We start from the raw sequence: 57,671 nt of genomic DNA, 5'->3' as shown, positions 1-57,671 counted from the left end.
AGGCGTATTTCATGGACACCCTGGCCACCGTCAGGGCTGAGCGGGAGGCGGGCAAGGTGATCTATCCCCCGGCGACCGAGGTATTCAATGCCTTCAAACTGACCGAGCTGGATGACGTCAAGGTGGTGATTCTGGGGCAGGATCCCTATCACGGCCCGGACCAGGCGCACGGCCTCTGTTTCTCCGTCTTGCCCGGAGTGCGCACGCCGCCGTCCCTCGTCAACATCTACAAGGAGATGCAGCGGGATCTGCCGGGTTTTGTCACACCCAATCACGGATTCCTGGAATCCTGGGCCAGACAGGGAGTGCTGCTGCTCAATACGGTGCTGACGGTACAGGCGGGCATGGCGCACTCTCACGCCCACCTGGGGTGGGAGACCTTTACCGATCGGGTCATCGAGCGGATCAATGCCCATTGCCAGGGAGTTGTCTTCCTGCTGTGGGGCGCTCATGCCCAGAAGAAAGGGCGCTTCATCGACCGGTCGCGCCACCATGTGCTGAGCGCCCCCCATCCCAGCCCGCTCTCTGCCCATCGCGGTTTCATCGGTTGCGGCCACTTCTCCGAGGCCAATCGCCTGCTGGTCCAGCAAGGACGCAGTCCCATCGACTGGCTCTCGGTCTGCGCCGATCCGGCGGCCTGACGCCGTGCATGCACAGGGGAAATGGTGTCCCCTGTGCCTCCTGTGGTGAGAGGCTGGTGCAGCCGCTGTCTGCATCCGACTTGATTGAGTGCAAAGTTCAGGCAATAAATGACCGTATACTCGAGACAGACGTTTTCTCATTTCAGTGCAAGGAGTGCCCATGTTATCCAGTCTGCATAAGGACCACCTCAACATCACCCGGTTGCTGACGCTGCTCAAGCAAAAGCTGACGGCCATTCGCAATGAGCAGCCGGTGAGCTACTTCCTGCTGCGGGATGTGGTGGATTATCTGCGCGAGGTATCCGACAAGTACCACCACCCGAAGGAAGACATGATTTATGACTACTACCTGAAATACAGGGTGGTGGAGGGGGAGGTGGCCAACCGGCTGCATGAGGAGCACGCCCGTCTGCTGGATGCAGGGACCGAGCTCAAGGAGATGGTGGAGATGATCCTGATGGATGCGGTCATCCCGCTGGATCAGTTCACCGCTAGGCTGGAGCAGTTCATCGAGCAGCAGGAGGCGCACATGAACTATGAGGAAGGGGTCATCTTCCCCCATCTGCGCGACTCCCTGACCGAGGATGACTGGCGTCATCTCGAACAGCTCTGGCAGAACCGGGCCATCAATGATCCCCTGTTCGGGGCGGAGGTAAGCCAGCACTTCCAGGCGCTGGCCAAACAGCTCTCGCTGCCTGCAGCCTGACAGGAGGTTCACCCATAAAAACAGCGCCCCGGTCAATCCGGGGCGCTGTTTTTATGGCTCCACTCGCTGGAGTGAAACATGGGCGACGTGGGCGTATCAGAGCTCCAGGTCGTCCGATCCTTCATAGGCGATGTCGATGGCCTGCAGCTCCTTTTGCAGGCGGTGCTTGTCTTTAAGCGCCTCAATCTCACGCCATTTGCGTTTTTTTCCCGTTGTCCCGCGGCTACGTGAACCCAGCTCAACGACCTCGTCAAAATCGAAGTTGAACATGTCCATGGCTCCCTCCTTGGTTTTATGGTTTTCACCATCCGTATAACACGACGCCTTTGAAAATAAAACGTTTTTATGACGAAGTTGTGACAACCGGAAACAGGCACAAAAAAACCGGGCTGCCCTTTCGGGAGCCCGGTATTTGCGGCGCCACTTCGCTCTGTGAGAGCCGTGTGGCGAGCGGCCTTACAGGTGGCTTGCCAGCATGGTTTCCAGCTTGCCCTGGTCGATGGCGAACAGGCGGATGCCTTCCCCCAGTTTCTCGACGGCCATGGCGTCCTGGTTCAGCTCCCAGCGGAATTCGGCTTCGGTCATCGGGGCCGGTTTGGCTGTGCGCTCGCCGGTGTAGTCCAGCTTGCGTACCACGGTGCCTTCGGCCTTGCTCAGCTCTTCCAGCAAAGCGGGGCCAATGGTCAGGCGGTCGCAGCCGGCCAGTTCCAGGATTTCGCCAGTGTTGCGGAAGCTCGCGCCCATGACCACCGTCGGGTAGTCGTGCTGCTTGTAGTAGTTGTAGATGGCGGTGACGGAGACCACGCCCGGATCTTCACTGGCGGTGTAGTCACGGCCGTTCTTGGCCTTGTACCAGTCGAGGATGCGGCCCACGAAGGGGGAGATGAGGAAGGCGCCGGCTTCGGCACAGGCGCGGGCCTGGGCGAAGGAGAACAGCAGGGTCAGGTTGCACTGGATACCCTCTTTCTCCAGCACCTCGGCGGCACGGATGCCTTCCCAGGTGGAGGCCAGCTTGATCAGGATGCGATCATTGCTGATACCGGCTTCGTTGTAGAGGCGGATCAGCTTGCGGGCCTTGGCGATGCTGGCGTCGGTGTCGAAGGAGAGGCGGGCGTCCACTTCGGTGGAGATGCGACCCGGGACGATTTTCAGCACTTCCAGGCCGATGTTGACCGCCAGCTTGTCGCCTGCGTCGATGATTTGCTGTGCCTTGTCCTGGCTCTGGGATTTGGCCCAGGCAATGGCGTCCTGGATCAGGGCTGCGTACTCGGGGATCTCGGAGGCCTTGAGTACCAGAGAGGGGTTGGTGGTGGCATCGATGGGCTGGTAGCGCTTGATGGCTTCGATGTCGCCGGTATCGGCAACCACTGTGGTCAGGGCTTTCAGCTGAGTCAATTTATCGGCCATGGCAAATATCATCTCTTTATGAGGGAGCAATCCCAGGGTGGCGGGCATGAGACGGCAGTTCTGAAATTAAATTACAAGATCCCGGCGGCTCAGGCTCAGAAAGGGGCGATGGGCAGGCCCCATCGTCATTGCCTGCCTAATTAATACGGATGTGGCGCATCCTGCAATAGGGGGGCTTGTATGCGAATCAGCCAGGTGGTGAAAGCGGTACCGGCTGTCGGGTGAAAGTGTTTGATAAAAAACGAGTTTTATTCATGGTGTGGCGGCTGGCTCCGACATGGAAAAGCGCAATTATTTTGGTGGATTCATGAATTTGTGCGGGAGGTCACATAAATAGTTCTGTCAGCTACTTGAAATTTAATTACGTGTAAAACGTTTTGCGTTACAACCCCTTGCCGATGAGGCATGAGAAGCAAACGCTTGTCTCCCTGATGTCGTTTCACTCAGCGGTTTTTACCCCCATGGGATGAGTTGCAAAATGGTTCTCTATTGGATCTAATTTGTAAGGGCGCTGGGTAGTGCATCAATTTTTGTTGATTTATTGCGTGCTAAATGAAGCTTTTTTGCATCAAATTGCTCGTTTTTTGTCTCCCCAGTGAGCCCTGTCACTATTCTGAATTCCCTCGCTATGCTAGATTCCGCCCCTTCGGCGCAATGCTGGTTCGGAAATTGACAGAGAGCGGTCAGCGCAGACTGGCCATGGATGTGATAACAACGAGAGAATTATGGACACCTTGATTGCAATGATTAACGACCTGATGTGGGGAGCCGTGCTCATTTACCTGCTGATCGGGGTCGGTATCTTCTTTACCTTCCGCCTGGGCTTTATCCAGATCCGCCACTTCGGCCACATGTTCTCGGTCCTGCGCAACAGTCGCAAATCCGACAGCGCCGGCATCTCCTCCTTCCAGGCTCTGTGTACCAGCCTGGCGGCTCGCGTCGGGACGGGCAATCTGGCCGGTGTGGCCGTCGCCATCTATCTGGGTGGCCCTGGCGCCGTCTTCTGGATGTGGCTGATCGCCTTCATAGGCATGGCCACCGCCTTCGTGGAGAGCACCCTGGCCCAGCTCTACAAGGTCAAGGATGAGGATGGCAACTACCGCGGCGGCCCTGCCTACTACATGGAGCGCGGCCTCGGCATGCGCTGGATGGGAGTGGTCTTCTCCCTCTGCCTGCTGCTGGCCTTCGGTCTGGTGTTCAACGCGGTGCAGGCCAACTCCATCAGCTTGGCCATGAACGTCGCCTTCGGCATCCCTGACTGGGTGAGCGGTCTGGCCCTGGTGGTGCTCTCCGGTCTCATCATCTTCGGCGGCATTCGCGGCATCGCCCGCTTTGCCGAGCTGGTGGTGCCCTTCATGGCGATCGCCTATATCCTGATGGCGCTGTTCGTGGTGTTCATGAACATCAGCGAGCTGCCGGGTATCTTCGCCCTCATCATCAAGTCTGCGTTCGGTATCGAGCAGGCAGGTTCCGGCGCCATGGGCTATGCCATCTCCCAGGCGATGATCAACGGCATCAAGCGCGGCCTCTTCTCCAACGAGGCCGGCATGGGCTCTGCCCCCAACGCTGCCGCCACTGCCACCCCCTATCCGCCGCACCCGGCCTCCCAGGGTTATGTGCAGATGCTGGGGGTCTTCCTCGATACCATCGTCATCTGTACCTGTACTGCCGCCATCATCCTGATGTCCGGCCAGTTCGAGCCGGGCTCCGGCGTGACCGGTGTCGAGCTGACCCAGCGCGCGCTCTCCTCCCAGGTGGGCGGCGGTGGCAACATCTTCATCGCAGCGGCCATCTTCTTCTTCGCCTTCACCTCCATCGTGGCGAACTACTCCTATGCGGAGACCAACCTGGTGTTCCTCGAGCACAACCACAAGGGTGGCCTGATGCTGTTCCGGATGTTCGTGCTGGGCATGGTGATGTTCGGATCCGTGGGCGAACTGCCGACCGTGTGGGCTCTGGCGGATGTCTCCATGGGGCTGATGGCCATCGTCAACCTGGTGGCCATCCTGCTGCTCTCCGGCGTCGCCATCAAGCTGGCCAAGGACTACAACGACCAGCTCAAGGTGGGCCGCGTGCCGACCTTCGATGCCAACAAATACCCCGAGCTGCGCAGCCAGCTGGAAGAGGGGATCTGGGACAACCCGGGCAAGAAATAAGCCTGCGTTGCAAGGTGATTGAAGGGGAGCCATGGCTCCCCTTTTTCATGGGTAAAAAGAGGGGGCGGCTTCACACTGACTTCACAGAGCCTCATCGGCAGCACACCTCGTGGGACTATGCTGGGTTCATCACTCGCCGCCATGGCGATACCTTGCTAACGACAGTCAGGAGACATGCAATGCAACAACGACAATCCATCCTGTGGGGCGCTCTGGCCACCCTGATGTGGGCCGGCCTGGCTCATGCCGGTGACAAGGCGGCGACCGATCCCCTGCGCCCCGTGGTGGATGCCAGCATCCGGCCGCTGCTCAAGGAGCACAGGATCCCGGGCATGGCGGTGGCCGTGCTCAAGGATGGCAAGGCCCACTATTTCAACTACGGTGTGGCCGATCGGGAGCGCGCAGTCGGTGTCAGCGAGCAGACCCTGTTCGAGATAGGTTCCGTGAGCAAGACCCTGACCGCGACGCTGGGGGCCTACGCCGTGGTGCAGGGGAGCTTCGAGCTCGATGACAAGGCGAGTCTGTTCGCCCCCTGGCTCAAGGGATCCGCCTTTGACAACATCACCATGGGGGAGCTGGCTACCTACAGCGCGGGCGGCTTGCCGCTGCAATTCCCCGAGGAGGTGGATTCGCTCGAGAAGATGCAGGCCTACTACCGCCAGTGGACCCCAGCCTACTCGCCGGGTTCCCATCGCCAGTACGCCAACCCCAGCATCGGGCTCTTTGGCTATCTGGCGGCGAGCAGCATGAAGCAGCCGTTCGATCGCCTGATGGAGCAGACGATCCTGCCGGGGCTTGGCCTGTACCATACCTACCTCACTGTGCCCGAGCAGGCCATGGGACACTACGCCTACGGCTACTCGAAGGAGGACAAGCCGATCCGCGTCACTCCCGGCATGCTGGCGGACGAGGCCTACGGCATCAAGACCAGCTCGGCGGATCTGCTGCGCTTTGTGAAGGCGAACATCAGCGGGGTGGATAATGCGGCCATGCAGCAGGCCATCGACCTGACTCACCAGGGCCAGTATGCGGTGGGGGAGATGACCCAGGGACTGGGCTGGGAGCGTTACGCCTATCCCGTCAGCGAGCAGACGCTGCTGGCGGGCAACTCCCCGGCGATGATTTACAATGCCAACCCGGCGGCGCCCGCGCCCGCTGCAACAGGGCACCCTGTGCTCTTCAACAAGACCGGCTCGACCAACGGCTTCGGGGCCTATGTGGCCTTCGTGCCGGCCAAAGGGATTGGCATCGTCATGCTGGCCAATCGCAACTACCCCAACGAGGCGCGCATCAAGGTGGCTCACGCCATCCTGACGCAACTGGCCAGGTAATGGTGCGCCTTCGCTGAGCCTTGAGGGCACGTCGCATCGCGGCGTGCCCGTTACTTCGGACCCGACCCCTCAAGGGCGACCTGGCAGGGGGCGGGTCGATGAGCATGCCAGTCCGGACCTCTCCTGCGGGAGATGTCCGGATTGGCATCCACCGAGTGCCATCTCGTCACTAGGCCCCGGCAGGCCGCCCGCTCTATAGTGCCCGGCATCTTCCTCTGCTTTTGCAGGATTGAGTTGTCAATCTCGCTGACAGCGCACCTGTGATGGTGAAACCTGCTGCTATGGAGCCTTCATGGGTATGTTTCTGCTGTGTACTTTTCTGATGATCATCCTCTATCCCCTCGGGATCGATCTCTATCTGGTGGCCGTCCCCCGCATTGCGCAAACCCTGCAGGGGAGCGAGGCGCAGATCCACACCGCTTTTTCCATCTATCTGCTGGGCATGGCGGTTACCGTGCTGCCGGGGGGCATGCTGGCGGATCGCCATGGCAGGCGCCACGTGGTGCTGGGGGGCGCTCTCATCTTCGTGGTCGCCTCCCTGGTGGCGGCGGAGGCAACCGGCATCGCCCAGTTTTATCTGGGGCGTTTCTGGCAAGGGGTGGGCGCTGGAGCGCTCTACATCATGACCTTCACCGTGCTGCGGGATGTGCTGAGCCAGGCGCGCCTCGCGATGGCCCTCTCCCTCATCAACGGCGTGATCTGCGTCATTCCGGTGCTGGCTCCCGTACTCGGTTATCTCATCCTGTCGCACTTCGAGTGGCGCGGCATCTTCGTGGGCATGGCGCTGGTGGCTGTCATCAGTGCCCTGGTCAACCTGCGACTGCTCAAGGAGACCCGCACCGCCCGCCAGCCTGCGGGGGCATCGCCGCTGGCCCTGCTGGGCACGGCCCCCTTCATGCAACGCGCCTTGCTGACCAGCGCCAGCGTGACCGCCATCCTGGTCTATGTGAGCGTCTCGCCCCTCGTCCTGATGACCACGTTCGGTCTGCCTCCCGAGCAGTACACCCGGCTGATGATGGTGATGGCCGGGGTGAGCATGTCCGCTTCCTTCCTGACCCCCTTGCTGCTGCGCTGGCTCGGCAAGGCAAGGGTGCTGGCGCTCTCCCACCTCGCCTACCTGCTGGCCTTGCTCGCCCTGCTGTGCAGCAGCGGGCCCGAAGGCGGCCTGTCCTGGCTGCTGGCGGGATGTGCCCTGGTCTGCATCGGGTTTTCCTGCGGGTTCGGGGTGGCGATGGGGGAGGCGCTGGATGTGTGCGGGGATCAGGTGGCATCGGCCAGTGCCCTGCTCTGCATCATGCAGATAGGGTTGTCCGGGCTCTTCATCTGGGGGATGGGCCATCTGGGGATGCCTGCGCTCTGGATGCTGATCCTAGCACTCCTGCTGGCGCTGCTCGGTTACCTGGTGGTCAAGGTGCTGCTACCATGGCGTGCGGTACGGCGAGTACGGGCTCGGGGATAGGAGAGACGCGATGCGCAATCTGGGTGAACTCGATTTGAACCTGCTGGTGGTCTTCAGGCACCTGATGCAGGAGCGCAGCGTGGCGGGGGCGGCCAAGAAGCTGTGTGTCACCCCGTCGGCGGTGAGCAAGGCGCTCGGCAAGCTGCGGGACTGGTTCGGGGACCCCCTCTTCGTGCGCGTGCGCCAGGGCTTGCAGCCGACCAATCTCTCCCTGACCCTGGCAGAGGAGCTCAAGACCTGGTTCCAGCTCACCGAGAGCATCAGCACCCTTAACAGCGAGGCGATCCCCGAGGGGGCCCGCTTCAGTCTGGTGATGGAGTCCCCCTTCGGCATCAGCTTCCTGAGCGAGCTGCCCACGACCATCTACCAGAAGTACCCCCACTCCGTGGTCAGGATGCTGGGCTGGGATCACCACTCCCTCAACGACATCGTCAACGGGGAGGCGGATCTCGGCTTCTGCGCCCGGGAGACCCACGGCCGCTCCCATGCCAGGGTCAACCGGCTGCCCTATTACATCGATCATGAGGTGCTGTTCTGCGATCGTCCCGTGGTGTTCCTGCGCAAGGATCACCCCTTGCTCGGGCAGACGTGGTCGCTGACCCGCTTTCTGGCCTGCCCCCAGGTGAGCGTGGTGTGGGAGGCCAGCGACAGCTGGGCACTGGACGATCTGCTGGAGGACGAAGGCCACAGGCGGCAGGTGCCCATCATGGTGGCGAGCTTCGAGCAGGCGCTGCACATCGCCGCCCAAAAGAGCCACGAGCTGATCGCCGTGGTGCCCTCATATTGCGCGGACTATGCCGCCAGACATCACCCCGACCTCATCCCCATGCCGTTGCCGCTGGAAGAGTCCCTCTATGCCCAGCTGGAGATCGCCTTCATCCTGCTGTGGCACAAGCGCCACAATCAGGATGCCAAGGTGATGTGGTTGCGGGGGGAGATCCGGCGGCTCTATGGCCTGGCCGCAGCGGGGATGACGCGTTTTGCCTGGGGCGGGCCCATGGGGAGCGGGGCGGTGAAAGAGAAGCAAGGGGGAGGAGGCTCCCCGGTTTAGTCGTACTGCTCTTCCATCCAGGCTTCGACGATGAGCTGGGCGGAGACGCCGTCCACGCTCCCCTTGTCCAGCGCCTTGTAGCCGCCACGTTCAAACAGGCGGGTGCGGGCATCCGTGGTGGTGAGCCGCTCGTCCTTGAACTCCACCGGCTTGCCGAAGCGGCCGTGCAGGCGATTGCCGAACTTGCGAGCTCGCACCGTGATTTCCTGGTCCGTGCCATCCATGTTGAGGGGCAGACCGACGATCAGCAGATCCGGTTGCCACTCCTTGATCAGCTTCTCTATCTCGTCCCAGTTGGGGATGCCGTCGTTGGCCTTGAGGGAGCGAAGGGGGCGGGCGCTGCCCGTGAGCTCCTGGCCGATGGCGACACCGATGCTCTTGGTGCCGTAGTCAAAGCCCATGATGCTGCGTGATGACATGGGGTCTCCTCGAAATGGATGGATAAATGAAGGGGGAAGCCCCCTCCCTGTCTCCCCCTGCTCGTGGGGGGAGAGCGTGCCGTCTCCCCCGGAGGGGAGGTCCGGGGTGTCAGCTATGGCCCACCTGGCTGGAGAGGTGCAGGGGGTTGACCCCAATGCTCGCGGCGGCTTGCTGCCAGCGCAGGTGGATGGGGGTATCGAAGACCAGCTTGGGATTGGGGGGGATCACCAGCCAGGCGCCATCCACCAGCTCCTGCTCGAGCTGGCCTGCACTCCAGCCGGCGTAACCGAGCGCCACCAGCCAGTGGTCCGGCGCCTCGTCGGTGCCCAGGGTCTCCAGGATGTCCTTGGAGGTGGTGACCATCATCTCGTCGCTCACCTGCAGGGTGGAGTTGAAGCCCGGGCGGAAGCTGTGCAGCACAAAGCCGCGATCCCCGTGCACCGGTCCCCCCTGCAACACCGGCTGTTTCATCTCGGCGGTGGCGGGGGGATTGAGGTTGAGCTTGGTCAGCATGGCGTCCAGGGACATGTCAACCGGAATGTTGACCACCAGTCCCATGGCGCCTTCGCTGCTGTGTTCGCACAGATAGACCAGGGAGCGCTGGAAATAGGCGTCCGTGAGGCTCGGCATGGCGAGCAGAAAGTGATTTTGCAGTGTTTGCATGGAGCGTATGTATCTCTTAGCGTGCAAAGGTATTTGGGGTGATTATGGCAGTTGATGGCGGCGGGCAAAACCGCTTTTTGCCGGCAGTCAAAGGGGCCTTCACGGCCCCTTGTGTGTGTTTCCTCGCTGCGGCAACGGGTCGCTGGGGAAGGGGTCAGCGGCCCAGCCGGCGCTCGATGGCGTCCATCAGCATGCCGGTAATGGAGACGTCGAAGGCCGCCTCAATCTCGCGGATGCAGGTAGGGCTGGTGACGTTAATCTCGGTCAGGCGATCGCCGATGATGTCGAGGCCGACGAAGATGAGCCCCTTCTCTTTCAGGGTCGGGCCCACTGCGCGGGCGATGGCCCAGTCCGCCTCGCTCAGGGGGCGCGCCTCGCCACGGCCACCGGCCGCCAGGTTGCCACGGGTCTCCCCTTGCGCCGGGATGCGGGCCAGGCAGTAGGGTACCGGCTCGCCGTCCACCACCAGCACCCGCTTGTCGCCATCCTTGATGGCAGGCAGATAGGTCTGCGCCATGCAGTACTGGCTGCCGTGAGAGGTTAATGTCTCGATGATGACGCCGACGTTGGCGTCATCCTCCTTCATGCGGAAGATGGAGGCGCCGCCCATGCCGTCGAGCGGCTTGAGGATGACGTCCTTGTGCTTGGCGTGGAAAGCCCGCAGCTTGTCGGCTCTGCGAGTGACGAGTGTGGTCGGGGTGTGCTCGGCAAACCAGGCGGTGTAGAGCTTCTCGTTGGCGTCGCGCAGGCTCTGGGGCTTGTTGACGATGAGGCAACCCTCATCCTCGGCCCGCTCCAGCATGTAGGTGGCGTAGATGAACTCGGTGTCGAAGGGGGGATCCTTGCGCATCAGGATCACGTCCAGGCTGGAGAGCGGCTGATCCACCACCTCGCCCAGCGTGTACCAGTCGGCATAGTCATATTTGACGGTGAGCGGGCGCATGGTACCGAAGGCGCGACCGGCCTCCATGTAGAGATCCTTCATCTCCAGATAGAACAGCTCGTAGCCGCGCTTTTGCGCCTCTTCGAGCATGGCGAAGCTGGAGTCCTTCTTGATGTTGATGGCCGAGATGGGGTCCATCACGATGCCGAGTTTAATGGTCATCCGAGTTTCCTTCCTAATGGCTCGATTGGATGTGATGACCCCCTCCCTGCCTCCCCCTTCACAAGGGGGAGGGGCCTGTTGCTCCCTCCCCTGCGAAGGGGAGGGCCGGGGTGGGGTCGGCTGTCAGGCCAGATCGCCAAAGCGGCACTGAAGCGCAGTAATCGCCGTCAGGGCGGCGGTTTCGGTGCGCAGCACCCGCGGCCCCAGCAGCATCTCCTTGAAATCTTCCTGCACGGTACGGGCGATCTCGTCGCCGGACAAGCCCCCTTCCGGGCCGATCAGCAGGCGCACGCCGTGCTCGGGGATGGGCAGGGTGTTGATGCTGTAAGGGGCGCGCGGGTGCAGGTTGAGCTTGAGCTCCTGGGTCTCTTCCGCCAGCCAGGCGTCCAGCTCCATCGGCATGCGCACCTCGGGCACGGTATTGCGACCGCACTGCTCGCAGGCACTGATCACCACCTTCTGCCACTGCTCGCGCTTTTTCTCCAGCCGATCGGCGGGCAGCTTGACGCCGCAGCGCTCGGAGAAGAGGGGAGTTATGCAGGTGACGCCGAGCTCCACGGATTTCTGGATGGTGAAGTCCATCTTGTCGCCGCGGCTGATCACCTGACCCAGGTGGATGGCCAGCGGTGACTCCACCGAGCGGGTCTCGCAACTGTCGATGGTCACCTCAACGGACTTCTTGCCCACACTCGTGATGGTGGCGGGGTACTGGTGGCCGTCGCCGTTGAACAGCTCGAGCTGCTGGCCCGGCTGCATGCGCAGCACGCGGCCGATGTGATTGGCACCGTCTTCCGACAGGGCGAGGGTCTGGCCCACCTGCAGGCTGGCCGGTTCATAGATACGTGGAATGCGCATGGCTGATAGTCAGTCTCTTGCTTGGAAACCCTTCAATACCCTACTGCACGGCGGCGAGCAAGGCTCGCGAGATAGAGAGTGAAGGGATTCAGGATGAGGGGGACGCACCCCCTCCCTGGTCAAATGGGGTTATTGGCACTGCTTTTCAATGAAGGGATTGGTATTGCCCTGCAGCTTGCCGATACGGCGGTTGCGCTCGCACTCCCAGCGATCAGCCGGATACTGCCTGTCCCAGGCTTCGTAAAGCTTGCGCTGCTGGGCCGCCAGACGCAGTCCGTACTGCTGGCTCATGTAGAGGTAGGCGCGGGCGATCTGGCCACGCACCGGCCCCTTGGGCGGCTGCACCTGGCGCTCCTTGAAGTCCACCAGCATCTGGCACTTGCCGTACTGGTTCGGTTTGCCGTTCCAGTCGCTGAAGCGGAAGTTCGCCCGATCACCGTTCACCTCGCCGATGGCGGGGAAGAGGTTGTGCATGTCTCCCTCCATCCTGTTGAACTCGTCGCTCTTGCCGCAATTCTTGCGACCCCCGTCCTGCCAGCACTGGAGCTGGTGGCCGAACTCCCAGGCGGGCACCACGTGCTCCCATTCGATGCGGGAGGCCCGCTCGGCCTGCTTGCGCGGCAGGTAGCCGCAGCTCTCCCAGTCGGGGGCCATCTTCTTGCCGCTGAACTTGATGTTGCAGCCGCAGTAGAAGGTGACGGGGTGGCTCTGGTAGAGCTTGTTCAGATCCTGCTTGGCGGCGCGAAAGGTCTGGATGTTGTCGGCATGGGCCGGGGCGCTGACCAGCAGGGCCAGGCAGAGGGAGAGCAGAGGGCGAAACATGAATATCCTTGGCAATGAGACAGTTGAATGAAGTAAGCGCGCACCCTATCACAGGAGCGCGACACGGGGTGACTCAATCCGCCGTCGTGTCGCGCTGCCACACCAGGGGCTGGCGACAGCGGCGGCAGTGATAGCGGGCCTCGCCGCGCATCACCTTGTTGTGGCGGCGCACCGAGAGGGGATGCTGCTGGCAGGCGCAGGCATACACGAAGGTGCGCTGGGCCAGCACCCCCAGATCGAAGCTGTGGGTGGTGCTGGGTTCGAGGCCGAACAGCTCCCGCATCACCGACTGCCACTGGTGGCCGTGGGGCAGTACCCGGCTCTTGCCGCGCCCCTCTCCCCAGAGCGCATAGACCAGCAGGTGCGCCACCTCGTGGGGCACCACTTCCCTGAGAAACGCCTGCTGATTGGCCTGATAGAGCGCCGGATTGAAACGCAGCTCCCAGGTTTGCAGCCGCGCCGACCCTGCCGCCCGGCCCCGCATGTTGCAATGGACTTGCGGGCGGGGAAAGGTGCGGCCAAGGCGCGTTTCAGCCTGCACAAAGCAGGCCTCGACGCGCGCGAGCAGCGTCTCGATGAGGGCGGGGTCAAGCCGGGTAGCAGTGGCAGGCATGGGATCCTCGGGACGGACACAAAAGCAAAAGGGGAGCCAGGCTCCCCTTTTATCACAACCTCGAGCCTTACAGGCCAGCGGCAGCGCGCAGCAGCTCGGCCTTGTCGGTCTTCTCCCAGGGGAACTCGTCGCGGCCGAAGTGGCCGTAAGCGGCGGTTGCCTGGTAGATCGGACGCTTCAGATCCAGCATCTCGATGAGGCCATAGGGGCGCAGCTCGAAGAACTCGCGCACCAGCTTGACCAGCAGGGCTTCGGCCACCTTGCCGGTGCCGAAAGTTTCGACGCTGATGGAGGTGGGCTCGGCCACGCCGATGGCGTAGGAGACCTGCACTTCACAGCGATCCGCGAGACCTGCGGCCACGATGTTCTTGGCCACGTAGCGGGCGGCGTAGGCGGCGGAGCGGTCCACCTTGGACGGATCCTTGCCGGAGAAGGCGCCACCACCGTGACGGGCCATGCCGCCGTAGGTGTCGACGATGATCTTGCGACCGGTCAGACCGCAGTCACCCATGGGGCCGCCGATGACGAAACGGCCGGTCGGGTTGATGAAGTACTTGGTGTCCTTGTTGATCCACTCGGCGGGCAGCACCGGCTTGATGATCTCTTCGCGCACCGCTTCCACCAGATCGCTGTGGCTGATGGAGTCGCAATGCTGGGTGGAGAGCACCACGGCATCGACACCCAGGATCTTGCCTGCGTCGTCGTAGGCGAAGGTCAGCTGGCTCTTGGCGTCCGGACGCAGCCACGGCAGGGTGCCGTTCTTGCGCACTTCAGCCTGACGCTTCACCAGCAGGTGGGAGTAGGTGATGGGCGCGGGCATCAGCACGTCGGTTTCGTTGGTGGCGTAGCCGAACATCAGGCCCTGGTCACCGGCACCTTGCTCCAGCGGGTCGGTACGGTCGACGCCCTGGTTGATGTCCGGAGACTGTTTGCCAATGGCGTTCAGCACGGCGCAGGAGTCGGCGTCGAAGCCCATGTCGGAGTGGGTGTAACCAATCTCGCGCACGGTGTCGCGCACGATCTGTTCGATGTCGACCCAGGCAGAGGTGGTCACTTCGCCGGCTACCATCACCATGCCGGTCTTGACCAGGGTTTCGCAGGCGACGCGCGCCTTGGTGTCCTGCTGCAGGATGGCGTCCAGCACCGCATCGGAGATCTGGTCGGCGATTTTATCGGGATGGCCTTCGGAGACCGACTCGGAAGTAAACAGCTTTGCCATGTTTGGTTCTCGATTCGTAAGGGTTATCGCCTTGGCCATAACCGGATAATGACAGGATGACTGTAGAGGTATCTACATCTGGACGTCTATTTTAAATAGGTCATCCGGTGATTGCCAGCACTATTTGGGGGTGGAGCCGCCCGGGGCGGGATGGGGAAGGGATCCACCTCCATGGAGGTAAGGCAGGGGGCGGATTGAATCGTTTTCCCCGCCCAGAAAAGCGATTGTGCTCCCAAAGCCACTTTATTCGCCCAGATAATATTTGCACGCCGCGCCCCCTGCTGGGACAATAACGCGCCTTAATCTTGGCCATCAAATGAAGCAATCGCAGGAGATACAGATGCCTTCTCGTAAAGAGCTTGCCAATGCCATTCGTGCATTGAGTATGGATGCCGTTCAAAAAGCCAACTCCGGTCACCCGGGCGCCCCCATGGGAATGGCGGATATCGCTGAAGTGCTGTGGCGCAGCCACCTCAAACACAACCCGAACAACCCCAAGTGGGCCGACCGCGACCGTTTCATCCTCTCCAACGGCCACGGCTCCATGCTGCTGTACTCCCTGCTGCACCTCTCCGGTTATGACCTCTCCATCGACGATCTGAAAAACTTCCGCCAACTGCACTCTCGCACCCCGGGTCACCCGGAGTACGGTTATGCGCCGGGCGTTGAAACCACCACCGGCCCGCTGGGTCAGGGCATCACCAACGCTGTGGGCATGGCGATTGCCGAGAAGGCCATGGCCGAGCAGTTCAACCAGCCGGGTCACGACATCGTCGACCACTACACCTACGCCTTCATGGGCGATGGCTGCCTGATGGAAGGTATCTCCCACGAAGCCTGCTCCCTGGCCGGCACCCTGGGCCTGGGCAAGCTGATCGCGTTCTGGGATGACAACGGCATCTCCATCGACGGTCACGTAGAAGGCTGGTTCACCGACGACACTCCCAAGCGCTTCGAAGCCTACGGCTGGCACGTCATCCCGGCCGTTGACGGTCACAACCCGGAAGCCATCAACGCCGCCATCGAAGCCGCCAAGGCCGAGACCGGCAAGCCGACCCTGATCTGCTGCCGCACCATCATCGGTTACGGTTCCCCGAACAAGTCCGGCTCCCACGACTGCCACGGCGCACCGCTGGGCAACGACGAGATCGCCGCCGCCCGTGCCTTCCTGAAGTGGGACCACGCGCCGTTCGTCATCCCGTCCGACATCGCCGCCGAGTGGAACGGTCAGGAGAAGGGCGCCAAGCTCGAATCCGACTGGGCTGCCAAGTTTGCCGCCTATGAAGCCGCTCACCCGGCCCTGGCTGCCGAGTTCAAGCGCCGCACCACTGGCGAGCTGCCGGCCAACTGGGCCGCGGAATCCGCCAAGATCATCGAAACCCTGCAGGCCAACCCGGCCAAGATCGCGACCCGCAAGGCCTCCCAGAACTCCCTGGAAGCCTTCGGCAAGCTGCTGCCGGAATTCATGGGCGGCTCTGCGGATCTCGCGCCGTCCAACCTGACCATGTGGTCCGGCTCCAAGTCCCTGACTCCCGAGAGCGCCGCAGGCAACTACATCCACTACGGCGTGCGCGAGTTCGGCATGTCCGCCATCATGAACGGCATCGCCCTGCACGGTGGTTTCATCCCCTACGGCGCCACCTTCCTGATGTTCATGGAGTACGCCCGCAACGCCCTGCGCATGGCCGCCCTGATGAAGCAGCGCGCCATCTTCGTCTACACCCACGACTCCATCGGTCTGGGTGAAGATGGTCCGACTCACCAGCCGGTCGAGCAGATCGCCTCCCTGCGTCTGACCCCGAACATGAGCACCTGGCGCCCGTGTGACCAGGTAGAGTCCGCCATCGCCTGGAAACACGCCATCGAGCGTACCGACGGCCCGACCTCCCTGATCTTCTCCCGTCAGAACCTGGCCCAGATGGACCGCACCGCCCAGCAACTGGCCGATGCCGCCAAGGGTGGTTACGTGCTGAAGGATTGCGCCGGTACCCCGGAACTGATCCTGATCGCCACCGGTTCCGAAGTGGAGCTGGCCGTGGCCGCCTATGAGCAGCTGACTGCCAAGGGCCGTGCCGTGCGCGTGGTCTCCATCCCGTCTACCGACGTGTTCGACGCCCAGTCTGCCGAGTACAAAGAGTCCGTCCTGCCGATGTCCGTCACCAAGCGTGTGGCCATCGAAGCGGGCATCGCTGACTACTGGTACAAGTACGTCGGTTTCGGCGGCAAAATCATCGGCATGCGCACCTTCGGTGAGTCCGCCCCGGCCGAGCTGCTGTTCAAGGAATTCGGCTTTACCGTGGAAAACGTGGTTGCGACCGCAGAGTCCTTGTAATCCAAAGTCTTTTAAATTAAAAACGCCTCCTTATGGAGGCGTTTTTTTATCGTTAATTTTCTATATGGAGAATAGATGTGACAGAAAATGACGTTATAGTAATTGTTAACTCTTTATTGGAGAAAGGAATATCTCTGAACAATGTCACTTATATTTCAATATTATTGATCAGCCTTATCTCTGGTTTTATCGGTGCATTTCTATCATCATACGCAAAAACGAAAGGGCAACACTATGCCACTAAAGAAGATCTGGACGAATTATCGCATCAAACACAAAAATTAACAGAAGTAACAGAGTCGGTTAAATTTGAAGTTGCTAATAATTCAAGAGTTGAAAGTAAAAAGTGGGAATTAAAGCTATCTATATATACGGACATACTTACAGCATTGTCTACATGGAGGACTTTGATTGGGGTAATGTCAAATGATATGTATGATAGTAATGGTGAGCTCAAGAATAATATTAAAATGAGTGTTGCTGATGAGAGACTAAAACGAACAGCCTCAATATTTGAGGATATGGCTAGAATAGAGTCACTTTCCGAATTGATTTTGGATGATAGAAAAGCGGATGAAATAAAAAGAATACGTTCTCTTGTAAGTGATGCAGCAGGAGAATATGATGGTAAAGATGGTTTTGAACGTGCAGTTTTAAGTATAAAGGCACTTGAAGTGAATATAGCGAAAATAGCTAGGAATGATCTGTTTAATATAAAATGAAATCTGGCTAGTAGGTTCGATTAGCGAAGCGTAATCGGACGTTCGCGTTCTTTAAGAAGATGCATAAAAATAATCCCCCCTCCTGTTAGATAAAAAGAGACCGGCATATAGCCGGTCTCTTTTTTTTGAGCGAAAAACTTACACCTGCGGCGGTGTGCTTTCCGCGTTGGACATCACCGCATCCATCTGCACCAGGGCGCCGGCGGGCAGCTCGCTCACGCCAATCACGGTGCGGGCAGGCAGATAGCCCGGGAAATATTTGGCGTAGATGGCATCCACGTCCGCCAGATCCGCGATGTTCTTCACCTGGATATTGACCTTGACGATATCGTCCATCACATGGCCGATGCTCTCGACGATGGTCTTGATATGGCCGAGGCACTGGGCGGTCTGCTCCTTGACGCAACCGGTCAGCACCTTGCCGGTGGTCATGTCGAGCGGCAACTGGCCGGCGATATGGTTGTAGTGGGAGAAGGCGACGCTCTGGGTATGCAGCGGGCTTCTCGGCGCCTTGTCGGTATTGCGGGCACGGATCACCAGGTTGTGCCTGTCTTCCACCAGCTGGGGCGGGGTGCCGTCACCGTGGGAGATGACCGCATCCATCTGCACCCGGGCACCCAGCGGCAGGGCAGAGGCCGCGATCACGCTGCGGGCCGGCAGATAGGCGACGGCACGGGCGATGGCGGAATCCGGGAAGAAGGTGGTGTAGACCTCGTTGACGGCGTCGATATCCGCCAGATTGGTAAGATAGACAGTCACCTTGACGATATCGTCGAAGGGCACGTCGATGCTCTCCAGCACGGTTTTGATATTGCGCAGGCACTGGGCCGCCTGTTCGCGAATGCCACCGTCAACCAGAGCGCCGGATGCGGGGTTGAGGGGCAGCTGGGCACCGATATTGTTGTAATGGGAGAAGGCGACGCTCTGGCTGGAGAGCGGATCCTGCGGGGCGTGGTCGCTATTGCGGGCGAGTTTGAGCAGCGGGCAGGGAGCCTGGGGGAAGGTGCCTTCCCCGTTGGAGAGCAGGGCGTCCATCTGCACCCTGGCGCCGAGCGGCAGACTGGCGACGGCGAGCACTGTGCGGGTCGGCAGCGAGTGGGGGAAGAATTCCCGATAGACGGCGTTGACGGCATCGAGGTCGGCGATGTCCGCGAGGAACAGGGTCACCTTCACCATGTCCTCCATGCCGTGGCCAATGCTCTCGACGATGGCCTGGATATTGGTGAGACACTGTCTGGCCTGCGCCCTCAGAGATCCCCTCATTTTTAGAGACTCAAATAATTCCAAGTGTGCGGGTATATAAGCGGTGTTGCTTCAGGTAGTAGATAAATTTATCCATCAACAAGACCGCATTGGCTTCTTTCATTTTAGGCAGCAACTGGTAATAGATGACCCCTTGCCGAAAGAACGAATAGGTTCGGCTCTTGCTGGTATTGACCTTGATCGTTCTCTCTAGACCGACACTGTCTCCAGCCTTACCCAGCAGCGTCAGCAAGACGATGGCCAAGGCACTGAACAAAAACAGTCGGTCACGCCGGACCGGATTACTGATGTGCACATCTCCCATACCCATGCCGAATTTGTAATCTTTGATATCCCGAAAACTGGTCTCGATACCCCAGCGCTGGCCGTATAGTTGCAACGCCTTGGCGGCACTCAGATCGGTCCGGTTACTGGCCAGAAACCACGCGTCTTTCATGCCACTCTTGTGACAACAATAGACCCGCTCGACAGGCTGTCGTTGCCCAGTGAGCTCCACCTCCTTGAGGGTTCGGGTGCGCCCGGTCGGCGTTAGCCAGTCGCGGGCGGGAACCTGCTCTCCACCAGAGTAACCAACCAAAATATTTCCTTTAAATCTAATGATATAGGCAAAGCCTAGCTCTTGTTCCAGGCGCTCGAACAGCTCCATGTAACCAAACCCACGGTCAGCGACTACCGTCACGAAGATACCTTCTGGCAGGGTCTGCTTGAGTTTGGTGAGCAGCTCTTTCTCATGGGCATTGCGTTGCCCTTTGAGCAACGATTTTCGATGGGTTTTCCACAGCAGCGGAGTACTGCGGCCATGGTTGGTTTGCAGGCTGATAACCAAGGTGCTGTGATCATCGGCATCGAATTCGGTCCAGTCCATGGATACCACGATCTCGGTGCGTTCACCGACCACATAGGGAACCCAATCGTCAAAGAGGCTCCAGACGTTGAGCTTGGTGTTAGTGAGCAGGCGGTCCACCTGTTTCACCGCATGTTTGCGCTCGAGACCATTGGCCAAGGAGAGACCATTCCCGATGGCGTGGATGGCCAGCGAACCGGATTCGATAACCCCGAGGGTTGCATTGGCCAGGGAAAGAACACGCTTGGCATGCATGTCCTGTCCAAATATCTCGTTGATGTGGTTGAGGATTAGATCGTGGTTAAACATGGCGATTATCTGTCGGGTATTAGCTGGTCAAGGATGGCGATCATACCTCAGAAGCCGCGCCACGCCTCGCTCATACGAGGGGATGGTTAAGGCCTGCGCCTGGATATCCCCTGCGACCAGCGCGCCCGTTTTCGGATCGACCGGGAGCTGGGCGGCAATATTGTTGTAGTGGGAGAAGGCCACGCTCTGGGTATAGGGCCCCAGATCCTGAGGGGCATTGGGGGTATTTCTGGCGGATTTGATGATGGTACCATTCATGGCGATACTCCTTTTTCGTTTTTGATGTAGGGTCCGGGCCGCATTGTTCTTCCCTGGCCGAATACGGCACGCTGATGACTCGTGATATTGCGGCAACAGTTGCCCGTTCCCGCCGCAGGGCGACGGAGAAAAGGAGAACGATCATCACAGCGTCGAGCCCTGTTTCGATGCAGACAGCGCGTGCAACAGACAAGGGAGAGAAATTGGCCTGGTGATTCAGACGGGAGAATTCTAGGGGGCGGTTATCCGGGGATGCAAACCGGGATCCTGTTTCTATGAAGTGGCTCAACAGAGTGGAATATATTCATTTTGCGATTCAATTCATGACGGGCATGGCAAATAAAGGTGATGATGATCCCGCTTTACCATGAAAGTGGAACCAGATAGCGCCATATTGTCGCGCATCAGGGTTACAGCCTGTGAATCCTCCGTTAATACTTTTGGCGACATTGCAGCTTATTCTCCCGGTTTTGCATAGCTATCTATTTATTGCTCTCTCGACGCTCTGTTCAGCGCCGCCAAAATATGCTGCGGCGAGCACACTGAAATAACATTCACCCTCTTTGCATGGCAACAGGTCATGACATAAATACGGGAGAAAGAGAGGGCGCTTTTTAGCCCCTGCTGCGGAGGCTGACATGGGCGGGTCGCCACACCGCCTATGCCATATCTTTTCAGCGGCGCGAACACAGCCCGCCAGCAGGGCTCATAAGCAAGGGGAGGGGGCCTTCCCCTTGCCAGCCCCGACTTGCCGCCCCCCGATGCATATCACTCCTGTCATGACCCTCCCTGTGAGGGGGCCCCGGAGTCCGCCCTGCTTTGCCGCCCTGACGTATCCCGCACTCCTTGCGATGCAGCCGGCTCATCTTCCCCGCACCACCCTTATTTGTGCTTTTTGTCATCAACTGCCGTTATTGCGACCTGGGTCGGGGTTTGGGTGGATTATTAACTGTATGATTAATAATGAAATCAGGGACCCTGCCGACGAGCAGCACGGATCGGCACTCATCTGCCCGGGAGTGGCACATGCGATCGCATCGCGATCCCCGTCATCTGACTTCGGAGGTTTTATGCTTGGATTCATTCTGGGTGACATGTACAGCCGCACCAGCGGGTTTCGGCCACCCCCCCGCCTAGGCAAGCACTTCCCCCTCGCCCCCGACTATCAACTGCGCGGTCGCACCGGTGCCGCCATCCTGACCATGGAGACCCTGCTCGATACCCCCTATCCCCAGAAGAAGTTCAGGGCCCTGATCTATGGCGCCTTTATCGAGCGCCAGCGTCGCCTCTTTGCCGAGCAGGTGGTCATTGGCCGGATGGAGGAGGGCCAGGACCTGGCGATCGCCATCGATCTTGCCTTTATCAGCACGGCGGTGCCCATCGGTCTGCTCGCCATCTCGGAGGAGATCGCGCTGCTGACCACCCCCCGTCCCACCCAGACCCATCCCCATCAGGCGGCCTTGAGCCAGGCGCTCGACTGTACCGCCATGCTGATGTTCTATGCCAAGGTCATTCGCCAGCGCAATGCGGTGCTTGAGCACATCGACCACCAGTTCGGCTACAGGCCACAGGCCGGGTTGGTGGCCAGGGTGGGCCACGGCGGGGAAGATGACTATGCCGCCTTCATGGTCAATGTGATGACCTGCATCGCCCATTCGGGCTCCTTCAAGGAGGCGCTGGAGAATGGCGTCAGGATGGGCATGCACGAGCCCGCTTTCTTCTGTATCGTCGGCGCCCTGGCCTCGACCCTGTGGGGAGTCCCCAAACCCTGGGCCCATGAGATCTCCCGTTTCATCCAGCGCCAGCACCCCCACTATCTCCAGATCCTGCTGCGGGGCGAAGCCAGGGTGGGCCGCAGACAGATCAACCTGGAGCCTCCCAAACCGCCGCTCTGTGCACCGGTCAAGCGCCAGGTAAACCGTTTCCTGAAGTGGGCCTACTAGGGCCATGGGAGTGCTCTCGAGGTGCGGGCCCATGGTGCCATCCCATCGGCCCGCCCCTGCTGATGGTCATCACGGGGCTGTTATCTCACTGACCCCTGCTCCCCGGCTACCTTGCCCATGAGAGGATGGTCAGGAAAGCCAACGGCTGCACGGGGGACAAGGGTCGGGCAGAAGGTGATCCACCTCGCCTTTTGATGTGAACGTCTTTTGATGTTTGGCGCCATACGATACCATGCGCAGCGTGTGTTCCTGTTGGGGGTAGGCGTCGCCCATCGCCCCCGTGGCTGGCTGCTGGTCCGTCATGATCACGGGATGCACAATCCGGGGCCGCCACGGCAACCCCTTATCGCCATAGCCAACAGGACGGAGTATCAGGATGGCCATTGCCATTGAACAGTCGGACAACACACTGAGGGTGAACAAGGATCGCTACGATCTGGGCCGCATCGTCGGCGTGCAGGTAAAAGCACTCGGCTGGATGGATAGGCTCAAGAAGACCTTGTTGCTGGGGGTGGTCACCTCCAGTGTGCTCTTTTACTTCACCCCTTCCTACGAGCAGGCGGGCAACTGGCTCATCGTGCTCTTCCTGCCCCTGGTGGGGTTTCTGTCTGGCGCCCTGATGGGGCTGCTCTCCAGCGCGAAATATGAGTTTTGCATCGAATTTTCCCACGCCGACGAGACGGGCGTGCAGTGGATCACCGCCGCCAGGAGTCGGCATGTCACCGATTATGAGACTTTCAAGGCGCAGGCGGCCAGGTTGAAAGAGCGGCTCGGGTAGGGAGCACAGAGTGACGGGTCTGCGCCATCTGGCGCCAGGCATAACAACAAGCCCGATCAGGTGCACCTGTTCGGGCTTGTTCCATTAGGGGGAGGGCGCTCGGGAAGCGGCTCAGGCGGGATAGAGGGCGCCCAGCACCGCCGGGCGGCTCGCCCCGGTCACCACAGGCAGGTTGCCTGGCTTTCGCTGGATAAAGCGTTGTGCCAGCCAGGCAAAGGCGGCCCCTTCCACCCAGTCCGGTGCAAGGCCGAGCTGGGCGGTGCTGGTCAGATGCCAGTCGGGCAGCAGGGCAGCAAGCTCCGCCAGCAGCGGGGCGTTGTGGGCGCCGCCGCCGCAGACAAACAGCTCGGGCCGGGTTGGCGCATCACGGTGGGCGGGCAACTGGCGGGCGATGCTGTGGCAGGTGAGGGATTGCAGGGTACGCTGCACATCTGCGGGGGCGTATGCGCTGCCGTCCAGCTCGCCGTCGAGCCAGTCGAGGGTGAACATCTCACGCCCCGTGCTCTTGGGGGCGGGGGCGGCGAAGTAGGGGTGAGCCAGCAACTGCTCCAGCAGCGCAGGAACAAGCCTGCCGCTGGCGGCCCACTGGCCACCGGCATCATAGCTGCCACCGTGGGGCTGGTGGCGGCGATACCAGCCGTCGAGCAGGGTGTTGGCGGGGCCGGTATCGAAGCCATATACCCCTGAACCCGCCCCCCCGTCGGCCTGGCCGGGCAGCACCGAGATATTGGCAATGCCGCCGAGGTTCAGCACCACTCTAAGGGCGTCGGGGCGGGCAAAGAGCGCCTGATGGAAGGCGGGCACCAGGGGGGCCCCTTGACCGCCGAGGGCCATGTCCATGGTGCGAAAATCGGCCACCACGTCGATGCCGGTCAGGGCCGCCAGCAGGGCCGCGTTGCCGATCTGCAGGGTAAAGCCGAGGGCAGGGCGGTGGCGTATGGTCTGGCCGTGACTGCCGATGGCGCGAATCTCCTTGGGAGTCAGCGCCGCCTTGGCGAGCAGGGCCTGGGTGGCGGCGGCAAATTCGCGGGCCACCAGGTTGTCGGCGACCCCCATGCGGTCGATTTCGTTCTCCCCCGGGGTGCAAAGCTCATGCAGGGTGCGAGCCGTATCGGCAGGCCAGGGATGGCAGAGGGCCGCCTCGACCCGCAGTGCATCCCCCTCGATCTGCACCAGCACGGCGTCGATACCGTCCATGCTGGTACCGGACATCAAGCCTATATAGCGTTCCGTCATGACAACCCCCTTTCAATGATGCAGGGGAACGGTTCGATGCCATGCCCCGCTCTGGTACCGGGCATCCAGCCTATATAGCGCTCAGTCATGACAACCCCCTTTCAATGATGCAGAGGAACGGTTCGATACCGTGTTCCGCCTTGGTCCCCGACATCAATCGGATATATGGCCCGCTCATGACATCACCTCTTCAGTGGTGCAGAGGAACGGTCTGATACCGTGTTCCACCTTGGTCGACAGCGCTCAGCTGTCGTCGCCGTTGCCCTTGTTTCTGGCCAGTTGCAGCTCGGGGCTGTCCAGCTTGGCCAGCTGGGGCATGGCCTGGGCCTTGAAGCTGGCCAGCGCCCGCCCGCTCAGAGACTCCGCCTGGGGCAGGTTGAGGGTGCGCGGGTTCTTGTGCACGCCGCCCACCACGAATTCATAGTGCAGGTGCGGGCCTGTGACCCGGCCAGTGCCGCCGAGCAGGCCGATGGTCTGCCCCTGCTTGACTCGCTGCCCCTTGTTGACGGTGCGCTTGGAGAGGTGCAGGTACTTGGTCACGTAGTTGCCCGCGTGCTTGATGAAGACGTAGTTGCCGTTGAACTGGTTGTAGCCGGCGGCCACCACGCTGCCGCCGCCCGCCGCCATGATGGGGGTCCCCACCGGCGCCACGTAGTCGATACCGTTGTGGGGACGCACCTTGCCGGTAACCGGGTGAAGGCGGCGCGGATTGAAGTTGGAGCTGATGTATTTGAAGTTGACCGGCGCGCGCAGGAAGCTTTTGCGCATCGCCTTGCCGTCCGGGGTGTAGTAGTTGCCATCCTCATTCAGCACGGCGCGGTAGATGGCCCCCTGGTTGACGAACTCGGCGGCCAGGATGTCGCCGGAGGCAACCCGCTCGTCATCCTGATATTTGTCCTGGTAGACCACCCGGAAGCTGTCCCCCGGTTGCAGGTCCTGGGCAAAGTCGATGTCCCAGCCGAAGATGGCGGCGAGATCCATGATCTGGTCTTCCGTCATGCCCGCTTCGACGGCGGCGCCCCAGAAGCTGGAGCGGATCTCCCCCTGGGCCACCTGTTCGCGGGTGTCGAGCTCGATCTTCACCGGCCTGGCCACGAAGCCGTCATCCCGGCGGTTCACCTTGAGCGCCTGCTCCAGGCTGTGGGGGTAGTAGAGGCTGTGCAGCTCGCCGCCCTTGGTGAGCTTGAAGGTGAGCTCCTGACCGGGCTTGAGCAGGCGCAGGGTATCCGTGCCCTCGAGCTGGTCGATGAGGTGCAGATCCGTGGTGCTGAGGCCGAGGCGCTGGAAGATGACCCCCATGTTGTCGCCGCTTCGCACCTTCACCTGTCTGGTGACATAGCGCGGTTTGGGCGGGGTGACGGGCTCGGCCCGTGCCAGCTGCGCCTCCTCGTCGACCTGCTGCTCGACGGCCAGTTCGTTGTCGTTGTCATCGACCCGGGTGGCGACTGCCTGTTCGCTCGGCCAGGCCGCCAGCATCATCACCATGATGCTCAGGATAAGCACCATCTTGCGGTGCCAGTGAGGGAGAGAGTTGAAGGCGTGCCAAAGGACCATGAGAAGCAGACAAAGTTGAACCCGGAAGAAGGTCGGAGTTTACCGCCTTTCCAATTGGCCCGCCATTCCAGTAATATGTCTGGCCCTGTGGAATCGTGATTGGAGAGTCAAAAAATGTCCCAGCTCGAGGTGGCGCTAGCCGAGATCAAGCGCGGAGCGGAAGAAATTCTGGTTGAAGAAGAACTGATCGCCAAGTTGAAGGAAGGGCGCCCGCTGCGCATCAAGCTGGGGATGGACCCGACCGCGCCGGACATCCACCTGGGTCATACCGTGATCCTCAACAAGCTGAAGACCTTCCAGGATCTGGGCCATGAAGTGATCCTGCTGATCGGTGACTTCACCGCCATGGTGGGTGACCCCTCCGGCAAGAACGCCACCCGTCCGCCGCTCTCCGAAGAGGCCATCAAGCACAACGCCCTCACCTATGCCGAGCAGGCGTTCAAGATCCTCGACCCGGCCAAGACCCGCATCGAGTACAACTCCACCTGGCTGAGTGAGCTGGGCGCGACCGGCATGATCAAGCTGGCGGCCAAGCAGACCGTGGCCCGCATGATGGAGCGCGACGACTTCAAGAAGCGCTACAGCAACGGCCAGTCCATCGCCATTCACGAATTCCTCTATCCGCTGCTGCAAGGCTATGACTCGGTCGCGCTGAAGGCGGACGTCGAGCTCGGCGGTACCGATCAGAAGTTCAACCTGCTGATGGGTCGCGAGCTGCAAAAAGATGCCGGCATGGCGACCCAGTGCGTGCTGATGATGCCGCTGCTGGTAGGCCTGGACGGTGTCAAGAAGATGTCCAAGTCCGCTGCCAACTACATCGGCGTGCACGATGCCCCGGGGGAGATGTTCGGCAAGATCATGTCCATCACCGACGATCTGATGTGGAACTACTACGAGCTGCTCTCCTTCCGTCCGCTCGCCGAGATTGAAGAGTTCAAGGCAGGCATTGCTGCCGGCACCCTTAACCCACGCGACGTGAAGATCTGGCTGGCCAAGGAGATCATCGCCCGTTATCACGACGAGGCGGCGGCCGAAGCGGCCCACGAAGACTTCACCCAGCGCTTCTCCAAGAACGCCATTCCGGACGACATGCCGGAAGTCGAGCTGGCACTGGAAGGGGAAGGGCTGGCCATCGCCAACCTGCTCAAAGACGCCGATCTGGTGGCCACCACCTCCGAAGCGCTGCGGATGATCAAGCAGGGCGCGGTCAAGGTTGATGGCGAGAAGCTGGACGATGGCAAGGCCCTCATCGGTGTCGGTACCGCCGTCTACCAGGTTGGCAAGCGCAAGTTTGCCCGGGTGACCGTGAAGTAAGTCGCCACCTCTGGCGCTGCCATAAGAAAGGCCTCCCTTGCGGAGGCCTTTTTGTTGGGTCATTGACCGGGTTGGTTGGGATCAACCCTCGGTTTTCAGGAAGTTGCGATAGAGCATGTAGAGGTGGGCCGAGCTCCAGCTGAAGTTGCTGGCCCCCTGCATGGCGCCGGTCTCCGGGTTGTAGTTCTCGCGGATGGGGCCGCTGCCCGCCAGCCCCTCGGCGTTGGCAAACAGCTTGTTGACGAACTGTTGGGCATCGCTGCGATAGCCGTAGTTCTCCAGCCCCTTCACCCCGAAGTAGAACTGATCCAGCCAGACCCGACCGCGCCAGTAGATGTCGGGGTCATAGGCCGGGTTGGTCAGTGCCGCCGTGCCGAGCGGCACCCTGGTGTTGAACTCCTGGGCATTGAGCATCACCTCGCGCACCCGCGCCGCCTTCTCCTTGTCCGCTACCTCGGCCCAGAGCGGGCTCCACCCTTCCGGGCCACGGCCGCGGGCGGTCAACAGCTTGCCGACGCAGCCGTTGGCGTCGGGCAGATCCCCCTGGGCTATCTGGCGGTCGTAATAGAAGCCGGAGGCCTCATCGAACAGGCAGCTGTTGATGTAATCGGCCAGCTGGGTCGCCCCTTCGCGGTAGCGGCTCGCCTCGTCCGGCTTGCCGAGGAGCTCGGCCATGTCGGCCAGGATGCGTTTCTCCTTGGCGAGGAAGGCGTTGAGCTCCACCGACTCCTGATCGATGGAGAAGCCGATGAGGCTGCCATCGTCCTGATGGTTTTCAAAGAAGAAGACGTTCCAGTCCTGGCGCGCCCTGGCCATGTCGCCGCCATAGGTCTTGTCGGCATAGCGCTTGAGCTGCTCCGGTTCGATAAAGCCGAAGCGGGCGGCGTTGTCCATGCCGGACTCCCAGCCGGCACCGTGCTGGGCGCCGATATCCATGTCGGTGTAGCCGCCAACGCTCAATACCTGCTGATAGAGCGCCATGCCGGCGCAGCCATACCAGCCATCTCCCTCATTGGTACAGCTCGACAGATCCAGCCCGACCGGTGCCCCCGTCGGGTACTGCACCTTGAAGGTGATGTTGCCGAACTCGTCGTTGTGCTCGACGTGACGGGTGGCGCCATATTCGATGATGCCGTTGCGGTTGTTGTCCCGCGCCCGGTACCACCAGTCGTGATAGGCCTGGATCTTCGGGTACATCTCGGCGATGAAGGCCTTGTCCTGGGTGGCGCTGTAGATCTCCCAGATGGCCCAGGCGGAGAGGGGCGGCTTGGTGTCGCGCTCGTTCCAGTTGCCGCCGTCGCCACCGCGATCGGCGAGCTTGTTGTAGAAGACGGCGTCGATCACCATGCCGGCATCCTGCGGCCGAACCGGGTCATCGGCCTGGATCTGGTAGTCATACATGGCGCGCACGTTGTTCTTGGCCACCTCGGGGTTGAAGTGGGCCATGGCGTAGGCGTGCTTCCAGCTGTCCCAGGCCCAGACCCCGTCGAACCAGCGGGCGGTGTTGGAGGGGGTGACCCCGTCGTGCAGGATGGCACCGGCCGGCGAGCGCCAGTTGCCGTTGAGGGTCTCCATCGCCTTGACCGCGATGCGCCGCTCCGACTCCGGGATCCCCTGATTGGAGAGGCCGCGCGCCAGGTAATCCTCCCAGCGGCGGATGGAGTCGTCGAAATGGCTGGCGGGGTCGGCCAGCAGCGCCTGGCGGCTTCGCTCGAAGCGACTCGCGTCAGCACTGCTGTGGACATAGCTCTGCAGGGTGTAGATATCCTGCTGGCCCTTGGCGGCCAGGGTGAGGCTGGCCTCGCTCACGTAGCCGAGCCCCTGCTCGTCGAGGGTGGTGCGACTGGGCAGGGTGCGATCGATGCGGTAGCTGGCGCTGCCGCTTTGCATGATGTTCCAGGTGCTGCGCAGTTTGCCGAACTGGAATGCCACGCCACGCTCGGTCTGGCTGATGGTGCGGGTCCAGGCGGGGTACTGCTCGGCGACCGTCTTGTTGGCATCCCACTGGTTGAGCAGCTCCCCCTGCCAGTTGAGCTTGAGGGTGAGGGGGGCATCAGTGTGGTTGATGAGGCGGGTACGAACCAGCGCAGTGCGGGCATCGCCGTAGCGCAGCTCCAGCTCCAGGGTGAAGGGGTCGAAATCGAAGCGCTGCACCAGCGCTCCCGGGATGGCGTACAGCGCCTGTTTGCTGGCGCTGGTGAGGGGGAAGGCGCGGCCGCTCTCGTCGCTCAGGGTCAGCTTGTCCAATTCCCTTGCGAAGAACAGGCTGTACTCCTCGGCGATGACCATGGGGCCGGTAAAGCCGCCCCACTCGCTGTCGCTGGCTGGCAGCAGGAAGCCGTGCCAGGCGCCGAGATCGAGCAGCGGGTTGTATTTGAGGTTGGCGTAGCTGTCAAAGTCACGGAACTGGAGCGGGGTGCCGCTGCGGTCGATCACGTTCTGATACTGGTTCGCCAGGGTGGCGCTGGGGGCGGCCGGGCTGCTGGAGTCATTGCCGTTGCAGGCAGTGAGGCCGAACAGGGCGACGCTCAGGGTGATGGAAAGTAAATTTTTACGAAACATCTCTCGCTCCAATGACAGTTTTTGTAGGTTAAGGAAGGTGTTTTTTAGTGATTATTTTAGTGAAAGCGTTTGCGAGAGCCATTATAGGGCGATTATGACGGGATTATTGGCGCTGTGTCACAGTGCAGGAGGGGCGAGTGTGAGCCGGATCACCCGGTTACACGAGGTTACATAGCTTTGTGTTTTAGTAATTATTTACTTTTGTGGTGGCAGTCAGTGAGAGAGAGGAGGGGCAGGTACGCAGGTATTGGTGGGGGGTCAGGCCGAACTCCTCCTTGAAGCGCGCGGCAAAGCGGCCGGGGGAGTCGTAGCCACAGGCGAGGGCGGTCTGAAGCGGCGTGAGCCCCTGTTGCAGCAGGGTGAGGGCGTGCCCCAGGCGTACCTGGGTCAGCACCTGGCGAAAGCTGCGCCCCTCGGCGGCCAGTTTGCGGACCAGAGAGGCGCGGCTCATGGCGAAGTGGGTCGCTACCGTCTCCAGCCGGTGATCAAGACTAGGCTCCACGCTGAGGTAACGGGCCAGCCGTTCCCCCAGGGTCATGGTGGTGGCAGGAAAGAGCAGGCCAAGGCCCCCCGCTTCCCTGAGCTCGCCATAAAACCCTTGCAGCAGCTGGGTCTGGGCCGTCTCGCAGAGCTGCCGCTGCGCCATGGTGGTGACGAGATCGAAGCAGAAGGCGAGGGCCGACGTCACCCTGATGGCCGGTGGCTTGAGGAGATCGAGGGTGCTCTCTGCCAGCCACTCGGCCGGTGGCGGGGCCAGCAGGGTGAGCGCCTGGGAGCGAAACGAGCCCTGCTCCGGCTGGTTGACGAAGGTGAGCCGGTGACCCGCCGGGATCAGCAGCCAGCTCTCCTTGTCAAAGGAGAGGCGCTGCTCCCGCCACCACAGCTGCTTGCGGCCCTGCTGCACCCAGATGAGGGTCGGCGCGTAGATGAGCACCCGGCGCAGGGGCTGCTGGCGGATCCCGAAGTAATGATTCAGTTGCAGCAGGGGCGTGCTCATCGGGCGGGCTCCTAGGGGGTGGTGAAGGTGGCGGTCAGGGTGGCCTTGCCAAGGGCCAGGCTGTTGAGCATGTAGCCTACCATGGCGGGCGGGGTGTTGGCCTTCACCTCCAGCGCCTTGGGCAGGGCCCAGACGGTGAACTGGTAGCGGTGCATGCCGTGACCGGCGGGCGGGCAGGGGCCGCCATAACCCTGGGTACCGTAGTCGGTGCCAAGCTCCAGCCCCTGCTTGAGCTTGCCGGAGGCATTGCTCGGCAGCTCGCTCTGGCTGGCCGGCAGGTTCACCACCAGCCAGTGCCACCAGCCGCTGCCGGTGGGGGCGTCCGGGTCATAGGCGGTGATGGCGACGCTCTGGGTGCCGGCGGGCAGGCTCTGCCAGCTCAACTGGGGGGAGCGGTTCTCGCCGCTGCAACCAAAGCCGTTGAAGCTGAAGACCTTGTCCATGGGTTCACCCTCGCGGATGTCGGTACTCTTGAGGGTCATGGCGCCGGCGGGCAGAGCCGCGAGGCAGAACAGGGGCAGCAGCGGGATAATGGGGGATCTCATGATGGGCACTCCTTTGTGTGAATATGGCATTCACTCTAAGGGGGCTGGCTCAAAACAGAGTGCCCGTATGGCTCAAATTATGCCAGTAAAGCGGATTTTGTGAGCTGTTCGGGGCTTTTGAGGGGCATAAAAAAACCGGCATCCTGGGATGCCGGTTTTTGGGAGAGGCGAGGGGCCTTAGCGCAGGATCATCTCGTCACGGCCCGGGCCGACTGAGACCATGGGCACCGGCACGCCCAGCAGGGCTTCGATGCGCAGCACATAGTCCTGGGCAGCCTTGGGCAGCTCGGCGAAGGTGCGGCAGGCGCTGATGTCTTCGCTCCAGCTCTCCATCTTCTCGTAGACGGGGGTGAGGGCGGCGGTCTGCGGCCAGATCGGGTTCTCGGTGTGGGCACCTTCGTAGGCCACGCAGATCTTCAGATCCGGCAGACCGGTCAGGCAGTCCAGCTTGGTCAGGGCCACTTCGGTGGCAGCCTGCAGCTCGACGCCGTTCTTGGTGGCGACGGCATCGAAGTAACCCACGTCACGGGGACGGCCGGTGGTGGCGCCGAACTCGTTGGTGATCTTGCGGAACTCGTCCTGGTTCTCCATGGCGGTCAGCAGGGTGCCGGTACCGACGGAGGAGCTGAATGCCTTGGCCACGGCGATGACGCGCTCCGGGCGCAGGCCCGGCAGACCGCCACCGATGCCGGCGTAGGCGCCGGAAACGTGGGAGGAGGTGACCCAGGGGTATTCGCCGTAGATGAGATCACGGCCGGCACCCAGCTGGGCTTCGAACAGCAGGGTCTTGCCTTCGGCTTGCAGCGCCTTGAGGGGCATGCTGACGTTGCAGACGGCGTCCAGCCAGGGAGCGGACACTTCCAGCAGCCAGTCGGCCATCTCCTGGGCGGTCTGGGTGAATTCGAAGTCCGGATAGAGAGCCTTCATCTGCGGCAGTTTCCAGTCCAGCATGAACTGGATGCGCTCGACCAGCACGTCCGGCTGTTTCAGCCAGCCCACCAGGATCGCCTTTTTCATGACCCGATCACCGTAAGCAGGGGCGATGCCCTGACGGGTGGAGCCGTAGGCGCCGTCACCCAGGCGTTGCTCTTCCAGGGTGTCTTCCAGCGCGTGCAGCGGCAGGCAGAGGGTGGCACGGTCAGAGATGGCGAGCTTGGGAATGACGCCGGAGGCCTTGACCTCTTCCAGCTCGACGGTGAGCTTCTCGGGGCTGATCACCATGCCGGGGCCCAGCACGACCAGGCAATCCGGGTTGAAGACGCCGCTCGGCACCTGGTGCAGCTTGAAGGTGCCCAGATCGTTGACCACGGTGTGGCCGGCGTTGTTGCCGCCCTGGAAACGAATACTGGCGCCAGCCTGGCCTGCCAGATAATCGACGATGCGGCCTTTGCCTTCATCACCCCAGTTAGCACCTACGACTACGATAGACGACATGACTCTTTCTCCTAAGACGTTAGGCGTCCATCCTAGGAGCCCCGTGAGGATTAGAAAAATTAATTATCTTTATAATTCCGATAAGGAAGCCATATAATTCCGGTGCCATTATCGACACCGCGCTCCCTTGCGTGGTGCCCGTGCCCTGGCGGCGCTGGCCCTGCCATCGACCCGGGAGAAGAGGAACCCAATGCTGGACATTCACTGGCTGCACACCTTCGTCACCCTGGCCCGGTTGCAGCACTTCGGCCAGACGGCCACCGAACTGCACATGACGCAACCCAATGTGAGCCTGCACCTCAAGAACCTGGAGCAGGCGACCCGGGTCAAGCTGGTGGAGCGCAGCCCGTTTCGCCTGACCCAGGCGGGGGAGCGGCTGCTGCAAAGCGCCGAGCGCGCCATCAACGAGCTGCAACTCTGCCAGTCCGATCTCAATGCCCTGAGCCAGTTGAGCCAGGGGACGCTCGCCATCGCCGCCAGCGACATCATCTCGCGCCTGCTGCTGATCCAGCCGTTCCAGCGCTTCAAGCAGGCCTTCCCCGGCATCGACCTCACCCTGTTCAACACCACCTCGGATCAGGCGGCGGATCTGGTGCGGGCGGGCAAGGCGGATCTGGGCTTCGTGATGGCACAAAAGCGCAGCGAGCCGCTCTTCTACACCGAGTTGCAGCAGGTGACCTGGTGTGCCCTGGGGCACGGCCTGGCCCGCTGGCAGGCGCGGGCCAGCTCGGGGGAGAGCGATCCTCTGGACGAGCCGACCCTGATCCTGCTGGGGCACGACACCCGGACCCGGGCATTGATCGACCCCTCCCTGCCCCTGCTCGGCCTGCCGAGCTGCCGCATCATGGAGGTGGGGAGCGTGGATGCCCAGCTCGACTGGGCCGAGGCGGGCTTTGGCGTCGCCATCGTGCCGGATTTCTCCCTTCACCCCAGGCTCAAGCTGACCGCCCCGGTGACCCGGCTCACCGATTTTCCCGGTACCAGCCTGGGGTACGTGGTGCGCCAGAACCAGGTGCTGTCGCGGGCCATCAAGCAGCTGCTGCACTGGGTGGAGGAGGAGATCCAGAATCCGGCGCTGCTGCAGGCGCCGTGACAGGCCAGGCGCCCGTTCCCCATAACCAAGAGGCCACCCCTGGGGTGGCCTCTTGGTTGGTGTTCATTGCCCGGCGGGGGCTGTAGTCTCCACCGCATGGTTGGGCGGGCTGGCCGGCATGGCCTGCGGTGATGGCGCCTCCAGCGGCGTTGCCGCCGAGGCGGGCGCCTCAGGCGGGGTCAGGGGATGGCCTGGCGCCAGGGTTGCGCTGCCCGGTGTGGGCGGCTCGGTCAGGGCCGGGGCCTGGTTGGTGGAGGCCGCCCCCGAACTGGTTGAGAGGGTCGCGGCGGCCGGCTGCTCCGGCAAGGTGTCGGACCCCTCCAGTGGCGCGGTGCCTTCCAGGGGGTCTGTCCCATCGGTCGGTGTGGCCGCGCTGCTCGCCGGGGGCAAGGTTGGCAGGGCACCCGAGGTCGCCCCGGCACCGGATGCCGTGAGGGTGTCCGCCGGGAGGGTGGGCACGGCATCCAGCATGCCGGGATGGAGCAGGGCGATGCTACCCGCCTGCATGCCTTCCCAGGTGAGGGTGGTCAGTGCCGGATGCAGCCGGGTGAACTGCTTGAGCCGCTCGTTCAGCACGTCCCGCAGGGTGTGCACCTCGCTCTCGGGCAGACTGGCCAGCGCCACCAGTTCGGCGGTGACGGCGAAGGTATTGACGCCGCTTGTCTGCCCCGGATAGAGGTTGGCGCCAATGCGGCTGCAATCATAGTAGGGGTGCTGCTTGAGCAGCTTGTCCACCTGTTCCCCCTCGATGGGAATGAGGCGGGCCTGACAGCGGCCGGTGAGATCGCCGATGGCCTGATTGGGGTGACCGGCGACCACGAAGGCGGCATCCAGGGTGCCGTCACAGAGCCCCTCCAGCCGGTTGCCCGCGGAGATCACGGGCGGGCGGCTGAAGTCGGCGATCCGCCACCCCATGGCATCGAGCAGGGCCCGGCTGGTGACCCTGTCCCCGGAGTTGGGGGCGCCGACATCGACCCGCTTGCCCTTGATGTCGGCCAGGGTGGTGATGTTGCTGGTGGCGCTGGCAATCAGGGTCAGGGACTCCTTGTGGAGCCGCAAGAGGCTGCGCAGCTGATCGTCCGGGGCCTGGCCCGCGAAGGGGCCGCTGCCGTGCACCGCATGGTAGAGCACATCCGACTGCATCAGGGCGAGCTGTACCTCTCCCTTGGCGAGCGCCGCCAGATTGGCGATGGAGCCCGAGGTACTCTGCACCGTGCAGTGCAGGCCGTGGCGGGCACTCTCCTCGTTGAGCAGGCGGCAGATGGCCCCCCCTGTGGGGTAGTAGACGCCGTTGAGGGCTCCCGTACCGATGGTGACATAGGCGGGGGAGGCGAAGAGGGAGGGCGCCAGCACGGCCGCAAGCCAGGGCAGGGCGGTACGTGGCAGACGCAACAGGGCAGAGAAGGCGAATGGGCGCATAGTGGACCGAAACCGTGGCTGAACATAAGGAGGAGGCGGGCTCATCCGGTGATGAGCCTCATCTTATCCGTATCAGACGGGAAGCTGAACGGATTTTACCGCTTTTGCGCACACCGGGCGGCCTGGGGCCGCCGCCCGGGACGGTTCGCTAGCGGGTCTGGAGAATGGCTTTCTCCATGCGGGCCAGGGCCTCGGTGAGACGGGCCCGGGTGCAGCCAAAGTTGAGCCGCACGAACTGGCCGTTGCCGAACTGGGCACCGGGGGAGAGACCCACGCCCGCCTGTTCGAAGAAGGCGACGGGATCGTCCAGGCCCAGGGCGCTCATGTCGATCCAGGCGAGGTAGGTGGCCTGGTTGCGGGCCAGCTTGACGCCGGGCCAGCGGGCCACGGCCTGCTCGATCAGGGCCAGGTTGCCGGCCAGGTAGTCGAGCTGTTCATTCAGCCACTGCTCGCCCCCCTCATAGGCCGCCTCGGCCGCCACGAACCCCAGCAGATTGACGTCGGCGCTGATGCCGCGCATCGCCTGTTGCAGCTTGAGTCGCAGGCGGGCATTGGGGATCACGGCGAAGGAGCAGCACAGCCCCGCGATGTTGAAGGTCTTGCTCGGCGCCATCATGACGGCGGAGCGTTCGGCCGCCTCCGGGCTCAGGGCACCATAGGGGATGTGGCGGGCATCTTTGTCCAGCAGCAGGTCGCAGTGGATTTCGTCGGAGCAGATCACCAGGTTGTGGCGCTCGGCGATGGCGTCGATGGCCAGCAGCTCTTCCCGGGTGAAGACGGTGCCACCCGGGTTGTGGGGGTTGCACAGCAGCAGCAGATCCGCCGAGGGGGCCTGACGCTCAAGCTCTTCGAGATCCAGCACCCAGCGGCCTTCTTCCTCCACCACGGGGACGGTGAGCAGGGGGCGGTCATTGAAGCCCGGTGCCTGCAGGAAGGGGTAGTAGACCGGCTTGGGGGTGATGATGCCGCGCCCGTGCTGGCTCCAGGCCTTGCAGGCGAGATTGAGGCCCGGCACCACCCCGGGCAGGAAGACGAGCCATTCGGGCTGGATGGTCCAGCCATAGCGGCTGGCCAGACGCGATACGATCAGTTCGATGAGCCGGGGAGAGGGGCGCGAATAGCCGAAGATGCCGTGGGCGACCCGTTTGGTGAGGGCCTCCAGTACGGCGGGGGGAGAGACGAAGTCGGTGTCTGCGACCCACATGGGCAGGACATCCTGACCCTTGTATTTGTCCCATTTCAGGCTCATGGTACCGCTGCGATCTATTTCCCGGTCAAAATCAAACATGTTAAATCCTTGTACTGGCGCTGGATGGGCTTCCAATGTACGGACTTGGACGCCCCCCCGCAACCCTTGAGGTGGCTGTTGATAATGACATAAAATAGCCGCCGCCATACGCCAAGCCCGCCCGCATCTGGCTCCTTTTTTTCTTCCATATCAATGGTATCTCTATGAGTTTGCTGTCTGTTGCCCGCAAGAGGCCGGATCCCGTCTCTCTCTCGTTTCTCGCCGTGACCTTCATGACCGGGGTGGCGGTGGCGCTGCAGGTGCCGACCTTGAGCCTGTTTCTGGCCGAGGAGGTGCAGGTGCGCCCCTTCCTGGTGGGGCTCTTCTACACGGTGAACGCGGTGATCGGCATCCTCATCAGCCAGTGGCTCGGCCACCGCTCCGACAACAAGGGGGATCGCAAGCAGCTGATCCTGCGCTGCTGCTTTGCCGGCATCGTGCTCTCCCTGCTGTTTGCCTGGAACCGGCAGTACTGGTTGCTGGTGAGCCTGGGGGTGCTGCTGGCGAGCCTGACCGCCACCGCCAGCCCGCAGCTGTTCGCCCTGGCGCGGGAATACGCCGACAGCCGCAACAAACAGGCCGACATGTTCAGCTCGGTGCTGCGGGCCCAGTTCTCCCTGGCCTGGGTGATAGGGCCGCCCATCGCCTTCGCGCTCGCCATCGGCTACGGCTTCAAGGTGATGTATCTGGCCTCGGCGCTGGCCTATGTCATCTGCGCCTTCGTGGTGTGGCGCTGGCTTCCCTCCCTGCCGCTGCCGGTGATGGACAGCGAGGTGGAGCGGGTGAGCAGCTGGCGGGATCCGTCGGTGCGGGCGCTCTTCATCGCCTCCACCCTGATGTGGACCTGCAACAGCATGTACCTCATCAACATGCCCCTCTACATCACCCGCGAGCTGGGGCTGGAGGAAAAACTGGCCGGTTTGCTGATGGGCACGGCGGCGGCCCTGGAGATCCCCTTCATGCTGCTGGCGGGCTACTACACCCGGCGCTTTGGCAAGCGGCCCATGATGCTGCTGGCGGTGCTGGCCGGGGTCGGTTTCTATGGCGGTCTCGTGACCCTGTCGAGCCAGCATGCCCTCATTGCGCTGCAACTGCTCAATGCCATCTTCATCGGCATCGTGGCCGGCATCGGCATGTCCTATTTCCAGGACTTGATGCCGGGGCGCGCCGGGGTGGCGACCACGCTCTTTTCCAACAGCATCCGCACCGGTTCCATCATGGCGGGGGCCATCGCGGGGACGGTGGCGGAGCTCTGGAGCTTCCACGGGGTCTTCATGGTGGCGGCGGCCCTGGCGCTGATGGCGCTGGCCGCCTGTTGGCGGGTCCCCAACGTATAGGGGATGCAAAAGGGAGCCGATGCCCGGCTGTGCCGGCACCAGTGCCCCGGTCGTGCGGGGAAGAAGCGGCCTTACCTGGGGTTGTCTCCCTGGTATTCGATGCGCAGGCAGCGCAGCAACAGCTCGGCCGCCGGCCCCAGCGCCTCCACCGAGGGGGTGAGCAGGTAGGTGTAGAGATAGCGTTCGTTGCCGCCGGTGAGATCGAGCTGCACCAGCGAGCCCTCGGCGAGCTCCTCCTGCACCAGGTGGCGGGGCACCCAGGCGTAACCCATGCCAAGGCGCACCATGTTGAGCACCTCATGATAGTGGGTCGCCTTCCAGCCGGTGTCGTCCGCATCGTTCCAGTCCACCGAGCGGTGGATGGGGGGATGCAGGCTTATCTGGTTGTGGCTGGCCAGCACCTCGGCGGTGATGGGCTCTCCCTGCTCCGCAAGGGGGTGGCCCGCTGCGCACAGAGGAAGCAGACAGACTTCGTCCAGCGGCAGGCCGGTGCGATCCTGGGGCAGGTGCTCGGAGAGCATCAGATCTCCCGCCTGCAGCGCATTGAAGTGGCAGTGGATCCGCTCGTGCAGGTTGATGCGGCAACCGCGGCTGCGGGGATAGAAGTGGGCCAGCGCCCGGTAGAGGCGCTCCCGCGGCTGGACCACGGACACATAGAGGTTGATCTGCGGCTCCCACTGCCGCTCCAGGTTGTTGGCCAGGTTCTCCAGCTCTTCCACCTGCTGGCTGAGCTGGCGCGCCCGCTTGAGGAAGATCTCCCCCGCCGGCGTCAGCACCGCCTTGCGCCCCCGCACCTCCAGCAGGGCCACCCCCAGACTCTGTTGCAGCTTGGCAACCGCATGATTGAGGGAGGATTGGCTCTTGTTCAGCGCCTCGGCAGCCTGGGCATAACCGCCGCAGTCCACCACCGCCTGAAAGATCCGCCATTGCTCAAACGTGCTCTTGGGACGAAACATAGTGCAACCTGTCTGGGGCCGATGGGATTCAACAGGGCGCGCCTTGGCACCCCCTCTTCACTGTAATCCCATCCGGTTGATTTGTTGATTTATTTGGGCTGGGCCACGAAGGTCTTGCCGCTCTGGCCCTGACTGTCACGCCCCATCAGGTAGAGATAGAGGGGCATCAGATCGGCCGGGGTCTTGAGGGTTTGCGGATCTTCCGCCGGGAAGGCGCTGGCCCGCATCCTGGTGCGGGTGCCGCCCGGGTTGAGGGTGTTGACCCGCACCCTGGTGTTCTCCAGCTCGTCCGCCAGCACCTCCATCATGCCTTCGACGGCGAACTTGGAAATGGCATAGGTGCCCCAGTAGGCGCGCCCCTTGCGGCCCACGCTGGAGGAGGTGTAGACGATGGACGCCTCGCCGTGCTCCTTGGCGGTCTGGCGAATAAGGGGCAGCAGCGCCTGGGTCAGCAGGAATTCGGATTTGACGTTGACCTGCATCACCTCGTCCCACTCCTGCTCCTGAATGTGTTCGAACGGCGACAGGGTGCCGAGCAGCCCGGCGTTGAACAGCACGCCGTCGAGGCGGCCGAACTGCTGAGCGAAGGTCTCCGCCATGCCGCGGTAGTGGGCGGCAGTAGCCCCTTTCAAGTCCACCGGCACGATGGCGGGCAGGGGGTGACCGGCCGCTTCAATCTGGTCGTAGACCGCCTCCAGCTTGGCACTGGTACGCCCGAGCAGGATCACGGTGGCGCCGTGGGCCGCATAGGTGAGGGCCGCTTCGCGGCCGATGCCGTCACCGGCACCCGTCACCAGAATGACCTTGTCCTTGAGCAGATCACGGGGGGCCTGATAGTCGAGCATGTGGACTCCTGTTAACAATGCCTGGCGGCTTGGCGCAACGAATCGAGTGGGCAAGTGTACTGACCCGGCCCGGCAGTTGACCAGTATGAGACGGCAACAATGTGAATAAAACAGGGCGATAGCGTCGATCCCTCCGTCCTTGGCACGGGAGATGGCAGAGTTTTTGCGCGAGGGGGGCAAACTCCTTACTATGTGAAAAAACCGGACATAGCGCGGAGCATCAAGTGGCATTTTTGACCGAATACGGCCTGTTTCTGGCCAAGACCCTCACCTTCCTGCTGGCCATCGGCGCCGTCATCCTGATGGTGGCGAGCAGCCGCCAGCCCAAATCCCGCAAGGGGGAGCTGGTGGTGACCGATCTCTCCGGCGAGCTGGAGCAGGGGCGCCATCAACTGCAGGCAGCCCTGGCGGGCAAGGCCGAGCGCAAGCAGATGGAGAAGACCCGCAAGGCCGAGCACAAGGCCAAAGCCAAGGGAGAGGATGAGCGCAGCCGGCTGTTCGTCATCGACTTCAACGGCAGCATGGATGCCAAGGAAGTGGCCTCCCTGCGGGAAGAGGTGAGTGCCGTGATAGGCGTGGCCCGGCCCGGGGACGAGGTGCTGCTGCGCCTCGAATCCGGCGGCGGCGTGGTGCATGGCTACGGCCTGGCCGCCTCCCAGTTGCAGCGGCTGCGGGACAAGGACATCACGCTGACCGTGGCCATCGACAAGGTGGCGGCGAGCGGTGGCTACATGATGGCCTGCGTCGCGGACAAGATCCTGGCGGCGCCGTTCGCCATCGTCGGCTCCATCGGGGTGATTGCCCAGATGCCGAACTTCAACAAGCTGCTCAAGAAGCACGACATCGAATTCGAGATGCACACCGCAGGTCAGTACAAGCGCACCATCACCATGTTCGGCGAGAACGACGATCTGGGGCGGGAGAAGTTTCGCGAGGAGCTGGGGGCCATCCACGAGCAGTTCAAGGCCTTCGTGGCCGAGCACAGACCCGGTCTCGACATCGACAAGGTGACCACCGGCGAGCATTGGCTGGCGAGCCAGGCCAAGCAGCTCGGTCTGGTGGATGCGCTTTGCACCAGCGATGACTACCTGCTGGCTCAGGCCAGCCATCACAAGGTGGTCGGCATCCGCTACAGCAAACCCAGGAGCCTGACCCAGAAGCTTGGCAAGCAGGCGGCACTGGGGCTGGAGGCCGGCCTTGGCCGGCTGTGGCAGCAGAGCCCCTGGCGCTGAGGCGTCTTGTTGAATGAAAAAAGAGAGCCGGGCATTGCCCGGCTTTTTGATGGCTTTGTGGCGGCTTGGCACCTGTCTACGAGCTGTCGCGAGAAGCCGTCAGCAAGATAAAGAGCAGTGCAGGAGTCTTGAACGCGACCTGGCAGTCAGATCGTGACAGATTCTCAGCGCTGGAAGGGGTAGACGGAACCCAGTTTCAGGATCTGGGTCAGCTCGTCCAGGGCGGTGCGGGTCTCCAGCACCAGGGACGGGTCGCGCAGATCGTCCAGCGCCAGGCTGTCGCGATAGTGCTTCTCGACCCACTGATCCAGGCGGGCAAACTGGTTGTCGGTGATGAGGCAGGCCGGGTTGACCGCGGCGAGCTCGGTGTCGTTCATGGCAACCCGCAGGCGCAGACAGGCGGGGCCGCCGCCGTTTCTCATGCTCTGCTTCACGTCCATGTAGTGGACGTCCTTGATGGGGGTGCCCTGGGTCACCAGCCTGGCCAGATAGGCGGACACAGCCGGGTTGTCGCGGCATTCGGTGGGGGCGATGATCGCCATCTCGCCGGATGGCAGGGTGAGGATCTGGGTGTTGAACAGGTAGGATTTCACCGCATCCTGCACCGACACTTCGCTGGTCGGCACCTCGATGAAGTGCAGTTCCCCGTCGCCGAACTTGGTACGCACCTCGGCCAGCGCCGCCTCGGTATGGAGGAACGCCTGCTGGTGGAAGAAGAGCACGTTCTGGTTGCCCACCGCGATGACATCGTTGTGGAACACCCCCTGATCGATCACGTCCGGGTTCTGCTGAATGAAGACCGCGCTCTCATCCCCCAGGCCATGCAGGCGGGCGATGGCCTGGCTCGCTTCCAGGGTCTGGCGGGCCGGATAGCGTTTGGGGGCGGGCTGGGAGACGTCGAAGGCGCTGCGGCCATAGACGAACAGCTCGACCCCTGCTTCGCCATAGGCGCGGCACAGCCGGGTGTGGTTGGCGGCGCCTTCGTCACCGAAGTGGTCGTTCTCCGGCAGATGTTGGTGGTGATAGAAGTGGCGATCGTTGTTGAACACGGCCCGCAGGATGCGCCCGGTCACCTCGGGCTCCAGGGAGCGGTGGAACTTGTTGGTCAGGTTGGCGGGGGTGAAATGGATGCGGCCATCCTGGGTGTCGGCGCTCGGGGAGACGGTGGCGGCGTTGGCTGTCCACATGCTGGAGGCCGAATAGCAGGCGGCCAGCACGGCGGGAGCCTGTCTGGCGGCCTGGGCCAGGACGCTGGCGTCGTTGCCGGTGAAGCCCAGGCGGCGCAGGGTCGCGAGATCCGGTCTCTCCTGAGGAGCCAGCACGCCCTGCACCATGCCGAGGTCGGTCAGCGCCTTCATCTTGCGCAGCCCCTGCTTGGCCGCTTCCTTGGGGTTGGAGGCCTCTTTGGCGTTGCTCTGGGAGGCGACGTTGCCATAGGAGAGGCCGGCATAGTTGTGGGTGGGGCCGACCAGGCCGTCGAAGTTGACCTCGAAGTGCTTCATGATCACATCCTTTCGATTTTTATATGGGGAGCGGTTCCTTCCGCGCACAAAGCTGCGGTGTGCGGCCATTATAAAGAGATTTCATCCTTTGTAACAAGCTGATAACCAGAATGGGTTTTTATGTCACAAGGGTGGCTGGATATGTCATTTCCAATCTAAAAAAGGGGGGGATATAGCATAAAAACAAAAAAGCGGTTGCTTCCCGCGCCCCGGCTTCGCATTAATAAATAAAGAAGCAGGGCGGTTCGGGCTGTCGGGCAAATTGACCCGCAAGATTGCTTTTTCCCGTCAAATCTCTTATACAGCCCCACAAAACCGCACGCCAACCCCGTCGGGTGCAATGAGGATAATAGTTACAGCATGGGCAAATCACTGGTCATCGTGGAGTCTCCGGCCAAGGCCAAGACCATCAACAAATATTTGGGCAAGGACTACGTGGTGAAATCCAGCGTAGGCCACGTGCGCGATCTGCCGACCAGCGGCAGCGCCAGCACCGAGCCCAAAAAACCTGTCATTCGCGGCATCAAGCTCAGCGAATCCGAGAAGGCGGCCAAGGATCGCAACGCCCTGTTCTCAAGGATGGGCATCAACCCGACCGCAGGCTGGCAGGCCAACTACCAGATTTTGCCCGGCAAGGAAAAAGTGGTCAGCGAGTTGCAAAGTCTGGCCGCCAAGGCTGACACCATCTATCTCGCAACCGACTTGGATAGAGAGGGGGAAGCGATCGCCTGGCACCTGCGCGAGATCATCGGTGGCGACGACAGCCGCTACAAGCGCGTGGTGTTCAACGAGATCACCAAGAGCGCCATCCAGGAGGCGTTCGCCCAGCCGTCCGAGCTGAACATTCATCGCGTCAACGCCCAGCAGGCCCGTCGTTTCCTCGACAGGGTGGTGGGCTACATGGTCTCCCCGCTCTTGTGGAAGAAGCTGGCCCGCGGCCTCTCCGCCGGTCGGGTGCAATCCGTCGCGGTGCGCCTCATCGTCGACAAGGAGCGGGAGATCAAGGCGTTCGTGCCGGTGGAGTTCTGGGATCTCAACGCCGACCTGCTCACCGCCGAGAAGAGCGAGCTGCGCATGGAGGTGGTCAGCCGCAACGGAGCCGACTTCAAGCCGGTGACCCAGGCCGAGACCTTCGCCGCCGTGGCGGCCCTGGAAGGGGTCGACTACAAGGTGGTCAACCGTGAAGACAAGCCGACCGGCTCCAAGCCGTCCGCTCCCTTCATCACCTCCACCCTGCAGCAGGCGGCTTCTACCCGTCTGAGCTTCGGGGTCAAGAAGACCATGATGATGGCCCAGCGTCTCTATGAAGCGGGTTACATCACCTATATGCGTACCGACTCCACCAACCTCAGCAAAGAGGCGGTGGACGCGGTGCGGGAATACATCGGCGAGCAGTATGGCGCAGCCTACCTGCCGAGCGATCCGAACCTCTACGGCGCCAAGGCCAATGCCCAGGAGGCCCACGAGGCGATCCGCCCCTCCAGCGTCCAGGTGACTGCCGAGATGCTGGAAGGGATGGAGCCCGATGCCATGCGGCTCTATGACCTCATCTGGCGCCAATTTGTCGCCTGCCAGATGACCCCGGCCCAGTACGACTCCTCCACCCTGACCGTCAAGGCAGGGGAGTTCGAGCTCAAGGCGCGCGGTCGCACCCTGCGCTTCGCCGGCTGGACCAAGGCCCTGCCGCCCATGGGCCGCAAGGGTGAAGACAGCCAGCTGCCGGCGGTGACCGTCGGCGAGGTGCTGAAACTGGTCAAGCTGGATCCGCGCCAGCACTTCACCAAGCCGCCCGCCCGCTTCACCGAAGCGGCCCTGGTACGCGAGCTGGAAAAGCGCGGCATCGGCCGTCCGTCCACTTACGCCTCCATCATCTCCACCATCGTCGACCGTGGGTATGTGCGGGTCGAGAGCCGCCGCTTCTTCGCCGAGAAGATGGGGGAGATCGTCACCGACCGCCTGGTGGAAAACTTCGTCGAGCTGATGAACTACGAGTTCACCGCCAAGATGGAAGACAAGCTCGACGGCATTGCCGAGGGGAGCCTGGAGTGGAAGAAGGTGCTCGACGCCTTCTACGCGGAGTTCACCCAGGCGCTGGAGCAGGCCGACAAGCCCCATGAAGAGGGAGGCATGCGTGCCAACCAGATGGTGCTGACCGACATCGACTGCCCGGATTGTGGCCGCAAGATGGGTATCCGTACCGCCACCACCGGCGTCTTCCTCGGCTGCTCCGGCTATGCCCTGCCGCCCAAGGAGCGCTGCAAGAAGACCATCAACCTGGTCAGTGCGGACGAGTTCGTCTCCGCCACCGACGGGGACGAGGCGGAAACCGATGCCCTGCGTGCCAAGCATCGCTGCGGGATCTGCGGCACCGCCATGGACGCCTACATCATCGACGACAGCCGCAAGCTGCACGTCTGCGGTCGCAACCCGGATTGCGATGGCTACGAGGTGGAGCAGGGGCAGTTCAAGCTCAAGGGCTACGAAGGGCCGAGCATCGAGTGCGATCGCTGCGGCTCCGAGATGCAGCTCAAGAACGGCCGTTTCGGCAAATACATGGGTTGCACCAACGAGAGCTGCAAGAACACCCGCAAGATCCTGAAAAATGGCGACATTGCGCCGCCGAAAGAGGATCCGGTACCCCTGCCCGAGCTGAAATGCACCCAGTCCGACGCCCACTTCGTGCTGCGGGACGGCGCCGCCGGCCTCTTCCTGGCCGCCAGCAACTTCCCCAAATCCCGCGAGACCCGTGCGCCCCTGGTGGAGGAGCTCAAGCGCTTCCGCGATCGCCTCTCCCCCAAGCACCAGTACCTGGCGGACGCCCCGGCGTCAGATCCTGACGGAAACGCCTCCGTGGTGCGCTTCAGCCGCAAGACCAAGGAGCAGTACGTGATGACCGAGGTCAACGGCAAGGCGACCGGCTGGACAGCCCATTACGACAACGGAAAATGGCAGGAGAGCCTGCCCAAGGCGAAGAAAGCCTGATGGCGACGCCGCTCACAGCATGATGAAAGAGGCCCCTTGCGAGGGGCTTCTTTGTTGGTGGATGGCGATATACTGGAATGGCTGCATGGATGGCAGCGCAAGACAGGGAGTTGTCATGGAGATACATGAAATCCGGCCGGGCATGACCTGCCTGACCCGTGAAGGGACAGCCTATGTGCTGGAGGTGGACAGACAGAGTCTGCTGGTGCTCTTGCAACGGGAGGATGAGACCATCCCGGTACAGGTGCGCAGCGATGACATTCTGGGGCCCATTGCCGGCGACTAGGGAAGAGAACGTGACGTAGGGCGACCACAGAGGCCCTCCCTTTGTTGCAAGAGCCCCCATCCCTTCGGGGCGTGCCAGCCTCGTCAGAAGGGAACCAGAAAGAGCAGCTCGGCCAGGTCGGGCTGCCACTGCCACTCCCGCATCCTGACCCGCCCGCCAATCACGGGCACCCCCTCCTCCTGCAGCAGCCCCGCTTGCTTGTCAAAGCCTGCGGATCCTTTTGGCAGCGAAATGGTGCCTGCCGCCCCCAGCACCCGGTGCCAGGGCAGCACCTTGTCGGTCTCCCGCAAGACTTTTCCCACCAGTCGTGCCCGTCCGGGCAGGCCCGCGAGATCCGCCACCTGGCCGTAGCTCACCACGCGGCCGGGGGGGATCAGGGCGAGGATCGCCTCGATGCGGGCCGTCTTGTCCAGAGGGGGCGCGTTCGTTCTCATGATGATGGCTCGTCAAAAACAACAGAAGCGCCATTGTGGCGCTTCTGTCATGGGGCTTGCAATCTGTCAGCCGAAGGTCTGGCTCAGTCCCCTGAGCTCGCGGGCCCGCCTGAGCAGCTCCTGGCTGGAGTCGTCCACCGCCTGGATCTTCTGGCTGTTGGCGCGGGAGTATTCGGAGATCTGGTGGATGTTGCGGCTGATCTCCTCCACCACCACCTGCTGCTGCTCCGCGGCGGCGGCGATCTGGGTGGAGAATTCGGTCACCTGATCGATTTCCCCCAGCACCAGGTGCAGGTTGCCTGATCCCTGGCGGGTCATCTCGACACATTCCCGTGTCTGGGCCAGGTTGTCCTGCATCATGCCCTGCCAGCGTTCCAGGGTGTGCTGGATCTGGCTGATGCTGCCCTGGATCTGCTCGGTCGCCTTGTGGGTACGGGTCGACAGGGTGCGCACCTCGTCCGCCACCACCGCAAAGCCGCGCCCTTGCTCGCCGGCACGGGCGGCCTCGATGGCGGCGTTGAGGGCCAGCAGGTTGGTCTGCTCGGCGATGCCCTGGATTTCACCCATCACGCTGCCAATGCGCTCCGACTCGCTGGCGAGCTCCACCGCGGAGTGGAAGGCCTGCTCCGCCTGGCTGGCCAGCCTGGTCATCTGCTGCTGGGTCTGGTCCAGCTGTTCCACCGTGCTCTGGCAACTGCTGCGTGCCTCGGTCACCTGGCCGTTGGTGTCCTGGATATTGCGGGCAATCTCGTGTGCGGTGCTGGCCATCTGGGTCATGGCGGCCGCCATCTGCTGGGTCTGGGCATCCTGCTCGTTGATGTCGAGGAAGGCGCGGTGTGAGGAGTCCTGCAGATCGGTTGCCAGGGCCTGAAGCGGATGGGTGGCATCGTCGACCCGCCCCAGCACGGTGCGGATCCGGGCCTGCAGCATCTTCAGGTGAAAATCGGCGATGGCACCCGGGGCATCCCCCGAATAGACCAGCCGGGTCAGGCTGTCATATTGCTGACCGAGCTGCCTGAGATAGCGGGGCAAGGCGATGAGCTCGCGCCAGTAGGCGCCCGCAATGACGAGTGGGGGGAGCAGCATCAGCAGCGCGGTGAGGGGGCCCTGGGTGAGGGCGGCCCAGACCAGCAGCGCCAGCAGCGGCAGGCCGAGCATCAGCGGCCTGAAACGGCGCAGCGAGGGGCGGGCCGGGGTGCCCCGTTGCTCGGCCGAAAGCAGGGCCCGATAGGCCTGGGCGGCAGCCTGCTTGAGCTGGGGGTCGGGCTTGCAGCGCACCGACTGGTAGCCGCTTATCTTGCCGTGCTCGTAGATGGGGGTGACGTAGGCGTCGACCCAGTAATAGCGGCCATCCTTGCAGCGGTTTTTCACCACTCCCCGCCAGGGGTTGCCCTCCTTGAGGCGATCCCAGAGATCGGCGAAGGCGGCCTTGGGCATGTCGGGGTGGCGAACCAGGTTGTGGTTGTGGCCGACCAGTTCATCGACCTGGTAACCGGCGATGCGGCAGAAGGCGGGGTTGGCGTAGGTAATGACGCCGCGCAGATCCGTGGTGGAGACGAGTTGCACGTCGGCGGGAAATTCCACTTCACTGTCCACGACCTGGGCGTGTTTGCGGGCCATAAGGGTAAGCTCCGATCTGTTTGCTGATTGTTATTGTGGCGGAACCGCAGGGAGATGCATCCCCTGTCTGGTTTCATCGGGGGCCTTATTTTGCCAACAAAGGCAGATGAAAAGTAGGGGCTAGGTTGGGTTTTTGTTGTTGATGGGTAAAAAAACGGCGACCAAAAGGTCGCCGAAAAGAAAAAGATAACACTACCTCTGTGGCACCCGGTAACGCACTTGCAACTGGTCGAGGATGTGCAGCTGGCCGGGCAGACGGGCGACGAAGTGCTCCCACACCTTGCGGGCGGGAGTGCTCCAGGCCACCTCTGCCGTGGCCAGCATGCGCGGGAACAACATGTAGTCGAGACGATCGCGAGAGGTGATCAGTTCCGACCACAAGGGGCTCAGCACCCCCAGGATGTTATCGTTGGCATGGAAATCGGCCGGGGCAGGATCGCATGCATGCACCTGCGCCAGGTTGAGGGTACCCGCCCAGTAGAGTCCCGGCTCGTGGATGTCCTGACTCCAGGCGAGATCCAGATAGAGGTGCTGGGCAGGCGCCATCACCACGGGGTAACCGGATGCGGCGGCATCCAGGCCGGCCTGGAAGCTGGTCCAGGCGAAGACGGTGGCCTCCCGGCTCACCTTGTCACCGTGCAGTATCTCTTCCCACCCCAGCATCTGTTTGCCCTTGCCAGCCAGGTAGTGCTGGCAGTGGCGCAGCAGGTGCCCCTGCAGCTCGCGGCAATCCTGATACCCCTGCTCGGCCATCAGCTGCTGGCAGGCGGGACTGTCGGTCCAGACGCCGGTGGGCACTTCGTCCCCCCCCATGTGAACCTGACTCCCTGGGAAGAGATCGCACACCTCGTCCATCACGGCGTCCAGGAATCGATAGGTGCCGGGCAGGGCCGGGTTAAGCACGTTGTCGTCGAAATATTGCACCGAGAGGTAGCGGGAGCGGTCTGCCTCTTCCACCAGCAGCTCGGGCAGCGCCTTGATGGCGGCGTGACAGTGCCCCGGGATGTCTATTTCCGGAATGATGGTGATGCCAAGCCCGGCGGCGTAGGCGACCAGCTCGCGCACCTCGCTCTGGGTGTAGTAACCGCCATAAGGGTCGGGGCCGCCGCTCAGCTGGGGCCCCACCGCCAGGCCATGGCCGCGCCAGGCACCCACGGCGGTCAGCTGGGGGAAGGCCTTGATCTCAAGGCGCCACCCCTCGTCATCGGTGAGGTGCCAGTGGAAGCGGTTGAACTTGTAGAGGCTCATCTGCTTGAGCAGGCGCTTGAGGGTGGCGATGGAGTGGAAGTGGCGGGCACAGTCGAGGAAGATGCCGCGAAAACCGAAGCGCGGTGCATCCCGCACCGTCAGGCAGGGCAGGCTCTCTCCGTGTTGCAGCGCCCACTGGGTCAGGCTCACCAGCCCGTGGCGCCAGCCCGCCTCGCCGGCGGCCCGGATGACGATCTCCTCAGGGGTGATGGTGAGCTCATACCCCTCGGGGGGAAGTGTCGCCTCGACGAGGTGGATCTCCGCATCATGATCCTGGGTCAGGGCCAGGCCTGTCAGCTCGTTGAAATGGGCTAGCAGGGAGGCGAGGGGAACGGGGCCGTCGACGTGGGCCCGCTCGGCCAGCCGGAAGTTGCCTTCTGTATAAATCAGGTGGGCGGGCTGGGGCACGAGGCCGTTGACGGCCTCCATGTGGCAGGTCGGGGCCCGGGGAGGGCGGGTTGGTCAGGCCAAGGTCTTCCCCCTCCAGCACCAGGGGTTGCAGCTGTCCCTTGCTCTCCAGGCTCAGGAAGAAACCCTTGGGCATATCGGAGTCATGCTTGAGCGGGGTGTTGCGACAGCAGAAGCGCAGCTCGCTCACCCCCTCGTGGGGCACCATGACCTTGTAACTGCCGCTCTGGCGCTCCAGAGCGCCCCCTTCGATCGAGTGGGGATCGATCTGGCGGGCGAGGCAGAAATGGAGTTTCCAGGGGGCTGCTGGCAGTTGGCTCAGGGTGAAGCGAAACCAGACATCGTCACCGTCACGGTGATCGACCCGGGTGTGGATCAGGGGTGCGGACATGGGAATTCCTCTGATGGGGTGAAGGAAACGGGAACCTGTCCCGCAGGTGTTGTCGGCCCGGCAAGGCTCAGGGATGCAGACATGGCAGCGCCTCCGTCCTGGCAAACAGGATGGCCCCCTCCAGCGCGTCGCGCTTGGGGGCGACCAGATGGAAGTGGCCCAGACGGGGGGCGAGGCGCGTGCCGATGCCGCCCAGCAGGGCGATCCGGTCTGCCCCGAGCTGGGTCATGCCCTCCAGCAGCATGCCGAGCTGGGCACAGGTCTCATCCAGCAGGGCGGTGGCGAGCTCGTCCCCGTCGCTCGCGGCATCGAACACCCAGGGGGCGAAGCGGCCATAGTCGGCCGGGATGGCGCGCGCAGCCCAGCGCACCACCTCGGCCTGATCCCGCTTGAAGTGATCCATCAGGCGCACCGCCAGGGTGCTGGGTGGCAGGATGCCGTCGTGGCAGAGCAGGGATTGCTGGATGGCGCGCAGCCCGAGCCAGGCGCCGCTGCCGAGATCCGAGACGGGGAATCCGCGACCCGAGCAGGTGCGAAGGCGTCCCTCCCGGTAGATGAGCCCCGCCGAGCCGGTGCCCGCGATCAGGATGGCCCCCTCCTGGCCGTCGAAGGCGCCGAGGCAGGCACCAAAGGCATCGGAGGTGAGCTTCACCCGCGCAAACGGGAAGGGCATGGTCAGCATGGCGTGGTAGCAGTCGGCGAGCTCGGCGGAGGCGAGTGCGAGCCCGACTCCCATCCGCTGTTCGCTCTCCCTGGGCAGACCCGCGTCGATGCGGGCTTGATCGATGGCAGCCAGCACATGGCCGTGGGCGAGGGCGATGCCCAGCTCCAGATTGGAGCCGGCGGCGCGCCCCTCGCTGAGCAGCTTGCCTGCGTTGTTGCGAATGCGGGCCCGGGTGTGGGTGCCGCCGCCGTCCACCCCGACCCAGAACTCAATCATGGTGGCCTCCCTGCGCGCTTTGCCAGGTGATGGCCAGGGTAAACCTGGCTGGCGGTATGGAGGATCCAGGGCTCTCCCCGGTGCGAGTGATGTGTGAACCGCTCTCAATCATGGTGGCCTCCTTGTGCGCTCTGCCAGGTGATGGCCAGGGCGAACCAGGCGGCGTGCGGGATCCATTGCTCCCCCCAGCGCCAGTTCTGATCCAGCCGATCCTTGTACGCCTCTGGAATAAAGGCCACGTCATTTTCGTCATTGAAGCCGGCGGTGATGCCGTTGCAGATCCCCCCCTGCGCATTGGGGTAGCCAGCGGTGTATTCCGGGTTGTTGATGCCCTGACCCGCCAGCATGCAGGCGTTGAAGGGGTTTTTCCCCAGGATCCAGTCGAGCTGCTGCTGGCCGAAGGTGCGCAGCAGTGCGCTCTGCCCGGGCAGGTGCTGTGCGGCAGCAAACGCCATGGTGGCGAGCGATGCCAGCCGGGCGTTCTCCCCCTGCCACCAGTAACCGGATTCGTTGTGGTGGGGCATGAAAAAGCTCACCCGGGGCGCCTCATCGACCCCTTTCACATACTGGCGGGCGAGGGCGAAGGGATTGCCTGCCCGGGCCGCGAGGGCCAGCTCGGCCGCCAGGGCCTGCTCGGCGACGGTCCGGGCCGCCCACTGGCGCGCCGGATCCGGCTCGATGGCGAGATACTCCAGCAGCGCCAGTACCGGCAGGCCCGCCTCGGCGGCGTGGTAGTAGGGGCGAGAGCCATCGTCGTTGGCGGCCCAATGGTGGCCGAGATCGGGGTGGGCGCGCTGGCGGGCGCACAGCCGGCCAGCCCGATCCCGCGCTTCGGCGAGCCACTCGGCGCCCAGCGTTCTGGTGAGCTCGACCGCCGCCAGCAGGGCGCAATAGTCGTCGATGATGTTCTCGACCCCGTCGTCCAGGTAGGCGAGGTTGTGCTCGCGCAGGTGCAGGTAGCCGCGTCTGGCCGCTTCGGCGTACTGGCTTGTGTCAAGGTCGTCGCCACTCGGTTCCCGGGCGGCGCGGGCCAGGGCGGCGATGGTCATGCCGCCCCCCTGGCGAAAACCCGCCTGCCAGCGGGCGGACTTGATCCCCTGCTGGGTCGCATAGGCGCACAGCTCCCGCTGTTCGGGATCCTTGCTCCACTTGTCGAACAGGGTCATGTAGAAGAAGCCGCTCTCGTCCTGCATCCGGCAGAGAAAATCCGCCCCGTGCAACCCCTCGTCATTGAGCCGTTTGCACAGGTTCACCCCGTCGATGTCGCGACGTGTCGCCAGGAGTTCCCGGCACTTGAGCAGGGACCAGACCACCATGGGGGTCTGCTGGGGATTGAGGTAGTTGGCGTAGGAGAGGTGACTCAGGTACTTGCTCATGTCGCCGCTGGCGTCGAACCAGCCGCCATGTACGTCCCGGCGCTGATCGGTGCCAAACAGGCGTGCCCTGCGGTCGGCCCGGTCGAAGGTACCGCTGGCGCGTTGTCCCTTGAAGTAGTGGATGACATCGGAGAGGCAGCGGCGCGCCAGCAGCCCCCGGCCGATGGCAAAGGGGGGGGAGCGCACCAGATGCTCCTGCGCTCCCGTGGTCACGACGGCCTCCAGCCGGTAGTGGCCGGGCTCGGTGAAGGCGGAGAAATCGGCCCGCCAGTAGTGGCGCCCCTGCCAGCCGGGGACGCTCCCCGCTGCCACCAGCGGCGTCTCCAGCAAAAGGTGGTCGTCCTCCTGGCGCAGCAACCTGACGTGGCCGCGGATATCGAGGTCGGCGCCGCACTGCAGCAGGGCGCTCTTCTCCCCGTCACATTCGTAACCCACCTGGTTGATCAAAAGTTCCATCAAGGTCTTACTCCGAAGGCTCGCCCCTGGCGGGCGAGGCTCATTGCGGGGCCTTGCGGCCCCGACGCGAGGCATGGCCGGGCGACGGCGCCCGGCCGCGGGCCTGCTTACCCCTGTTCGTGGAGGTAGCAGCGCACGAAGTGGTTGTCGGCGAGACGGGTCACCGGCGGCAGGCTCTCCTTGCAGCGGGGCATGGCCTGATGGCAGCGCCCGGCAAAGGGACAACCACGGGATTCCGGGGTCCAGAGCGGGATCTCCCCCTTGCGGCCTCCCTCCAGCTCGGCGTGGATGCTCTTCTCGGGGTCCGGCACCGCCGAGATGAGCAACTGGGTGTAGGGGTGCTGGGGGTGGTGCAGGATCTCGTCCACCTCTCCCCACTCCACCATGTGACCCACGTACATCACCGCCAGATCTTCCGCCACGTAGCGGGCGGTGGCGATGTCGTGGGTGATGTAGAGCATGGAGACGCCGAGCTCGTTCTTCATCTGCTCCATCAGGTTGAGGATGCCGATGCGAATGGAGACGTCGAGCATGGAGGTGGGTTCGTCCGCCAGCACCACTTCCGCCTCCACCGCCAGGTTGCGGGCGATGTTGACCCGCTGGCGCTGGCCGCCGGAGAGCTGGTGCGGGTACTTGGCCGCGGTCGCCTTGGCGGGGGTCAGCCCCACCTTTTCAAGGAGGCCATAGACCATGTCGGGCAGATCCCGCTTGTCGCTCACCTTGCTGTGCAGCAGCAGGGGACGGGCGATGTGGTGGTAGATGGTATGGGTCGGATTAAGTGAGCCGAACGGATCCTGCCACACCATCTGCACGCTCTGGCGATAGTCCAGCAGGGCGGTGCCCTTGTTGAACTCCTCCAGGTCGCGGCCACGGTAGAGGATGCGGCCGTTGGAGAGCTTGTACATCTTGGCGATGATCTTGGCGATGGTGCTCTTGCCGGAGCCGGATTCCCCCACCACTGCCAGGGCGCGGCCCCGGTGCAGGTTGAAGGTGATGTCGGACAGCGCCCGCATCTTGCCGCTCTTAATGGCGTTGGAGTTGACGGCGAAGTCCTTGTAGAGGTGCTGGACCTCGATGATGGGCGCGTCGGTTTGGGCGATTTGCATGACAGACATCCTTAACAGCCAGCGGCCTTGTCCAGATGGATCGGAAGATCCGGTTGTTCCTCTGCTGCCTCATGAAGGTGGCAGGCAGCCTGTTGGCCGGGCCGGATCTCGGCCAGCCGGGTGTATTCCTGGCGGCAGCGCGCGTGCACCTTGGCGCAGCGTGCCTGGAAGCGGCAGCCCACTGGCACCTCCAGCAGATTGAGTGGGCTGCCAGGGATCCCCTCCAGCACGGTCTTGGGCCCGTGCAGGGGGGGGAAGGAGTTGCCAAGGCCCCGAGTGTAGGGGTGCAGAGGCGCGGTCAGGATCGCCTTGGCCGGCGCCACTTCCACCAGTTCCCCCGCGTACATGATGCCGATGCGATCGCAGAACTCGACCATGAGTGAGAGGTCGTGGGTGATGAAGAGGATGGAGAAGTTGAACTTCTCTTTCAGGGCATAGACCTTCTGCAAAATCTCCCGCTGCACCACCACATCGAGCGCCGTGGTGGGCTCGTCCATGATGAGCAGCTCGGGGTTGAGGGCCATGGCGATGGCGATCACCAGCCGCTGGCGCATGCCGCCGGAGAACTGGTGCGGGTAGTCCTTGAGCCGGCTCGGGTGAATGTCGACGATCTCCAGCAGCTCCTGGGCGCGCTTGATCGCTTCATAGCGGGTCATGCCGGGGTTGTGGGCCAAGAGCACGTCGCAGAACTGCTCCTCCATGCGCAGCACGGGGTTGAGCGCATTCATGGCGGACTGGAACACCACGCTCGCCTGGCGCCAGCGGTAGCTGCGCAGTCGCTCGTCGTCGAAGCCGAGGATGTTCTCTCCCTTGAACAGGATCTCGCCGCCGCTGATGTAGGCGGGCGGCTTGTGCAGCCTAGCCACCGAGAAGGCGACCGTGGACTTGCCGCAGCCGGACTCGCCGGCGAGGCCGAACACCTCACCCGGCATGATGTCAAAACTGACCGAATTGACGGCGCGCACGTCGCCGCTCTCGGTGATGTAGTCGACGCAGAGCAGGCGCACCGACAGCAGGGGTTGTTGCATGGTCATGCTGTCTTCTCCTGAGCTGTGATGGGAGTGGCAAGCTGCTTCCAGCGACGCAGGCCCTTGTGGGAACGAAGCTGCGGGTTGGCGATTTCGTCGATGGCGAAGTTGAGCATGGCCAGACCCGCCCCCAGGGTGGCGATGGCGAAGCAGGGGGCCAGGATCTCCCACCAGGCGCCCACCAGGATGGCGCTCGAGGTCTGGGCGTTGTAGAGCATGATGCCCCAGCTCACGACGGTGGGGTCGCCAAGGCCCAGGAACTCCAGGGTCGCCTCGGTGACAATGGCGTAGATGATGGATCCGATGAAGCTCACCCCGATGATGGAGATGAGGTTCGGCAGTATCTCCACCAGGATGATGCGCCAGGCCGGTTCACCCAGCACCTCGGCGGCGATGACGAACTCTTTCTCCCGCAGGGCCAGGGTCTGGGCGCGGATCACCCGGGCGCCATAGGCCCAGGAGGTAAAGCCGATGATGAGGGCGATCACCGTCGGTGACGCCTCCCCGATAAAGCTTGCCAGCACCAGCAACAGGGGGAGGTTCGGGATCACCAGCACCACGTTCATCAGGAAGGTGAGGCACTCGTCCACCACGCCGCCGAAGTAGCCGGCGGTGATGCCCACCGTGATGGCCAGGGCGCACACCAGCAGGCCTGCCCCGAAGCCCACCATCAGGGAGATGCGGGCGCCGTTGGTGAACTGGGCCCAGAGATCGTGGCCCATGCGGTTGGAACCCATCACCAGCTCCATGCTGGGGGGCTGGTGGGGGCGGGCGACCCGCTTGGTGGGTTCGTTGCTGGCGAGCAGCGGGGCGAACAGGGCCATCAGCACGAAGGTGACCACGATGGCGAGGCCGAAGGCGGCCTTCTTGTTACCCAGCAGGATTTTCAAGATAGTCGGCATACGCATCTTATTTGCCTCCTGTACGCAGACGGGGATCCAGGAAGACGTAGAGCACGTCCGCCAGGAAATTGAAGCTGAGCATGGTGATGGTCATGATGAGCAGTTGCCCCTGGATGAGGGGGTAGTCACGGGCCAGGATGCCCTGATAGAGGGTCAGTCCCAGGCCGGGGTAGTTGAAGATCACCTCGGTGATGAGGGATCCGCCGATGACGAAACCGAGTGCCATGGAGAGGGCTGTAACGCTCGGCAGCACGGCGTTGCGGGCGCCGTAGTTGAAGATCACCCGGTTGCTGGAGAGCCCCTTGGCCTTGGCCATGGTGATGTAGTCCTCGCCCAGGAGGTTGATCATGTTGTTGCGCATGGTGATGAGAAAGCCCCCTACCTGCACCGCGGCCAGGGTGCCCACCGGCATGATGGCGTGCAGCAGGATGCTCTTGATGTGTTCCCAGCCAAAATCGGCGGGGATCTCGGGGCTGTAGGCGTAGCCGATGGGCAGCCAGCCGAGGCTCACTCCGAACAGGAAGAGGGCGAGCAGAGAGACCACCACGGGGGGGATGGCCTGCATCACCAGGGTGAGCGGGGAGAGGATGCTGTCCATGCGTCCGCCCCGGTACCAGGCGGCGAAGATGCCGACGATGGAGCCGATGGAGAAGCTCAGAATGGTGGAGGTGCCCACCAGGAACAGGGTCCAGCCGATGGCGCGGCCGAGGACGTCGGCAACCGGTTGGGGGTAGTAGCGCACCGAGGTGCCGAGATCCCAGGTGAAGACGCTCTTCACATAGGTGAGAAACTGGGTGCCGATGGGGCCGTCCACGAAACCGAAGGTGGCTTTGAGGGCTTCCAGCGCGGCGGGTTCCATCATGGCGCCGGCCCGGGCAAACATGACGGAGACGGGGTCCCCCGGCATGGCTCTGGGTAGCAGGAAGTTGATGGTGGCGGCCACCAGGAAGGCGACCAGATAGAAGGAGAAGCGTCTAAGTATAAATCCCATGGTGATACCTTTTACTGCAAGCCTGCCCCGCGCCGGGCAAAGCTCCCCCAACCCCGGCAGGTGCGGGGGATGGAAGACATGGCGGGGAAGAGGGCCCCCCGCAGGGGGCCGGGGTGATTAGCTGTTTGGCTTGAGTGACAGCACGTGCAGCAGACGCTCCGGAGTGTCCGGGTGAACCTGCGGCTTGGCGACCGGGTTGTCGGCACTGAACCAGCCATTGAAGCGCTTGGTGCTGTATTCGTACCAGGTCGGGTTGTTGAACACCGGGATGATGGTCTGGTTGGCCCCGACACGCTCCTGGATGGCGAACATGATCTCCTTCTGCTTGGCCGCATCGGCGGTCTGGGTGAAGTCGTCAATCAGCTTGTCGAGCTCGGGATCCTTGTAGCGGGGCGCCGCGAAGCGGTTGCCGCGCTCACCCATGTTGCGGGAGTGGAAAGCGGTCTCGAAGTACTTGTGCGGGTTGGCACCGGCAAAGTAACCCTGCAGGGCGACGTCGAAGTCACCGGTGATCAGGGACTCGGTCCAGACGGTGGCTTCCGGGGTGGCGGTCTTGGCGTTCAGGCCCAGGGCCTGCAGGCCTTCGACCCCGATCTGGACGGTGTTGACCCAGTCGGTCCAGCCGTTCGGTACCAGCACCTTGAACTCGATCTTCTTGCAGCTCGGGGTGTCGAGGAACTTGTCGCCGTCACAGTCCTTGTAGCCCGCCTGTTTCAGCAGGGCCTTGGCCCCTTCCAGGTCGAACTTGTTGTACTTGCCGTACTTCTTCTCGACGTCCGGGTTGTCCCAGGAGGCGAATGCCTTGCCAAGCCCTGACGGGTACTCGTTGACGGTGGGGTAGCCGTAGCCCGCGATGTCCACCATGGACTGGCGGTCCATGGCCATGGAGAAGGCGCGGCGGAAGTTGATGTCGTTGAAGGCTTCGTGGTTGCCCGGGTTCTTGCTCTGGAAGTTGACGTTGAACGCCACTGTGCCGGAGGCGGGGAACCAGTACTTGTTGTTCTTGGGATCGTTGCCGACGTAGAGGCGCTCGATGTCCGGCACGAAGGAGCCGAACCAATCCACGTCACCCTTCATCACGGCGGCCAGTACCTGGTCGTTGGTGGCCATTTGCGGCATGCGCAGGCAGTCGATGGAGAGGCTGGCGTTGTCCCAGTAGTGCGGGTTGCGGCACTGGGTGTAAAGCTGGGCGGAGAAGTTGTCCACTTCGGTGAAGGGACCGGTCCCGACCGGCTTGTCGTTGGTGAAGGCCACCGGGTCTTTCACCGACTTCCACTGATGCTCCGGCACGA

General features: G+C 62.8%; 46 protein-coding genes and 3 pseudogenes (2 of these 49 only partly in view). 16 read left to right on the top strand and 33 right to left on the bottom strand.

The features are described 5' to 3' along the window. Both ung and ACPW74_RS13805 read left to right on the top strand, forming a co-directional pair. Positions 1-641: the 3' portion of a uracil-DNA glycosylase gene (gene ung, locus ACPW74_RS13810; RefSeq protein WP_010673856.1), read on the top strand. Its footprint begins 40 nt before the window's first position; the window shows 641 of its 681 coding nt (coding positions 41-681); its start codon lies beyond the left edge, outside the window; it ends in the stop codon at positions 639-641. Positions 642-801: 160 nt separating this feature from the next. Then, positions 802-1,347 (top strand): hemerythrin domain-containing protein, encoded by a 546-nt coding sequence (locus ACPW74_RS13805; RefSeq protein ID WP_104452495.1) that lies wholly within the window; start codon positions 802-804, stop codon positions 1,345-1,347. A gap of 96 nt (positions 1,348-1,443) precedes the next feature. Here the strand turns inward: ACPW74_RS13805 and ACPW74_RS13800 are convergent, their stop codons facing one another. Together ACPW74_RS13800 and tal are read right to left on the bottom strand one after the other, a co-directional pair. Then, the gene (locus ACPW74_RS13800) at positions 1,444-1,623 is read right to left on the bottom strand and encodes a DUF3545 family protein (RefSeq protein WP_010673858.1); all 180 of its coding nucleotides are present in this window, start codon (positions 1,621-1,623) and stop codon (positions 1,444-1,446) included. A 180-nt stretch (positions 1,624-1,803) separates the two neighbouring features. Continuing rightward, positions 1,804-2,754 (bottom strand): transaldolase, encoded by a 951-nt coding sequence (gene tal, locus ACPW74_RS13795; RefSeq protein ID WP_010673859.1) that lies wholly within the window; start codon positions 2,752-2,754, stop codon positions 1,804-1,806. A 725-nt stretch (positions 2,755-3,479) separates the two neighbouring features. Between tal and ACPW74_RS13790 the strand changes: the two genes are divergently transcribed. The 4 genes from ACPW74_RS13790 (at position 3,480) to yidZ (ending at position 8,751) form a co-directional block, all read left to right on the top strand. Then, the gene (locus ACPW74_RS13790; RefSeq protein ID WP_043155782.1) at positions 3,480-4,910 is read left to right on the top strand and encodes an alanine/glycine:cation symporter family protein; all 1,431 of its coding nucleotides are present in this window, start codon (positions 3,480-3,482) and stop codon (positions 4,908-4,910) included. Between the two features lie 179 nt (positions 4,911-5,089). After that, a complete protein-coding gene (blaMOX, locus tag ACPW74_RS13785) occupies positions 5,090-6,241 on the top strand; it encodes a CMY-1/MOX family class C beta-lactamase (protein ID WP_319892722.1) in 1,152 nt (383 codons plus the stop codon). A 292-nt stretch (positions 6,242-6,533) separates the two neighbouring features. After that, positions 6,534-7,700, top strand: a complete 1,167-nt coding sequence (locus ACPW74_RS13780) for an MdtL family multidrug efflux MFS transporter (protein ID WP_319892720.1) — start codon at positions 6,534-6,536, stop codon at positions 7,698-7,700. A 10-nt stretch (positions 7,701-7,710) separates the two neighbouring features. Continuing rightward, positions 7,711-8,751 carry an HTH-type transcriptional regulator YidZ gene (yidZ, locus tag ACPW74_RS13775; protein ID WP_069651514.1) on the top strand — a complete coding sequence of 347 codons (1,041 nt, stop codon included), beginning with the start codon at positions 7,711-7,713 and terminating at the stop codon, positions 8,749-8,751. Here the strand turns inward: yidZ and ruvX are convergent. The 7 genes from ruvX to metK form a co-directional block, all read right to left on the bottom strand. Next, positions 8,748-9,170 (bottom strand): Holliday junction resolvase RuvX, encoded by a 423-nt coding sequence (gene ruvX, locus ACPW74_RS13770; protein WP_319892718.1) that lies wholly within the window; start codon positions 9,168-9,170, stop codon positions 8,748-8,750. The genes yidZ and ruvX overlap by 4 nt on opposite strands. 109 nt (positions 9,171-9,279) lie before the next feature. Then, positions 9,280-9,834 carry a YqgE/AlgH family protein gene (locus tag ACPW74_RS13765; RefSeq protein ID WP_010673864.1) on the bottom strand — a complete coding sequence of 185 codons (555 nt, stop codon included), beginning with the start codon at positions 9,832-9,834 and terminating at the stop codon, positions 9,280-9,282. Between the two features lie 154 nt (positions 9,835-9,988). Then, positions 9,989-10,939, bottom strand: a complete 951-nt coding sequence (gshB, locus tag ACPW74_RS13760; protein ID WP_052815123.1) for a glutathione synthase — start codon at positions 10,937-10,939, stop codon at positions 9,989-9,991. A gap of 123 nt (positions 10,940-11,062) precedes the next feature. After that, positions 11,063-11,794, bottom strand: a complete 732-nt coding sequence (gene rsmE, locus ACPW74_RS13755; RefSeq protein ID WP_041212593.1) for a 16S rRNA (uracil(1498)-N(3))-methyltransferase — start codon at positions 11,792-11,794, stop codon at positions 11,063-11,065. Positions 11,795-11,923: 129 nt separating this feature from the next. Next, positions 11,924-12,616: an endonuclease gene (locus ACPW74_RS13750; RefSeq protein ID WP_039040144.1), complete on the bottom strand. Its 693-nt coding sequence runs from the start codon at positions 12,614-12,616 to the stop codon at positions 11,924-11,926. Positions 12,617-12,689: 73 nt separating this feature from the next. Continuing rightward, positions 12,690-13,229, bottom strand: a complete 540-nt coding sequence (locus ACPW74_RS13745) for a SprT family zinc-dependent metalloprotease (RefSeq protein ID WP_244053535.1) — start codon at positions 13,227-13,229, stop codon at positions 12,690-12,692. Between the two features lie 67 nt (positions 13,230-13,296). After that, complete coding sequence (gene metK / locus ACPW74_RS13740) at positions 13,297-14,448, bottom strand: methionine adenosyltransferase (protein ID WP_010673869.1); 1,152 nt, start codon at positions 14,446-14,448, stop codon at positions 13,297-13,299. A 340-nt stretch (positions 14,449-14,788) separates the two neighbouring features. Between metK and tkt the strand changes: the two genes are divergently transcribed. Next, positions 14,789-16,780 (top strand): transketolase, encoded by a 1,992-nt coding sequence (gene tkt, locus ACPW74_RS13735; protein ID WP_041212595.1) that lies wholly within the window; start codon positions 14,789-14,791, stop codon positions 16,778-16,780. A 77-nt stretch (positions 16,781-16,857) separates the two neighbouring features. Then, on the top strand, positions 16,858-17,502 hold the full coding sequence (locus ACPW74_RS13730) for a hypothetical protein (RefSeq protein WP_201964388.1): 645 nt from the start codon (positions 16,858-16,860) through the stop codon (positions 17,500-17,502). A 138-nt stretch (positions 17,503-17,640) separates the two neighbouring features. Here ACPW74_RS13730 and ACPW74_RS13725 read toward each other — a convergent pair. From ACPW74_RS13725 to ACPW74_RS13715, 3 genes and pseudogenes are all read right to left on the bottom strand, one after another. Continuing rightward, a pseudogene (locus ACPW74_RS13725) lies at positions 17,641-18,759 on the bottom strand (RidA family protein); the annotation flags it as partial. A gap of 16 nt (positions 18,760-18,775) precedes the next feature. Continuing rightward, the gene (locus ACPW74_RS13720; RefSeq protein ID WP_041205622.1) at positions 18,776-19,918 is read right to left on the bottom strand and encodes an IS4 family transposase; all 1,143 of its coding nucleotides are present in this window, start codon (positions 19,916-19,918) and stop codon (positions 18,776-18,778) included. 90 nt (positions 19,919-20,008) lie between these two features. Then, positions 20,009-20,176 (bottom strand): annotated as a pseudogene (locus tag ACPW74_RS13715) (reactive intermediate/imine deaminase); the annotation flags it as partial. Between the two features lie 1,070 nt (positions 20,177-21,246). Here ACPW74_RS13715 and ACPW74_RS13710 point away from each other — a divergent pair. Next, a complete protein-coding gene (locus ACPW74_RS13710) occupies positions 21,247-22,119 on the top strand; it encodes a hypothetical protein (protein ID WP_319892712.1) in 873 nt (290 codons plus the stop codon). Positions 22,120-22,495: 376 nt separating this feature from the next. Beyond that, on the top strand, positions 22,496-22,897 hold the full coding sequence (locus tag ACPW74_RS13705; protein WP_234887600.1) for a hypothetical protein: 402 nt from the start codon (positions 22,496-22,498) through the stop codon (positions 22,895-22,897). A gap of 111 nt (positions 22,898-23,008) precedes the next feature. On the opposite strand, the gene ACPW74_RS13700 is transcribed toward ACPW74_RS13705, so the two are convergent. Both ACPW74_RS13700 and ACPW74_RS13695 read right to left on the bottom strand, forming a co-directional pair. Further along, positions 23,009-24,133 (bottom strand): anhydro-N-acetylmuramic acid kinase, encoded by a 1,125-nt coding sequence (locus ACPW74_RS13700; RefSeq protein ID WP_319892710.1) that lies wholly within the window; start codon positions 24,131-24,133, stop codon positions 23,009-23,011. Between the two features lie 243 nt (positions 24,134-24,376). Then, the gene (locus ACPW74_RS13695) at positions 24,377-25,687 is read right to left on the bottom strand and encodes a peptidoglycan DD-metalloendopeptidase family protein (RefSeq protein WP_200164641.1); all 1,311 of its coding nucleotides are present in this window, start codon (positions 25,685-25,687) and stop codon (positions 24,377-24,379) included. Between the two features lie 114 nt (positions 25,688-25,801). Here ACPW74_RS13695 and tyrS point away from each other — a divergent pair, with 114 nt between their 5' ends. Further along, positions 25,802-27,001: a tyrosine--tRNA ligase gene (gene tyrS, locus ACPW74_RS13690; protein WP_160838986.1), complete on the top strand. Its 1,200-nt coding sequence runs from the start codon at positions 25,802-25,804 to the stop codon at positions 26,999-27,001. An 81-nt stretch (positions 27,002-27,082) separates the two neighbouring features. Here tyrS and ygjK read toward each other — a convergent pair whose 3' ends face one another. The 4 genes from ygjK to ACPW74_RS13670 form a co-directional block, all read right to left on the bottom strand. Further along, entirely contained in the window at positions 27,083-29,563 is a 2,481-nt protein-coding gene (ygjK, locus tag ACPW74_RS13685; RefSeq protein WP_425858211.1) for an alpha-glucosidase, read from the bottom strand. A gap of 184 nt (positions 29,564-29,747) precedes the next feature. Continuing rightward, the gene (locus ACPW74_RS13680) at positions 29,748-30,560 is read right to left on the bottom strand and encodes a helix-turn-helix transcriptional regulator (RefSeq protein ID WP_319892705.1); all 813 of its coding nucleotides are present in this window, start codon (positions 30,558-30,560) and stop codon (positions 29,748-29,750) included. Between the two features lie 11 nt (positions 30,561-30,571). Next, positions 30,572-31,105, bottom strand: a complete 534-nt coding sequence (locus tag ACPW74_RS13675; RefSeq protein WP_041212601.1) for a YbhB/YbcL family Raf kinase inhibitor-like protein — start codon at positions 31,103-31,105, stop codon at positions 30,572-30,574. A gap of 177 nt (positions 31,106-31,282) precedes the next feature. After that, the gene (locus ACPW74_RS13670; RefSeq protein ID WP_042880306.1) at positions 31,283-32,539 is read right to left on the bottom strand and encodes an adenylosuccinate synthetase; all 1,257 of its coding nucleotides are present in this window, start codon (positions 32,537-32,539) and stop codon (positions 31,283-31,285) included. Positions 32,540-32,729: 190 nt separating this feature from the next. Between ACPW74_RS13670 and ACPW74_RS13665 the strand changes: the two genes are divergently transcribed. Next, positions 32,730-33,632: a LysR family transcriptional regulator gene (locus ACPW74_RS13665; protein WP_043155908.1), complete on the top strand. Its 903-nt coding sequence runs from the start codon at positions 32,730-32,732 to the stop codon at positions 33,630-33,632. A gap of 63 nt (positions 33,633-33,695) precedes the next feature. On the opposite strand, the gene ACPW74_RS13660 is transcribed toward ACPW74_RS13665, so the two are convergent. After that, the gene (locus ACPW74_RS13660; RefSeq protein WP_319892702.1) at positions 33,696-35,051 is read right to left on the bottom strand and encodes a TAXI family TRAP transporter solute-binding subunit; all 1,356 of its coding nucleotides are present in this window, start codon (positions 35,049-35,051) and stop codon (positions 33,696-33,698) included. 148 nt (positions 35,052-35,199) lie between these two features. Then, positions 35,200-36,339 carry a MalY/PatB family protein gene (locus tag ACPW74_RS13655; RefSeq protein ID WP_010673889.1) on the bottom strand — a complete coding sequence of 380 codons (1,140 nt, stop codon included), beginning with the start codon at positions 36,337-36,339 and terminating at the stop codon, positions 35,200-35,202. A gap of 164 nt (positions 36,340-36,503) precedes the next feature. Between ACPW74_RS13655 and ACPW74_RS13650 the strand changes: the two genes are divergently transcribed. Further along, positions 36,504-37,676 (top strand): MFS transporter, encoded by a 1,173-nt coding sequence (locus tag ACPW74_RS13650; RefSeq protein ID WP_069652864.1) that lies wholly within the window; start codon positions 36,504-36,506, stop codon positions 37,674-37,676. A gap of 71 nt (positions 37,677-37,747) precedes the next feature. Here ACPW74_RS13650 and ACPW74_RS13645 read toward each other — a convergent pair whose 3' ends face one another. Both ACPW74_RS13645 and ACPW74_RS13640 read right to left on the bottom strand, forming a co-directional pair. Continuing rightward, the gene (locus ACPW74_RS13645) at positions 37,748-38,632 is read right to left on the bottom strand and encodes a LysR family transcriptional regulator (RefSeq protein WP_042015608.1); all 885 of its coding nucleotides are present in this window, start codon (positions 38,630-38,632) and stop codon (positions 37,748-37,750) included. Positions 38,633-38,721: 89 nt separating this feature from the next. Continuing rightward, a complete protein-coding gene (locus tag ACPW74_RS13640) occupies positions 38,722-39,477 on the bottom strand; it encodes a YciK family oxidoreductase (protein ID WP_039040520.1) in 756 nt (251 codons plus the stop codon). Positions 39,478-39,701: 224 nt separating this feature from the next. Here ACPW74_RS13640 and sohB point away from each other — a divergent pair, with 224 nt between their 5' ends. Continuing rightward, complete coding sequence (gene sohB / locus ACPW74_RS13635; RefSeq protein WP_039040521.1) at positions 39,702-40,709, top strand: protease SohB; 1,008 nt, start codon at positions 39,702-39,704, stop codon at positions 40,707-40,709. Positions 40,710-40,873: 164 nt separating this feature from the next. Here the strand turns inward: sohB and astB are convergent, their stop codons facing one another. Then, positions 40,874-42,211, bottom strand: coding sequence for an N-succinylarginine dihydrolase (gene astB / locus ACPW74_RS13630; RefSeq protein WP_182935399.1), 1,338 nt, complete (start codon positions 42,209-42,211; stop codon positions 40,874-40,876). Between the two features lie 360 nt (positions 42,212-42,571). On the opposite strand from astB, the gene topA reads away from it, so the two are divergent. Both topA and ACPW74_RS13620 read left to right on the top strand, forming a co-directional pair. Beyond that, positions 42,572-45,193 carry a type I DNA topoisomerase gene (topA, locus tag ACPW74_RS13625; RefSeq protein ID WP_104452510.1) on the top strand — a complete coding sequence of 874 codons (2,622 nt, stop codon included), beginning with the start codon at positions 42,572-42,574 and terminating at the stop codon, positions 45,191-45,193. Between the two features lie 115 nt (positions 45,194-45,308). Next, positions 45,309-45,479, top strand: a complete 171-nt coding sequence (locus ACPW74_RS13620) for a hypothetical protein (protein WP_164882955.1) — start codon at positions 45,309-45,311, stop codon at positions 45,477-45,479. Positions 45,480-45,562: 83 nt separating this feature from the next. On the opposite strand, the gene ACPW74_RS13615 is transcribed toward ACPW74_RS13620, so the two are convergent. The 10 genes and pseudogenes from ACPW74_RS13615 to ACPW74_RS13570 all read right to left on the bottom strand — a co-directional run. Next, positions 45,563-45,913, bottom strand: a complete 351-nt coding sequence (locus ACPW74_RS13615) for an MGMT family protein (protein WP_039040524.1) — start codon at positions 45,911-45,913, stop codon at positions 45,563-45,565. Positions 45,914-45,979: 66 nt separating this feature from the next. Beyond that, the gene (locus ACPW74_RS13610) at positions 45,980-47,533 is read right to left on the bottom strand and encodes a methyl-accepting chemotaxis protein (RefSeq protein WP_103243539.1); all 1,554 of its coding nucleotides are present in this window, start codon (positions 47,531-47,533) and stop codon (positions 45,980-45,982) included. Positions 47,534-47,725: 192 nt separating this feature from the next. Beyond that, a pseudogene (locus tag ACPW74_RS13605) lies at positions 47,726-49,580 on the bottom strand (beta-N-acetylhexosaminidase). A gap of 67 nt (positions 49,581-49,647) precedes the next feature. Continuing rightward, entirely contained in the window at positions 49,648-50,520 is an 873-nt protein-coding gene (locus tag ACPW74_RS13600; protein WP_319892697.1) for a BadF/BadG/BcrA/BcrD ATPase family protein, read from the bottom strand. A 104-nt stretch (positions 50,521-50,624) separates the two neighbouring features. Continuing rightward, complete coding sequence (locus ACPW74_RS13595; protein WP_182958911.1) at positions 50,625-52,352, bottom strand: glycoside hydrolase family 9 protein; 1,728 nt, start codon at positions 52,350-52,352, stop codon at positions 50,625-50,627. Between the two features lie 107 nt (positions 52,353-52,459). Then, on the bottom strand, positions 52,460-53,458 hold the full coding sequence (locus tag ACPW74_RS13590; RefSeq protein ID WP_039040529.1) for an ABC transporter ATP-binding protein: 999 nt from the start codon (positions 53,456-53,458) through the stop codon (positions 52,460-52,462). An 11-nt stretch (positions 53,459-53,469) separates the two neighbouring features. Continuing rightward, complete coding sequence (locus ACPW74_RS13585; protein ID WP_201984775.1) at positions 53,470-54,492, bottom strand: ABC transporter ATP-binding protein; 1,023 nt, start codon at positions 54,490-54,492, stop codon at positions 53,470-53,472. Beyond that, complete coding sequence (locus tag ACPW74_RS13580) at positions 54,489-55,394, bottom strand: ABC transporter permease (protein ID WP_203762713.1); 906 nt, start codon at positions 55,392-55,394, stop codon at positions 54,489-54,491. The genes ACPW74_RS13585 and ACPW74_RS13580 overlap by 4 nt, the downstream gene beginning before the upstream one ends. 1 nt (position 55,395) lies before the next feature. Beyond that, positions 55,396-56,379 (bottom strand): ABC transporter permease, encoded by a 984-nt coding sequence (locus ACPW74_RS13575; protein WP_010673905.1) that lies wholly within the window; start codon positions 56,377-56,379, stop codon positions 55,396-55,398. A 117-nt stretch (positions 56,380-56,496) separates the two neighbouring features. Then, positions 56,497-57,671, bottom strand: partial view of an ABC transporter substrate-binding protein gene (locus ACPW74_RS13570; RefSeq protein WP_010673906.1) — the 3' portion only. Its footprint extends 508 nt past the window's final position; only the last 1,175 of its 1,683 coding nucleotides appear in the window; the start codon falls outside the window, past its right edge; the stop codon is at positions 56,497-56,499.

Source organism: Aeromonas sp. INTO2, from assembly GCF_049860605.1.
In the GTDB taxonomy this organism is placed as follows: Bacteria; Pseudomonadota; Gammaproteobacteria; order Enterobacterales; family Aeromonadaceae; genus Aeromonas; species Aeromonas caviae.
This window is presented reverse-complemented; position numbering and strand designations above follow the sequence as displayed.

Bases quoted from the DNA above. Each gene is read 5' to 3' on its own strand.
- ACPW74_RS13805 (WP_104452495.1), top strand. From the start codon at position 802: ATGTTATCCAGTCTGCATAAGGACCACCTCAACATCACCCGGTTGCTG.
- ACPW74_RS13800 (WP_010673858.1), bottom strand. From the start codon at position 1,623: ATGGACATGTTCAACTTCGATTTTGACGAGGTCGTTGAGCTGGGTTCA.
- tal (WP_010673859.1), bottom strand. From the start codon at position 2,754: ATGGCCGATAAATTGACTCAGCTGAAAGCCCTGACCACAGTGGTTGCC.
- ACPW74_RS13790 (WP_043155782.1), top strand. From the start codon at position 3,480: ATGGACACCTTGATTGCAATGATTAACGACCTGATGTGGGGAGCCGTG.
- blaMOX (WP_319892722.1), top strand. From the start codon at position 5,090: ATGCAACAACGACAATCCATCCTGTGGGGCGCTCTGGCCACCCTGATG.
- ACPW74_RS13780 (WP_319892720.1), top strand. From the start codon at position 6,534: ATGGGTATGTTTCTGCTGTGTACTTTTCTGATGATCATCCTCTATCCC.
- yidZ (WP_069651514.1), top strand. From the start codon at position 7,711: ATGCGCAATCTGGGTGAACTCGATTTGAACCTGCTGGTGGTCTTCAGG.
- ruvX (WP_319892718.1), bottom strand. From the start codon at position 9,170: ATGTCATCACGCAGCATCATGGGCTTTGACTACGGCACCAAGAGCATC.
- ACPW74_RS13765 (WP_010673864.1), bottom strand. From the start codon at position 9,834: ATGCAAACACTGCAAAATCACTTTCTGCTCGCCATGCCGAGCCTCACG.
- gshB (WP_052815123.1), bottom strand. From the start codon at position 10,939: ATGACCATTAAACTCGGCATCGTGATGGACCCCATCTCGGCCATCAAC.
- rsmE (WP_041212593.1), bottom strand. From the start codon at position 11,794: ATGCGCATTCCACGTATCTATGAACCGGCCAGCCTGCAGGTGGGCCAG.
- ACPW74_RS13750 (WP_039040144.1), bottom strand. From the start codon at position 12,616: ATGTTTCGCCCTCTGCTCTCCCTCTGCCTGGCCCTGCTGGTCAGCGCC.
- ACPW74_RS13745 (WP_244053535.1), bottom strand. From the start codon at position 13,229: ATGCCTGCCACTGCTACCCGGCTTGACCCCGCCCTCATCGAGACGCTG.
- metK (WP_010673869.1), bottom strand. From the start codon at position 14,448: ATGGCAAAGCTGTTTACTTCCGAGTCGGTCTCCGAAGGCCATCCCGAT.
- tkt (WP_041212595.1), top strand. From the start codon at position 14,789: ATGCCTTCTCGTAAAGAGCTTGCCAATGCCATTCGTGCATTGAGTATG.
- ACPW74_RS13720 (WP_041205622.1), bottom strand. From the start codon at position 19,918: ATGTTTAACCACGATCTAATCCTCAACCACATCAACGAGATATTTGGA.
- ACPW74_RS13710 (WP_319892712.1), top strand. From the start codon at position 21,247: ATGCTTGGATTCATTCTGGGTGACATGTACAGCCGCACCAGCGGGTTT.
- ACPW74_RS13705 (WP_234887600.1), top strand. From the start codon at position 22,496: ATGGCCATTGCCATTGAACAGTCGGACAACACACTGAGGGTGAACAAG.
- ACPW74_RS13700 (WP_319892710.1), bottom strand. From the start codon at position 24,133: ATGACGGAACGCTATATAGGCTTGATGTCCGGTACCAGCATGGACGGT.
- ACPW74_RS13695 (WP_200164641.1), bottom strand. From the start codon at position 25,687: ATGGTCCTTTGGCACGCCTTCAACTCTCTCCCTCACTGGCACCGCAAG.
- tyrS (WP_160838986.1), top strand. From the start codon at position 25,802: ATGTCCCAGCTCGAGGTGGCGCTAGCCGAGATCAAGCGCGGAGCGGAA.
- ygjK (WP_425858211.1), bottom strand. From the start codon at position 29,563: ATGTTTCGTAAAAATTTACTTTCCATCACCCTGAGCGTCGCCCTGTTC.
- ACPW74_RS13680 (WP_319892705.1), bottom strand. From the start codon at position 30,560: ATGAGCACGCCCCTGCTGCAACTGAATCATTACTTCGGGATCCGCCAG.
- ACPW74_RS13675 (WP_041212601.1), bottom strand. From the start codon at position 31,105: ATGAGATCCCCCATTATCCCGCTGCTGCCCCTGTTCTGCCTCGCGGCT.
- ACPW74_RS13670 (WP_042880306.1), bottom strand. From the start codon at position 32,539: ATGTCGTCTATCGTAGTCGTAGGTGCTAACTGGGGTGATGAAGGCAAA.
- ACPW74_RS13665 (WP_043155908.1), top strand. From the start codon at position 32,730: ATGCTGGACATTCACTGGCTGCACACCTTCGTCACCCTGGCCCGGTTG.
- ACPW74_RS13660 (WP_319892702.1), bottom strand. From the start codon at position 35,051: ATGCGCCCATTCGCCTTCTCTGCCCTGTTGCGTCTGCCACGTACCGCC.
- ACPW74_RS13655 (WP_010673889.1), bottom strand. From the start codon at position 36,339: ATGTTTGATTTTGACCGGGAAATAGATCGCAGCGGTACCATGAGCCTG.
- ACPW74_RS13650 (WP_069652864.1), top strand. From the start codon at position 36,504: ATGAGTTTGCTGTCTGTTGCCCGCAAGAGGCCGGATCCCGTCTCTCTC.
- ACPW74_RS13645 (WP_042015608.1), bottom strand. From the start codon at position 38,632: ATGTTTCGTCCCAAGAGCACGTTTGAGCAATGGCGGATCTTTCAGGCG.
- ACPW74_RS13640 (WP_039040520.1), bottom strand. From the start codon at position 39,477: ATGCTCGACTATCAGGCCCCCCGTGATCTGCTCAAGGACAAGGTCATT.
- astB (WP_182935399.1), bottom strand. From the start codon at position 42,211: ATGAAGCACTTCGAGGTCAACTTCGACGGCCTGGTCGGCCCCACCCAC.
- topA (WP_104452510.1), top strand. From the start codon at position 42,572: ATGGGCAAATCACTGGTCATCGTGGAGTCTCCGGCCAAGGCCAAGACC.
- ACPW74_RS13620 (WP_164882955.1), top strand. From the start codon at position 45,309: ATGGAGATACATGAAATCCGGCCGGGCATGACCTGCCTGACCCGTGAA.
- ACPW74_RS13615 (WP_039040524.1), bottom strand. From the start codon at position 45,913: ATGAGAACGAACGCGCCCCCTCTGGACAAGACGGCCCGCATCGAGGCG.
- ACPW74_RS13610 (WP_103243539.1), bottom strand. From the start codon at position 47,533: ATGGCCCGCAAACACGCCCAGGTCGTGGACAGTGAAGTGGAATTTCCC.
- ACPW74_RS13600 (WP_319892697.1), bottom strand. From the start codon at position 50,520: ATGATTGAGTTCTGGGTCGGGGTGGACGGCGGCGGCACCCACACCCGG.
- ACPW74_RS13595 (WP_182958911.1), bottom strand. From the start codon at position 52,352: ATGGAACTTTTGATCAACCAGGTGGGTTACGAATGTGACGGGGAGAAG.
- ACPW74_RS13590 (WP_039040529.1), bottom strand. From the start codon at position 53,458: ATGCAAATCGCCCAAACCGACGCGCCCATCATCGAGGTCCAGCACCTC.
- ACPW74_RS13585 (WP_201984775.1), bottom strand. From the start codon at position 54,492: ATGACCATGCAACAACCCCTGCTGTCGGTGCGCCTGCTCTGCGTCGAC.
- ACPW74_RS13580 (WP_203762713.1), bottom strand. From the start codon at position 55,394: ATGCGTATGCCGACTATCTTGAAAATCCTGCTGGGTAACAAGAAGGCC.
- ACPW74_RS13575 (WP_010673905.1), bottom strand. From the start codon at position 56,379: ATGGGATTTATACTTAGACGCTTCTCCTTCTATCTGGTCGCCTTCCTG.